The following is a 57,671-nucleotide window of genomic DNA, read 5'->3' as shown; positions in this document are numbered from 1 at the left end:
GTGTAAAGGATGGTTTGGCATTGATAAATTCAATGCCAAACTTTGAGGCGTTGATTATTGATAAAGACCGCAAGCTGCACTTTTCAAATGGTTTGTTAGCACATTAAAGAGGCGTCGCCGAGTGCATTTGTGATTACGCAATCGGCTCAAACGCAATTAAGCTGTCCATTAACCGGGCGTTACCTAAGCCATGCATCGGGAATAAATTAGCAAAATTGCCTTGCTCACCATGTAGTGCCATGTAATTGAGAATAACGGTTTCAACCAGTAAGTTAACATTGTTGGCTGCAGGTCCCGATGCCGTTTCTACTGACGCATCGCGACGCATATAGCCAATTTGCTGACGCTTAGCTTGTTGCTCGGGTGTTGCACCTAACAACTGTGGCGTGCCTTGCGGGTTATAGACCAAGAAGAACGACGCTGAGGTTGATGAGTTGTCGCCTGTCCAAACACCTTTACCGCGGCCAAATTCCGAATCATCTATCATACCGTTACTGGCAACAGAGCCATCACTGTATACATACATCATTAGTGGCACGCCAAGTCTTGCGGCATATTCTAAACATGCGCCCATACAACGCCCTGCACGTAAATCGCGAATTTCACCGGTGGCTCTATCGCCAGTGTGGTAATCAAAACCACCCATAGTGATAGTACCTGCGCCGGCATAACCGTTAAGCACTAACTTCATAATCGAAGCTGTTTTTCTAAACTCGCCATCTTGGTTAAGTTCTTCGGCAGTAAAAATAGCATTGTCACCGGTGATCAATGGATCTGTCATCGGATTCAAGTTGTCAGGGTTACCAAAACGGTCGGTAATATCTGCAGTTTTAACGTAACCGCAGCGTACCAAGTCTTTCAGTACATCATCGCGGCTTATTTGAGTGCTTACGCTGTTTAGCTTCATATCACTAATGCGTTGAATGGACTCCATCACCGCAACGGCATCACTTTGGTCAAGTAAACCAACCAAATCACCGGTATCGACAAGGCCTGTAACATCACTGGGCCTGTCTATTTTGGTAGGACGTTTGGCCGCATCAAACAAACTATCGGGCGACATAGAGTTCGCTCCGGAATCGGAGTTACGAGAACCGACTAAACTCAGCAGTGAGCCATCGGCGCCAACACGGTTTATGCCAAACATTGGGTTATGCGGGTTAGTGCCGGTATCATTTTCAGAGCGTGCTGGGATCACCGCACCATTAATATTGGCGCGATTAGTCACGGATACTTTTTCAAGTATGCCTTGTAAAAATTGACTGTCTGAATGAAATGCCAATCCCAGTTCACTATTAACAAAATCGCTTAACCCAGTTTGCGCATTGGCGATTGGTGGGATCATATCGCCTGGTAAACCGAGTTTGCTGTAGCCTTCGGTCGATAAAAAATCCATTTGCCCGTTGGGTCCACCAACCAGTACATTTGAGCCAGCGATGTTTGCGCCTCCGGCCAAATCAAAGCAAATAAAGGGAATTTTTCCAGCGCCAGAGGTGGCAATGCCACAACTTTGCTTTAGCGCTTCTAAATCACTGGAAAGTGTACTTTGTGCTTGTAGTGGGCTTGAGAATAAACTAAACAATGAACCACTAAAAAACGTGCCTAATCCTGCGGCAAACCCCTGCGCGATAAAATCGCGACGGCTGATTGGTTTACTGTGATCTTGGTGCAGTAATGGTGTATCTGGGTTGAGAATATGATTTTGTTTTTTCATAACATTTCCATTACTTAATTGTTGTTGCTGCGCTGCCAACGATTGCTGAGCAGCTGGCTTTAGCGATAATTAAAGTACGCGCAGCATCACAGTCTTGAGGGCAGCGATTTAAGCGCTGAATAAGTGCGTTTAATTCTTGTTGCATGCTGTCGTATTGCGGTGCTGATGCGAGTTCTTGGCCAAGCAAATAATGCGATAATCCAGAGCTAAATTGCAAAGTGCGCTCAGGCGTAAATGCCACATCGGGTGTTGTATTAAAGTCGAAATCTGCAAATGCGTTTGAACGAAGAGCAGGATCGTCGATAAACGCGCTACAGTACTTAATTGCTAATTGTGAAATCGCCATTTGGTTAGCTGCAACAAAACCATCAAGGGTATTTACGGTAGGTAACTGTTGTTTTAACTGTTCATAGGTTTGCGCTATTTCAGCAAGTTTTGTACTTACCCCCGTCATTTGGGCCATTGAAAAGTTAATTTCAGAAAATGCTTTTATGCCGATATCGCTGCTGAGCTCAGCTGGAAATTCAATGGGGAAAGGCGGTAATTCACCTGGCACTCTGACAAATTGGTGCTCACCCAGTACATCAAACGATAAAAAGAACTCATCGTTATTGGGGCCTTGTTCTAAGGGAATTAAACTACCCAAGCGTGAAAGCGGCTGCCCAATTTGGCTTGAATAATTACTGCCTAGGGTTGTTTTAAGGTTTGCAAAGCTTTGTCCTAATGGGCTTTCTTTGCCATTAATACCAATGCGTATGCCTTCAAGTGCAATGGCTTGCGGTGATACATTGCTATCAAGTGACAAGAAAAAAGGTTCTTTAAACAAGTAGCTATAACTATCGAATTGACTCACTTCTGCAATAATGTAACTGCGCGGTAAGTCTATGAGCTCGCTTACAGAGAATAATAAAAAGAACTTTTCACCGACACCTACATTGTAGTTTTGAGCAATTTGTTCAGGTGTAATCGCGCGATTGTGAAGGGCCATCATACGCACTTGACCACGCCATTTAAAATTACTGCTGGTCTCACTGCCAACGACAAGGGCAAAGCTTGCATCCCAATTAGACAGTACGCCTTGATTATCTTCTTGTTGCGATATCAAGTTGCCATTAACGTAAATGCGTTTGCCATTGACCGGATCAAAAGTCAGTACCACATGCTGTAAGGTAGCTTGCAGTACTTCATCATTGTTTGGCGTTGATAACATTGGCTCGCCATTACTGCTGGTGGTGTTATCACGTAATAAAAAGTCGTAGTTATAAAGTGTTTGGCCGAGCGTAAAGTTACGACGATCGTCCCCCCCTGAATAACTAATAATCCGTGCAGGGCCTTCTTGTGTCACGTTGTCAGGCACAAGCCATGCTTCAAGGCTAAATTCACCTGTGGCTGTAAGCATTTTGTGTAGTTTCGCGCTCGCGCTAGTTGATGCTTGCGCGCGGCCTCCATTGAGCTTAATGCCCCAACCACCAACCCAAGAGACATCGCCATTAAAGGTTAAGTTAGCAGCTGGCTCAACACCACTGGTGTCGTAGGCAGTAAACCCTTGGCCTGATTTAAATTCCCACTTTGCAATAATGTGTTGCTCAAAACGGTTACCATTGTTAGCAACAATGCCTTCGGTGAGTTTTAATGCTTTGCTGAGCACTAATGCATCATCAACTTGGTTCGTTGGAATTGCATCGGCCATTTGCGTAATGGCTTCTTGCATAAGGGCTGCATCGCTTTCGCAATCGGACCAGCAGTTATGAAATTCGCTGCCTAAACGCAGTACAAAACGTGATAATTCAGGTTGGTTTAAATCTATTTTTGCTTGTGCAACTTGATAAGCCGCGTCTGCATTGGGTTCAGCAAAGTAGGGCGCTACAGGAAATGCTGCACTGCTACTATGACAGTTTGCACAGTTTTGCTGCAAAATCGGGTGAACATACGTGGTAAATAATGCACTTGATGCAGGAAAACTTTTACTGCTACCAGGGACTTTAAGAATTGGGTCGTCAAAGTCGATGGTGGTCGCAGTGTTATCTGTTTGCGCCCATTCGCTTATCCAAGTCGTAAGGATATCGGCGCACACGCTATCGCTTTGTTGCCAACAGTTATGACCGCCCGCCACTTTTGTTACTAACAATGAGTCTTTTGGTGAGGTTAAATTGATGAACCCATTAATTGCACCATAGGCAAGGTTTATATCGTCGCGTCTTGCAAATTGCGGGGATTGACCTTGTTCATTATGGCACGCACCACATTTATCATTACCAACAAGGTTATCCCAAACAGCTATTTTAAATTTTTGTATGTCTGCGGTTTCTGCGGCAGGGCCTGAGTAAACAAACTCTCCCGAATCATCAATAGGAGGTTTTGGTTGTTCTTTTACTTCAGAATCTGAGCCACAGCCACTCAGTAATGCCATTAGCAAAAGCGATAAAAAAATGCGCATGTTAATCTCCTTTGCAATAGTTGGCAGTTGCAGCAAACACGGTTTTTAGTTTGTAGCCTGAGTTTTTAAACGTATCGGTAATTGTTGCGAGTGTGGTTGCATCTTGTTGATTTTGTACTTTGCGTAAACACACTTTTTCAAACACTTTACTTACTTGGCAACTGGCAAATTGTTCACTGTAGGCGATTTCTTTACCTAAGCTTTTTGCGCCATTACCGGTACCTGAAAGTTGTTCATCCCAACCCAAACGGCGGTTTAACCCTTGTCGCCAATAGTTGTCCCATTTATCGGATTCAGTAATAAAGCCAAACTTAAATGTTTCGCTATTGATATGGTATTTACCTTGCACGGTATTGGCTTGGTAACTCAATTGACCATTCTCGCCAGTAAGATCGTTATCGCGATCGTACTCGAAATTATAATAAGCATAGGCTTGCGCCATTGGGTCCATACCTGAATGGCAACCGCTGCAAGAGTTCATAAAAATGCGGCTATCGCCACCAGGACTGCGGCTGACATCTTGCCGAATACGGTTAGTTGCAATGCTGGTATCTTTAAGTGCATCTAGGTCGGTACACATATGATTGATAAAGGTATAGCGAAACATTGCTCGGTTTGTGCCAGCAATAAAAAATGCTTTACTGGCAGCACGCGAAGTAATTACTCCGCTCGTCGCTTCAATGGGTAAATTAGCCACGCTTGATTGTGTTTGCCGCGTCAGCGTGTCTTTTAAATTAAGTGCGCTTTGCTCAAGTGCAGCGTAATGATCATTATTACTGATTGAATAATTCGGCACATTAGCACTTGCGGCGGCCGTATAAATAATGTCGTCAAATAAGATAGTGCGAAAGTCTAAGTCATCCCTTACCACGCCCATAATGGTGGCGGTGTAGTCGTTGAGTGGCTGGTGTACATCAAAGTCGCGATTGGTCCACGGTGTCACCCAATCTTTTAAAGTCACGCGGTAAAAAGCGTCATTCTCCATAGCGAGCTTAGCGGCGTCATCGCCTTTACCGGCTTCAAGTAAACTGACCATATTTTCAAGCACCGTAGCGCTCGGTGATACGCCTGTTAACCGGGTATGTATACGATTGGCTTGCTCTTCAACACCAGCAAATGCCGAACTTGCGCTCATCGCTAAGATCAGTACTAGCGTTTTACTAAATAAATGGGGAGATGTTGTATTGTGTGGTAGTTGCATATCCATTTTGCTAGTTGACCTTGATAGAGGTACGCATGTTAACATTGTTAATGCATAAACGGTAAAGAAAAGTTATTGTAAAAATATCTTTGCGTGCAATAATATTATATTGCTAAATTTTCATTCTAAAATAATACTAAATAATGGTTTGTTTAGTGGCGCTTTAGGGTTTTGTTTTTATAGGGATAGGGAAGTGAGTAAGCTGCTAAAATTATTTGTACTGTTATTGCTAACAGGATGCGGCAGTGACGTTGTTGAGCAGCAACCACAAGTACAAGATCCAATCGCCGAAGAAATTCCCCTCGCATTTGTTATTCGTGATAGCAATGAAGCTGTTAGTTTTTCGTTAGCTGATCCAACACTTTTTAACCCCGGAGCTGCGCTTTATTTAAAAAAACTTGCGGGTGTTGATGCGCCGTTAGTAAATATTTCTAGCACATTGTTCGAACAGCCCATTGATATTAAACACGTGTCGGCATCAGCCGATGGCAATAAATTAGTGTTTAGTTTACGTGCGCCAGAGCTTGAAGATGCCTCTGATGATATGCAGCCGAAGTGGAATATTTGGCTTTATGACGTAGTAAGCGACAAGGCGACGAAACTAATTAGCGATGAATTGATTGCAGAAGAAGGCGATGACTTATTCCCCGTTTTCCTGCCAGATGGTCGTATTTTATTTAGCTCTAACCGACAGCAAGGCAACAAAGCCCGCCTGCTTGATGAAGGCAAGCCTCAATATCAGGCACTAAGCGACAACTTTCGTGAAAAAGCACTCACACTGCATGTTATGGAACAAGATGGTAGTGATATTAAGCAAATATCGTATAGCCAAGGTCACGACCTTTATCCACACGTATTACAAAGTGGTAAAATTGCGTTTGTAAGGTATGAACATCGGGGCCGCAATCGTGGCTTACATATTTATCAAATAGATTCAGATGGTAAGCAGTTAGAGCTGGTATTTGGCGCCCACTCTGATTATCCAAATGAATTGGCAATAGCAAATTTACAGCAAGCACCTAATGGGCAACTAGTGATTGGTTTGCGAGCTGGTGACAGTGAATTACCAAGCACAGATTTCTACTATCTCGATAGCGAACAATATATGGATAGTGGACGTTTTCATGATGGTAGTGAAACTCAGCAGTCCGCGTTTAACTCGTCATTATTCGCAGTAAGTCCGCCCGAGGGTGAACTGGCACTTACCGGTAAGTACCACTGGTTTACCCCTATTTTTGATGAATCCCAACGCAGTCTTGTGGTGTGGAGTCAGTGTCAGGTTATCGACCCAAATAATAGTGATAATGTAATTCCCTGCACTGAGGCCCTGTTAAACGATGAAAACACGCAAGCCGCTCCTGATTTATTTGGCTTGTGGATTTACGATGAAACCACTAAAACACAAAAACCTGTAGTGTTAGCTGAACAAAATAAATTAATCGAAGAGGTAGTGGTACTTGAATCGAAAAACGCCCCACTTGAGACTGAATACCCTTCGGATTTAAGTTTGCAAAACGAACAAATGGGTAGCATTCATATTCGCAGTGTCTACGATTTTTCCGGCGAAGATACTGCAAACCCAAATATTACAGCCATTTCAGTTCCGAGCGTTAATGCTGAGCGCGTTTATGCGATACGTGTAATAAAGCCAGTGTCTATTCCAAATAGAAATGAATATAACTTTTCTACCGCGTTGTTTGGTCGAAGTAGTGGTCAATCAATGCGTGATATTTTGGGTTACGCGCCAGTTGCCCCAGATGGTTCTGTCTATGTCAAAGTGCCAGCCGATGTGCCGTTTTCCCTTGAATTATTAAATCGTGATGGTCAGCGTATTAGTGGTCGTCACGAGAGTTGGCTGCAACTTAAAGCCGGCGAAACGCGCACGTGTAATGGGTGCCACCAAAGTACCAATGAATTGCCACATGGTAAGGTTGCACAGCAAAACAGTGTTAATTTAGGCGCAGCTTCTACCAGCTGGGTTGGGAGTTTTGGTGATATTAACGCACAAATTGGTGAAACTATGGCGCAAAGTTTTGCCCGTGTTGTTGGCTTACCTACGCTGAGCCCCGAGCCAATTTTCCCAGATGTTTGGCGTGAAGGTATTGCCGCAGAGGCTGATTTAACAGGTAGCTTGGTAAGCCTTGAAACGGCATCACCACTTACTGATGCGTGTGCACAAAATTGGACAAACCTATGCCGCTTATCGATTCATTTTCCCGAGCATATTGCGCCACTATTTGCATTATCACGACCTCAACTCGATGCAAATGGCGATGAAGTGGCAAATTTCCGCTGTCTAAATTGCCATATTACAAGCGATGAAAATGGCGATGCGCAAATACCTGCAGCACAGTTAGATTTAAGCTTGTCGCCTTCAAATGAGAATAACCAACACGCGATAGCCTACCGTGAACTGTTTTTTAACGACAACGAACAAGAATTGGTTGATGGTATTTTGATTGATAAATTAGTCGACAGGCTCGATGAAAATGGTAATCCGGTTTATTTAGTCGATGAAGACGGTAATTTAATTTTAGATGAAGACGGTAACCCGATTATTGAGCAGGTTACAGTAACTATTCGCCCTGCATTGAGTGTGGCTGGCGCCGCTGCAAATACGCGCTTTAATACGTTGTTCGCCACAGCAGGCAGTCATGCAAACTATTTATCAGAGGCGGAAAAGTCGCTGCTTTGGCAGTGGCTCGACATCGGTGCGCAATACGCCAACAGCCCATTTTACAGTGAGGAAGAGTAATGACGAAGTGGCTCTTACTATTGGCATTACTGTTTAGTTTTGAAACGGCTGCGCAATCACTAAAACTAGCAGTAAAAGAACCGTTTTTAAATATTCACAGCGGCGCAGGGCGCGGTTACCCGATTATTTATGTCGCAGAAAAAAACGAAACCATTACGGTTATTAAGCGCCATACATCTTGGTATTTAATTTCCCTAGAAAATGGGCAACAAGGCTGGGCAAAACAACAAGAATTGGTTGAAACCTTAACATTAGACGGTAAACCTTTTTTAGTGACAGACGCAACGCTTGATGCATTTGAAAACCAGACATTTAGCTTTGGTATTGGTCTTGGCCAGTTGGAAAGTGTAAACAGCCAGTCAGTTAATGCGAGTTGGCGTTTTACGCGTCATTTATCGAGTCAATTAGAGTACAGCTATGCACTTGGTTCAGTGGCAAAAAATCAACTAGTTGACTTATCGGTTTTCCATCACCCATTTCCCCATTGGCGCTTTTCACCTTATTTAGGTATTGGTGCAGGTCAGGTTTGGACAACGCCAAAAACACCGATTATTGGTGGTGGCGATGAAACGAGACAGTCAGACTTATTAAGCGCCACTGTGGGCTTAAACACATATATTACCAGTCGTTTTGTCTTTAAAGCAGAATACAAACGTTTTAGCGCACTTACCGAGCGTGATGTTACAGAGGATTTAGAGTTGTGGAAATTAGGTATCACGGTATTTTTCTAACTGCGTTAGCAACCTTAGCATTGACTTTTTCAGCGCCAAGTAACGCAAATAATGAGCAACAAGTAAGCCCAGTTGTTGACCCGCAAATAGCACGTACCGATATAGAAGAAGCGCAGATAGATAGCGATGATTTTGAATTTGGTGTTTATGGTGGCGTTATCTCAATTGCTGACTTTTCATCGACTTCGCTGGTGGGTGCAAAGTTGGCGTATCACATCAATGAAGACTTTTTTAGCTATTTTAAATACGGCGCAGCAACTGCCGGAGAAACAAGCTACGAAAAGCTTAGCGGTGGCGCAAAATTATTGACAGATGAAGAGCGCGATTATCAGTTACTAGATTTAGGTATCGGTTATAACCTTAAGGGCGAAACCTTTATATCACAGAATCTCACGCTTAATAGTGCTTACTATTTTACGTTAGGCGCAGGCATCACCGAATTTGGTGGTGACGACCGTTTCACGGTATCTATTGGTGCGGGTTACCGCGTGTTGCTGAACGATTTTGTCACGGTGCAAATCGATATGACCGACTACGTATTTGAAAGTGACATTTTAGGTGATCCTGAAACTGTTCATAACCTCGCATTTACGCTTGGCTTAAGCGTTTATTTTTAAGGTATTTGTTTAATGAAAAAAATAATAACTATCATCACATTATTTCTAACCAGCATGTTTTCGGGCAATGCAATATCGGCAGAGCTCAATAAAAGTGCGCCCGACTTTACATTAAAGGCGTTAAGCGGTGAAAACGTGCGCTTAAAAGAGCTAAGTGGTCAGGTTGTACTGATTAACTTTTGGGCGAGCTGGTGCGGGCCGTGCCGTAAAGAAATGCCATTACTTGACGAGTTACACGCTAAATACAGCGATTTAGGCTTTACCGTGCTTGGCGTTAATGTGGAACAGCAAAACCAAAAGGCAAAAGAGTTTATTAATGAGCTTAACGTCTCCTTTCCAATTTTGCTTGATGAGCAAAATACCGTTAGCAAGCTTTACGATGTAGAAGCCATGCCAACAACGGTTGTGATTGACCGCAATAGTAACTTACGCTACGTCCATTATGGCTATCAGGCTGGCGATGAAAAACTCTATAAGAAAATGGTTAAGGCATTGATCCGTGAATAAATTAATTGCGATTTGTTTTACTTTATTGCTAACCGGCTGTGCTGCAACAGATGGCCTTGAGCCGTGGGTAAAACCGTATGAGCGTGAAAACCTTGCACAACCTGTTATGCAGTGGCAGCTCGATGCAGTTGAATCGGGTTACATTCACCATGTTTATCAAGCACGGGAAGGCGCAAAGGGTGCAGAAGGCACATCAGGTGGTGGCTGTGGCTGTAACTAATCTATTTAAATACCTTGTTGCGAGCTTTATGTTCGTGAGTTTAAGTATTTGGGCGGCGGTATTACCGGAAGATCGTGTTGATGCGATGTACCACAGTTATGATGGTGGCGGCATGAGCATTGACGGTCCGTCGATTTTAATTCGTAAAAAAGTCTCCAAAGCGGTATCGGTTTCGGCTAATTATTATGTGGACTCGGTAAGTTCGGCATCGATTGATGTATTGGCAACGGCCAGCCCTTATAAAGAGGAACGTGACGAGCAATCTGTAGGCGTCGATTTTCTAAATGAAAAAACGTTGTTCTCACTTGGTTACAGCCAATCGCAAGAAAATGATTACGACGCAAAAAGCTACAAACTGGCTGTTAGTCAGAGCTTTTTTGGTGATTTATCGGTGCTTAGTTTGAGCTATGCCCAAGGCGACGATATTGTAATGCAAAACGGTAATGCGCTTTTTAGTGAAGAAGTGAAGCGCGCTAACTATGCATTGTCTTGGTCGCAAGTGGTGAGCAAAAACTGGACCTTTGATTTCAATATTGAGGCGATTACCGAACAGGGCTATTTAAATAACCCGTACCGCTCTTACCGCTATCGTGATGACACCGCCGCACTTGGCTACAGCTACGCTACCGAAATTTACCCTGAAACTCGCACCAGCAATGCTGCAGCGCTCAGAACCCGCTATTTTTTGCCAATCAACGCCGCACTATACGGTGAAGTTCGTTATTTTAGTGATACTTGGGGCATAGCTGCCAGTAACTATAAGCTCGGTTACAGTCAGGCGTTATATGATAATTGGTTAATTGATTTTCATGTGCGCCATTACACGCAAAGCAAAGCCGACTTTTATCGAGATATGTTTGATAGAAAAGATCAGTTTAATTTTATGGCACGTGATAAAGAAATGAGTTCTTTCAATGATTTAACCATTGGGCTCAAAGCACGTTATTTACATACTTTTGATCGTTCCAGCTTGATAAAAAGTGCCAGCGTAAACTTTGCTTGGGATCATATTCGTTTTGACTATGACGATTTTAGAAACGTGCTACAAACGGATAATCCGGGGCAAGAAGATTTTTATAGTTTCTCAGCAAATGTGCTAAGAGCTTATGTGTCGCTTTGGTACTAGGGAAAAGTAACAATGAAAACCATGCTAAAAAACACCTTAATTATGTTGTGCACTGTGCTTAGCCTTAATGTGTACAGCGTTGATAATAAGCCACTTAGCGAGCAAATTGAAAACTTAAAACAGCAAGCAATTGCGCTCAATCGAGACCTATTTATTTTAGAAGAAGATTTACTTTATCCACCGGCGACGCAAATTGCATTCTATGTCGCGATGGATGCCAGTGAATTGTTCACCATTGACTCAATTAAACTCATGGTTGATGACGAGTTAGCGACTCATTATCTATATACCGAAAAGCAAGTTAATGCGCTTGCTAAAGGTGGGGTACATCGTTTGTACCAAGGTAATGTGAAACAAGGTGAGCACCAACTTACTGCTTATGTTATTGGTAAAGGGCCGCAAGGTCGCGATATTAAACGTGCAGCTACGTTAACCTTTAATAAAGATGATGAGGCAAAAGCAATTGAGCTGGTGATCAGTGCAAATAGCGCGAAAGAGCAAGCAGATTTCACTATTCGAGAAATTGAGTAAGTCATGAGAACCTTGGTTGTTACCACATTGCTCGCGCTAGCCGTCAATGCGAATGCTGAACCCAATTCCACGCAACAAGCAGCTGTAAGTGACGAGAATTATGGTGTTGCTTTGTATCAGCTTTACCAGCAAAACTACCAGCAAGCACTCACCGAATTTGCGATTGCAGATGCGAAAGGAGGCATTGACCATCAAGGTGTTGATGCTCGAGTTGTAAAAGCCGGCGCTGCATTTTCATATGGTTTGCATATGACGGCAGCACGTGACTTTAATGCATTACTGAGTGAGCAAGATCAAGACTTATTGAATTACGCTAAATTGCAGTTAGCGCGGGTTTATTTTGCAAATAACGACGCGAAGCTTGCACAGCAAACGCTATCAGAAATTACGCCCCCATCAAAAGACATAGCGTGGCATAACACCTTTTACTATTTACAAGGGCGACTTGGCTTAGCACTTAGTAACCCTACACAGGCAAATACTGCGTTATCGCAACTGCCAGTTGAAAGCCAATTACATCAATACCTTGCCCATAACATACTGGTTGGTTCACCAAGCAATCAAGATGCGGCGCTGGCTTTATTAACATTGCCAGAATTAGACCAAGAACAGCATGCATTACTTGATAGAAGCTTTCTCGCTTTAGGTTATGCCGCTTTAGAAAATGACCAAGCAACGCATGCCGAACAGGCATTTTCGCAAGTATCACAGCAGTCGCTTTGGTTTAACGAAGCTTTATACGGATTAGCTGCGAGCCTATTAATGCAGCAGCAATACGCCAAAGCCTTGGCGGCACTGAATGTTATTATTGAATCAACAAGCGGAGATGTGTTTGCGAAACACCAGGCATTAACCGCTAAAGCACATGTGTTTGTTAGTACTGAACGTTTTGCACTCGCTGTTGATGTAATAGATGCCGCAGAGCAGCAATTTGTCGCCTTTAATACGCGCATAGATACGGTGAATAAACAGGTCAATAATACGGCATGGCTGCGCGATACATTACAAAATGACACTGCGCTTAAAGGTTACATGGATATACTCCATGTTGGATTATTAAGTGATGATTTTGATGCAAAACGCCATGCGCTTTTTGAGTTAACAGAATTAGCTTCGCAATTTAATGTGCAACAGCGTCAGCTCACTAATTATGCTGCGCTATTGCAAGAAAAGGCAGCCCGTCAAAATCGCATTATCCAAGCTACTAATTTACCAAACTACTTATCTGATTTGCGCCAGCAACAGCAGCAGTTGCATGTGTTACAAGCATCATTAAATAAGGCTAAAAATACTCGCAGTGGCTTATTAAATAAAACAGAACAACAAGCGCAAAAGCGTATTTTATCAGCCCAACATAAAATTGACTCACTAAAATCGTCTCGCAATACTGCATCGCAACAAGCGCGCTTAGAACGCTTAAAAGGTATTTTAGTATGGCAGCAAGATTATCAATTTGACGAGCGCTACCAAGCGCATAAGCAGCAACTTGCACAAGCGCAATTTATGCTAGATAAAGCACAGTCGCAATATAATAACAGCCAAGCGTTAATTGAATCGCAACGGGATTTTAATGCCCTTAATGAACGGTTGGCAAAAACGCAGCAACAATTGGCATTAAACCAACAAAGTGTAAATACCCTGATTAATAAGCAAGTCGCTGAAATTCAACAGCTACTGTTGGACGACTTAAAGGCATCATCACAGTTTTTAGCAGATGACCAATTTAAGTTAAAAGTGATGCGTAGTATCGCGCTTGAAGCACTGGCAATGCAGGCAGATAGTAGCAAAGGTGACGCATTATGAAGCGCTTAACTGTGAGTGTATTGTCATTGAGTTTGACTGCGTGCTTTTTAACGCAGCCAGAACCGGCTAAACGTAACACTTTGGGAGAACTCGACTTAGCGACAGAGTTACCACAAACCACGGTTATAGAAGCTGCACCTACACCTGAGCAACTTGCTGCTGCATATCAAGAAATTGTCGCGCTTGCACCTAAAGCAAGTGCACGACAACAAGCGAATAGCCGCTTAGCCCAGTTAAGCTTAGAACAACAGCAACTCGCGCAAGAACAAGGTGTAACGCAAGATTCTGGTTACTTTGATAATACGGTTAATCAGTATTTGGCGTTGTTGGCAAACTCTGAAGCACTAGAGGGGCGAGATGAGGTACTTTATCAATTAGCCAAAGCGTATTTCTTAAAAGGGGATCAGCAAGCGGCATTTGATGTGACGAGCGAACTGATCCGCGACTATCCTGACTTTGCCCATAATGAAGAGCTGATTTTCCGCCAAGGCGAATACATGTTTAACCAAAAGCAGTATGAGCAAGCGAAAAACCGTTATCTAACGCTGGTTGAACGTTATCCCGACTCGCCACTTGTCAGTACATCGCGCTATATGCTGGCGTGGTCAGATTTTAAATTGTTTAACTATCAAGCATCGCTTAATAGCTTTACGCAAGTACTTAGTCTTGCCCTTGAGCAAGATGGTAAGACGGTAATAAATATCGAACAGCTTAATAATAGCGACCGTTATTTAGTAGCGGATACATTGCGTATTATGAGTGTGATTTTCTCATATAGTGATTTTGAACAAGATCCGGTTTCTCATTATCAGCAGTATGGTTGGCAAGCATTTAGCTTTATGAATTTTGACTCGCTGGCAAATTACTATATCGAGCAAAAACGCTACCTTGATGCGGCCAAAACCTATCAGAGCTTTATTACCACATCGCCAGAGCCAAACCACAAAGTAGATTTTGCCTTGGCGCAAATGTCGGTGTTTAAAAAAGCGAACTTTAAATCATTACTAACGGATTATGAGCAGCAATTTATTCGCGAATTTGGTGTTGGCAGCACCTATTTAGCTACTGAGCCAACAGATGCTCATTATCTTGCGTTAAAGACTCTTGAAAAGAAATACGCAGATCGCAGTTATTATCAAGGGCAACAACTTGCTCAGAAAAATGAAAACGCGATTACGGCGTTTAGCGCAGCCGCTATAGGTTATCAGCGTTATCTCGACACCTTACAACTAAAGCAACAAGGCGATATCGACAGCCATTACTTGTTAGCTGAGAGTTTGTATCAAAGTCAGCAATGGCAAAAAGCGTTATCTGAGTACCAAACAATTGCCTATTCAACCGAGCCGAACAAATACCAAAGTGATGCAGGATTTGCCGTTGTATCAATTTACAAAACACAGCTTGCTAATAAACAAAGATCACAACGCGGTGACGAAACGCAACATGAATTTGTAGTTGAAGTCGTTGATAACTGGCTTAAGTTTGCAACCACGTTTAGCACGCACAAATCGGCAAGTACTGTTGTATTACAAGCGTTTAATTTATTGTTTGAACGTCAAATGTATGATGTTTTGCTAACAAAGTTTGCGCACGTTGAACAGTTTAGTTTATCTGAATCTGAAATGTATCAAGCGCAGCTGCTTGCGGCACACAGCCATTACAATTTACAAGATTATGCTAGTGCCGAGAGTGCTTACAAGCAGTTGTTAGCAAAGTCATCAGAGCAAGCATCTTTAGTGCGCGAAAATCTTGCGCAAAGTATGATTAAGCAGGCTGAAGCTGTGGCAGCAACCAATCCGCAGCTCGCAGCAGATAAATACATTGCGCTGTTAACCTTGTTGCCATCCACATTGTATCGTGAGCAAGTACAATATAATTTAACGCAATACCTCATATCGTTGCAGTTATTTAGTCAAGCGAGCAAGTGGGTCGACGATTTTATTACGCGTTATCCAACGTCAAAAAATATTGAGTCGTTGCAAACGCAAAAAATAGCGATTTATAAAAATACACAGCAAGGCGATAAGCTTGCTGCGCAGTATGCTTATCTTGCGACGAGCCACAGTGATGAAAATACGCGTCGTATTTCGCTCTATCAAAGCGCTGAGCATTATCGCAATATGGGCGATATTGAAAATGCGCGTCTGCAGTTTCGTACATACGCTCACAGTTACCCAACACCATTTGCACAAAACCTGCAGGCAAAAGTGGAACTGGCAAATATTTATCAAAAACAAAATAAAGCCAGTGAACGTCGCTTCTGGTTAAACAAAATTATCGCCGCTTATAAAGTTGCCCCTGAGAGTGAGCTCACTTGGGCTAAAACCGAGGCTGCTAAAGCAACTGAGGTCTTTGCCAACGATGCGTTTTATGTTTACCAAAAAAGTAAATTAACCGTACCGCTAAAAACAAGTTTAGCGCGCAAGCGTAAACATATGGCTGTGGTGCTTGAGCGTTATCAACAGTTGGCAGATTACGCACTTAGCCAGTACTCCACGCAGGCGAATTTTAAGATTGCACAAATCTACCACCTGATGGCGCAAGATATTATGTCGTCAGAAAGGCCAAAGCAGCTTAAAGATCTTGCGTTAGAACAGTACGAGTTGTTACTTGAAGAGCAGGCGATACCCTTTGAAGACCAAGCAATAGAGCTGTACGCACGCAATAATCAATTACTGCATTCAGGTCTTTATGACGAATGGATCAAAAAAACGCTCACTGCGTTAGCAAAGCTAATGCCCGCGCGCTTTGCGAAAAAGGAAGTTGAGCCCGGAGAAAATCATGCAATTTATTAAGCTTTGTTCTACTAAGCGTTGTGGCTTGTTGGTCTTGCTGTTTTCGTTAGCTGCGTGTCAAACAGCCCCTGGAACTATTAAACAAGCAGAACAAACTGCCGAAACAAACGAAGTGCAGGTACCCTTAAGCGAGAAAGAAAAGTTACTGCAAGCGCCTAACTATTACCTGCAAACAAGCGCATCGGATGATGCAAAAGCCGCGTTCGAAAAAGCGCTTACCTACAAAAAAGAGGGTAAATTAGCGCTAGCGAAGCAGCATTTCACGAACCTTACGTTGCAATATCCAAATCTGTCTGGCGCGTATTTGCAATTAGCGTACTTGGCAAAACAAGCAGAGCAAAGCACCCTGTATTTAGACTATTTAGAAGCAGCGGTAAACGCTAATAAATATAACTACTACGCGGCAAATGAACTGGCGTTACTGAAACGCGAACAGGGCGAATTCAGTGAGGCGCTTGCGCTTTATGATTCGGCAATCGCAAGTTGGCCGGGATTTGCAGCAAGTTATATCAATAAAGGCATTTTGCTAGACCTTTACTTAGATCAAAAGGAACAAGCGGTAGCGGTATATAACACATACTTAATGCTTGTTCCTGAAGAGTCTCAAAGCTACCGTCAAGTTGCGACATGGCTTGTGGATTTAGAGCACCAACTTAAACAACGCGGAGTAAACGAAAATGGCTAGATACTTAAGTGTTTTATTGCTCTTTTTTGCTGTGCATTCGGTGGCAAAAGAAACACCAAAAGAGCAATCCACTCAAAGTAAAAAAATTGAATTACAAACAACCATCTCGGGCTCACAAGAAGAGCCGAAGTTTATGTCAATTTTACCGTGGCAAGACTTGTCACGAGTGACACTACCCAAGCCAAAATTAACGATTAGGCCGCGTCATAAAATTACCGCAATCGACCCAGCAAAGTTACAGCGTCAGATTGCGTTTCATACATCACAAAATAAAAACAATAACCAATAATTAACGGTTACATTTGGAGTTTAAAATGGAAAGTTTCGATACTGTTGTCAGATTTTTTCAAGATGGTGGTAGCTTTATGTTGCCGATTGCAATCGTGTTAGCGATTGGACTGGCGATTGCCCTAGAGCGCTTTTTTGTGCTGACGGGTGCTAAATTAGCTAATCAAAAAGCCTTTAAGCAGCTCATGCCTCAGTTAGCAAAAGGCGATTATAAGCAAGTGCTTAATCAAAAGAGTAATGCAGGCGTGGCAAAAATTATTAGTTCAGGCCTTGAGCGTATTGAACATACACAGCGCCGTGAAGAAATTGAATATGCGATGGAAGAGCAAGTACTTGAATTAATGCCGCGCCTTGAAAAGCGCACGGCTTATTTAGCTACGCTTGCCAATATTGCCACCTTGCTAGGTTTATTAGGCACGATTATCGGCTTGATTGCGGCCTTTTCGGCGGTTGCTGATGCTGACCCTGCAGAGAAAGCGTCATTGCTTTCGGCAAGTATCTCAGTTGCAATGAACACCACAGCGTTTGGTCTAATTGCTGCAATTCCACTGCTACTTTGTCACTCAGTATTACAAACAAAAACAACCGAAATTATTGATGGCTTGGAAATGGCAGGCGTAAAGTGTCTTAATTTATTAACCAAGCAAAATCTCGTTTCGCAAAAAACACGTCAAACAGATTAAGGGGACGACTATGTTTCGCCGCAAGTTGCCAAATAGGCAAGATGCTGAGCTGGATATTACGTCATTTATGAGTTTGATGATTTGCTTGTGCCTGTGTTGCTGATGATGATGGTGTTTTCGCACATCACCGTGATGCAGTTAAAATTGCCACCATTATTAGCAAATCAAAGTGCTGAGCAGCTCAAAGAAAAAGAACTGCAACTTGAAGTAACTAATGATGCAATCACAATTTACTACCCAGCTGGTGCACCGCTTAAACAGTTTGCCAAGCAAGATGAAACGTATCCATTTGATCAAGTTCAGCTCGCGCTTAAAGACGTAAAAAATCTATTGCTTGATAAAGGGGTAGATAAAAAAGACATCACTTTGTTAATTGCCGAAGACGTTGATTACCAAACCTTGATTACAACGATGGAAACGGTTCGTAGTTATCAAGCCGTTGTTGTTGCGTCGGTGGTTGATGCTGAGTTGTTTCCAGATATCGCCTTAGGTGATGCGTTGGTGGAGGCGTTATGAAAAAATCAGTAAGAGCACTTCGTATGGAGCGCCATCATCGCAGAGCAAATCAGCAAGCTAAGTTGAGCTTAGTCTCTTTGATGGATATTTTTACGATTTTAGTATTTTTCTTAATCGTTAATTCATCAACGGTGCAAGTGCTTGATGCAAATAAAAATATTGATTTACCTAAAGCATCAAAACAAGCGCTCGCAGAAGAAACCTTGGTATTGATGGTGAGTAACAAAGCGCTTATCTTGCAAGGACAATTGATTGCTGACTTAAATGATTTAGATAACGCCAGCGAAGAGGTATTTTCGCCACTTGAAAATGCGCTTAAAGTGCATGCTGAATCAATCGAAGCGGTTGATAATATGCGCCCGCTAACCATTATGGCTGACGGCAAAATTGCCTATCACCGTTTAAAGAAAATTATGCACACCTGCCAGCAAGCAGGGTTTGGTGATTTATCTTTGGCAGTAGAGCAAGTTGCAGAAAAAAGCGGTGGTGAACAATTATGACAAGCGCCACAGTGAATACCCATTTTGAGCTTTATAACAACTCAGACAATCGCTTATTTACCCGCTTAACGTACGGCTTTTTGGTTTGCACATTAGTGTTTGCGGTGATTGTTAAAATTACCGAACTACCTGAGTTAACTAAAGCACAAAAAGCCAAAATACCGCCTAGTTTAACCCGGGTGATTGAGCGCGTTAAAGTTGAGCCTAAGCCTGAAAAACCAAAGCCTGAAATTAAGCCCATCGAGCAACAGCCTGAGCCGGTGAAAGAGGTAAAGCCAGAAGTAAAAGCTGAAGTTAAGCCTAAAACGCCGACCAAACGGGCGCTTGAAAAAGCAAAGGAAGAAGCCAGCCGTGCAGGGCTTGTTGCATTAGCAGATGATTTAGCCGCGCTGCGTGATGATTTTAAATTGACGCCATCAACGCAACCGGTAACGAACGCTCAAGCAAAGCGCAAAACGGTTAAAAGTGAAGACGTAAGCGTAAAAGCGAATGCCACACAACCACTTAATATTGCCGATGAACAGCAAGCAAAAGCGAATGTGCAAGCGCTCGCCGATAAATCGCTGGTGGCGTTAGGAGATGAAGTCGTGGCTGAAACAGGGGGTTATCAAAGTGATGTAACCGCCAGTGAAAGCATTAGTGAAGAAGCGTTAGAGCAGCGTAAAGTCGAAGCCATTCGTGCAGTACTTGATAAAAACCAAGGGGCCTTTTACACCCTTTATCGCCGTGCTTTACGTAAAAACCCAAGTTTACAGGGTAAGGTAACGGTTGAGATTGTGGTTGCTGGAAATGGCCAAGTTAAGGATTGCCAAATCTTATCTAGTGACTTGAACGATGCGGAACTAGAGCGAAAACTGGTAAATCGTATTCGTATGATCAATTTTGGCTCTGAGTTGGTGTCTGAAACTAAACTCAATTATTCGTTTAATTTCTTACCATTCTAACGCATTAAGTTTCAAACTTAAGTCTTTGTAAAATCTAGCGTGTTGCTCTTTAAAAATAGTGTAAAGAGCAATGCGTTTTATGTTATCTGCCTACCTATTTATATTTTTCTTACAATAAAGTGAACCAACTGACGGTCTATTACTTATATTAGGGGCTGTTTCGGTCTTTGCTAAAATAAGTAAAGGCCTTTTTGTGTTTGAAATTCCACAGTTGAAAATGTGAAAAATGCACAAATATAAACGTACACGCTAGTGCGGCTAAATGCCTAGTGTTACAATATTACAAACTATTCGTTGGAAATGTCGTGGCTGAAGTAAGAGCAAGAGTCCAGCTCAAAGTTGGCAAAGAAAGTAACATCCCTGCAGAAATCGTCTCATTTCATGGTTTGCTAGATGGTGAAGAGCATGTTGCTTTAATTTTTAACAATGCGGATAAAGAACAAAACCCGTTAGTGCGTATGCACTCAGAATGTTTAACCGGTGATGTGTTTCATTCATCACGTTGTGATTGTGGCGAACAACTTGAAGAGTGCATTCATACTATGCACCAACAAGGCGGAATTATTTTATACCTTCGCCAAGAAGGTCGTGGTATTGGTTTATACAATAAAATTGATGCATACGTACTGCAATCGCAAGGTATGAATACTTATGAAGCGAATAATCATTTAGGGTTTGCCGACGATTTACGTGAATTTAGAGATGCGGCCTTAATGCTCACCGCGTTGGGTGTAGATAAAGTAAAATTGATGACGAACAATCCACGCAAGATCAAAGAATTGACAGAAGCGGGTATTGAAGTTGCAGAGCAAGTAGGCACTTCTGCACACGTAAAAGATGGAAACGAAGCCTATTTGGCAGCAAAAGTTTCACGTGGTTCACATATGCTGGATTTAACGCAAGTAAAAAAGTAGCATAGGCATATCGTGTTGATTTATTAACGCTCCATTTTATGGAGCGTTTTCATTTATAAGAAAATAAAATGGCAGTAGAAATACGTATTTTTAAGGCGAAAGCAGGACTAAATTGGTTTAAAGCAGGGTGGGAGTTATTCAAAGCTCAGCCGGGTACCTTTATTTTAATGCACTTGTTTATTGGTGTGTTGTCGTTAATTGCTTTGGTGGCGCCTATTTTTCAATTACCAGCCGCGCTTGCAATGCCATTTTTTACTGCAGGCTTTTATCGTGCCATGCTCAATCGTCAGCAAGGTAAGCAAATTGCGTTTACCGACCTGTTTGATGTATTTAGCGAAGCAGGGCGCCGTTTAATGCTGTTTCGCTTAGGTTTGTATCACCTGTTTGGTGGTTTTATATTAGCCCTTTTAACGACTACCCTGTTCCAAGGCCTGAGCGAACCAATTAATGCTTATTTACAGGCAGTAGAGTCACAGAATGTTGATTTAGTGCAACTGCACGCACAGCAGGTGATTGATAGCATTCAAATATCTAATATTATTGTTTTGGTTGCGGCTTATTCGCTCTATACCATGTGTTTTGCTTTCACCATTCCATTGGTTTACTTTTCTAAAAACAACAGCATTTTAGAGTGTATTAAAGCAAGTCTATTAGTGTTTTGGCACAATATGGCAGCACTGGGTGTATTTGGTGCAATTTCAACAGGGCTTATCTTATTTGCAGCGTTTTTGTCGTTTATTCCACTGTTATTCATTTTACCTATTCTTTACGCTGGATTTTTTGTGTCTTTTCAAGCGATGTTTATGTCAGCCATGGTCGAGCAAACAACACCGCAAAACAGTGACGACACCCCGAGTGATAATCACGATAGATTTGATGCTTAATGACCGAAAAAGAACAAGCAAAATTAAAAAATTATGTGCTTTGGTTATTGTCTCGACAAGAGTATTCCAAAGCACAAATCGCCAAAAAATTAACTAGCCGTTGTGAAGATACAGGGTTTATTGAAGAGCTAATTGCATGGTGCGAAGAGTATGGCTTTATTGATGACGTACGTTACGCTGAAAGCTTTGTACGACGTCAGATAAATAAAGGTTTAGGATTGATACGTATTAAAAATGAAGCGTATCAAAAAGGGGTTAATGCAGACCTAGTACAAACTATTGTCGAAGAATTAGAAATAGACTGGTATCTGCAGGCCCAATCCGCATATAATAAGAAATTCGCTTATACAAGTAGTTCCCTCGATTTTAAAGAAAAAGCGAAGCGCATTCGCTATATGAGTTATCGAGGTTTTAATCATGAACAAATTGAATTTGCAATGCAAACAAGTCCGTCAAACGAATGAGAGGTAGCATGCAGCATATGACGACCGCGGAAATCCGCAACGCGTTTCTAAATTATTTCGCATCAGAACAACACCAAGTGGTGCCATCAAGTTCATTGGTACCAGGTAACGATCCTACTTTACTATTTACCAATGCCGGTATGGTGCAGTTTAAAGATGTATTTCTAGGTGCCGAGCGCCGTCCATACAACCGTGCAACGAGTTCACAGCGCTGTGTACGTGCCGGTGGTAAGCACAATGATTTAGAAAATGTAGGTTATACTGCACGTCACCACACCTTCTTTGAAATGCTGGGTAACTTCAGCTTTGGTAACTACTTTAAGCAAGATGCAATTAAGTTTGCATGGCAGTTCTTAACGGATGTAATCAAGTTACCAAAAGACAAGCTGTTAGTAACGGTTTATCACACCGATGATGAAGCGTTTGATATCTGGCATAAAGAGATGGGACTTGCTGAAGACAAGATTATTCGCATCGATACGGCTGATAACTTCTGGTCGATGGGTGATACAGGCCCGTGTGGTCCATGTTCTGAAATTTTCTACGATCACGGTGAAGAAATTTGGGGTGGTCCTCCGGGCAGTCCAGAAGAAGACGGTGACCGTTTTATCGAAATCTGGAACCTAGTATTTATGCAATACAACCGTCACGCTGACGGTACAATGGAACCTTTACCGAGCCAATCTGTTGATACAGGTATGGGCCTTGAGCGTATCTCTGCGATTATGCAGGGCGTTCACTCAAACTACGAAATCGATATTTTCCAAAATTTAATTAAAGCTGCGGCTGCGGTTACTAATGCGCAAGATTTAGAAGATAAATCATTACGCGTTATTGCAGACCATATTCGTTCGTGTGCGTTTTTAATTGCCGATGGTGTGATGCCGTCAAACGAAGGTCGTGGTTATGTATTACGTCGTATTATTCGTCGTGCAGTGCGTCACGGTAATAAATTAGGTGCAACTGAAACCTTCTTCCATAAGTTAGTTGCGGCACTTGCAACTGAAATGGGTGAAGCGTACCCAGAGCTAATCAAGCAACAAGCGATTATCGAAAAAGTACTGCGTATTGAAGAAGAGCAATTCGGTAAAACCCTTGATCGTGGTCTAGCAATTCTAGAAGAAAGCTTAAAAGATCTTAAAGGCGACGTGATCCCAGGTGACCTTGTATTTAAGCTTTACGATACTTATGGTTTCCCAGCTGATTTAACCGCTGACGTTGCGCGTGAACGCTTTATGACAATTGATGAGCGTGGCTTCCAAGAAGCAATGGAAGTGCAACGTAAACAAGCGCAACAAGCGGGTAAATTTGGCGCTGATTACAACGACCAATTAAAGTCAGAGAAAACCACTGAATTTAAAGGCTACGATAGCGAACAGTATACAGGTACTGTGGTTGAGCTATTTAGCGGTGCGGATGCCGTATCTGTATTAGAAGATGGTCAACAAGGTATTGTTGTACTTGACCGCACACCTTTCTATGCTGAAAGTGGTGGTCAAGTTGGCGACACAGGTGTTTTAAAAGTTGCTAATGGCGAATTTCTTGTTGAAGACACGACTAAGCTTGGTAATGCATTTGCGCACAAAGGTAAAGTAGTTGGCCGCATTGGTATCAACGATCGCGTTGATGCGCAAGTTGATGCATCGCGTCGTGATAACACCAAGAAAAACCACACAGCAACGCACTTATTACACGAAGCGCTTCGTGTTGTGCTTGGCGATCATGTAACACAAAAAGGTTCATTAAATGACCCTGAGCGTTTACGTTTTGACTTTTCACACTTTGAAGCAGTAACAAAAGAAGAGTTACAACGCATTGAAGATATGGTGAACCTAGAGATCCGTAAAAACATTGATCTAAACACTGAATTAATGGCAATTGACGCTGCGAAAGAAAAAGGCGCAATGGCATTATTCGGTGAAAAATACGACGATGAAGTACGCGTAGTGAGCATTGGTGATTTCTCAATTGAGCTATGTGGTGGTACGCACGTTAAGCGCACCGGCGACATCGGTCTATTCAAGATTGTGTCGGAAGGTGGTATTGCAGCAGGTGTACGTCGTATTGAAGCCGTTACAGGTGAAGGTGCCGTTGCATATATTAACAAACAAGCTGAAACCCTGTCTGCAATCGCTGCGTTAGTGAAAGGCGATAGCAACAATGTGTTAGATAAAGTGTCTGCGCTAGTTGAGCGTGCGAAAGGCCTTGAAAAAGAAATTGCGCAACTTAACGATAAACTTGCAAGTGCTGCGGGTGCGTCATTACTTGATGCGGTTGTAGACGTTAATGGTGTTAAGTTACTTGTTGCTAACGTTGAAGGCACTGAGTCTAAAGCGTTACGTGGCATGGTTGATGATCTTAAGAACAAACTCGGCTCTGGCATTATCGCGTTAGGTGTTGCAAATGGCGACAAAGTAAGCCTAATTGCGGGTGTAACAAAAGACTTAACGGGCCAGTTCAAAGCGGGTGAGCTTGTAAACCACATGGCATCGCAAGTTGGCGGTAAAGGTGGCGGTCGTCCAGATATGGCACAAGCAGGCGGTTCACAACCTGAAAACTTAAGCTCGGCACTTGAAAGTGTAAACGCTTGGGTGAGTGAGCGCGCTTAAACTTGGCGTTATTAGTTAAAAAATTTGGCGGCACTTCAGTTGGTTCTATAGAGCGTATTGAAGCTGTCGCTGACCTTGTTGTACGTTCTAAACAGCAAGGGCATCAAATTGTCGTAGTGGTGTCGGCAATGTCCGGCGAAACCAACCGTTTAATTAACCTCGCAAATCAAATTGACTCCAGTCCAAGTTCTCGCGAACTCGATGTACTGTTAACTACCGGTGAACAAGTTTCAGTGGCGCTTCTTGCGATGGCGATTATCAAACGCGGCCACTCTGCAATTAGCTTACTCGCTGATCAAGCTGGTATTATGACGGATAATCTATTTGGTAAAGCCCGTATTCAGATGATCCCGCCAAAGCGTTTGAATCAAGAACTTGAGCAAGGTCGCATAGTGATCCTTGCGGGATTTCAAGGGCGTGATATTGAAGGAAATATCACCACGCTTGGCCGCGGAGGCACGGATACAACAGCGGTAGAAGTGGCAGCAGCAATTAACGCGGATGAATGCCAAATTTATACTGATGTAAATGGTGTTTATACAACCGACCCACGAGTTGAGCCAAAAGCAAAACGAATGGACTACGTTACCTTTGAAGAAATGCTGGAGCTTGCGAGCTTAGGTGCAAAAGTACTGCAAATTCGCTCAGTGGAAGCTGCTGGTAGGCATAACCTACCTTTACGTGTGCTTTCAACATTTGAGCCGGATCACGGAACACTGATTAGTTATGAGGAAAACCCTATGAATTCTAAAGTAGTTTCAGGCATCGCGTTTAGTAAAGATGAAGTACTAATTAAAGTGCATAATTTGGATAATACGCCTGAACAACTCGCTGAATTATTAGAAGTATTCTCTGATAATAATATAGAAATTGACATGATCAGTAATTTTTCCTGCAAAGGCGATAAAGTCGGCTATGCTTTAACTGTACATGCAGTCGATTCGCAGTTGGCAGAAAAGTTAATTAAACAAAATCTTACAACTCTTAATGCGGATTCAGTTACAGTTAATGAAACTGTTGCTAAGATTTCTATAGTTGGCATAGGAATGAAATCTAATGCTGGGGTAGCAGGAAGGCTATTTCGCGCATTAGCGAATGAAAATATTAACGTTCAACTTATTTCAACGTCAGAGATAAAAGTCTCAGTTTTAGTAGATGAGAAGTACCTAGAATTGGGAGTTAGAGCTTTACATAGTGCTTTTTCTTTAGACCAGTAAAAGTTTCTAACTTTTTGAATAATATTCATGTAAAATGGAATTGATACGGAATCTTTAAACTTTGGATATTTAGGAGCAAAGAATGCTAATTTTGACTCGTCGCGTAGGTGAAACCCTAATGATTGGGGATGAAGTTACAGTTACTGTACTTGGCGTAAAAGGAAATCAAGTACGTATCGGTGTTAATGCACCAAAAGATGTTTCAGTACATCGTGAAGAAATTTATATGCGTATTCAAGCTGAGAAAGCAGGTGCTGAACCAGGCAACGAATAGTTTAAAGCAGAATTTTAAGAGCCAGCATTTTATGCTGGCTTTTTTTGTTTTTATTGTATTGTCAGAGCCTTGTGGACTGATATGATGTATACAATTTTAACAATCAGACAGAACGCTATGATCAAACAAACTTCTCTCGCGTTTGCTGTAGGCCTTGCACTAACAGGCTGTATGGATACGCAAACAACTACACAAAAAACATCAGTCGAACAACCGGCAGCAGAGCAATCAGCTCAAATGTCAGAAAATCAAAAACTAAATCAACTGGTAGAAACTTACTTTGATGAAGCGTTAGCATTCTCACCTGTGTCAGGTACTTATGTCGGTGAGTCTCAGTACAATAATCAGTGGAGCCCGGCGATTAATGCAGAGAATAGAGCAAAAGCCACTGCATTTACTAAAAAGTATCAGGCTAAACTTGCTGACATTGACGCGTCAAAACTAACAGGACAAGACCTACTAAGTTATCAAATTTTCAAGCGTGATTTAGCACTATCACTTGAAGCGGAGCAATTTTCAAGTTACTTAATTCCCATTGATCAAATGGCGGGTCAGCATAATACCTTTGCAAGCCTTGGCTCTGGCAAAAGTGCGCAACCGTTTTCTACTAAAGCCCAGTTTGACGATTTTATTGGCCGTGCAAATGGTTTTGTAACTTGGCTTGAAAGTGTTGAAGCAAATATGCGCGAAGGTATGAAGCAAAATGTGACTTTGCCGCAAGTACTAGCCAAAAAACTACTGCCACAATTCCAAGCGCACGTTGTAACGGATCATACGCAAAGTGTTTTTTGGATGCCTGTGGCTGAAATGCCAGACAGTATTTCTGCAAAAGATAAAGCGCAAATCGAAGAAGACTATCAAGCGCTTATTCTGAACACGCTGGTACCAGCATACGCAAAAATGGCTAAATTCTTAGAGCAAGAATACATTCCAGCTGCAAACGAGAAAGTAGGCTATGCAAATTTACCAAATGGTAAAGCTTGGTACGAGTTCTTAATTAAGCAACACACCACGCTTGATTTAAATGCCGACGAAATTCACGAAATAGGTTTGAGTGAAGTAGAGCGCATTTTAAATGAAATGAAAGGCGTAAAAGAAGCCGTTGGCTTTGAAGGTGATTTAGCCGCATTTTTTGTTCATTTACGTGATAGCGATGAATTCTACTATGATAAGCCTGAAGACCTTGTAAAAGCGTATGAAGATGTAAAAGTTAAGATTGATGCTAAGTTGCCAAAACTCTTCGATATCGCGCCTAAGGCAGATTACGTAGTTAAACCAGTAGAAGCATTTAGAGCGGCATCTGCTGCGGGCGCTTCTTACCAAGCCCCAGCACCAGATGGTTCAAGACCGGGTGTGTTTTACATCAATACACATAACCTAAAAGCGCAGCCTAAGTTTTTACTTGAAACGCTCTCTATTCACGAGGCAGCGCCTGGTCACCACTTCCAAATTGCACTACAACAAGAAGTGGAAGGTTTACCACGCTTTAGAAAGTTTGGTGGCTACACCGTGTTTGCTGAAGGCTGGGCACTGTATGCTGAAAGCTTAGGTAAAGAGCTAGGCTTATTTACTGACCCTTACATGTGGTACGGACGTTTAGTCGATGAGCAATTACGTGCGATGCGCTTGGTGTTAGATACCGGTTTCCATGCCAAAGGTTGGACACGTGAGCAGGGTATTGAATACATGAAAGCAAATTCATCTATGGCTGAAAGTGACATTATTTCAGAAGTTGAGCGTTATATCGGTTGGCCTGGTCAAGCATTATCATATAAGTTGGGTGAATTTAAAATCCGCGAGCTTCGTGAAAAAGCAAAAGCAGCGCTTGGTGACAAATTTGATATTAAAGCGTTCCATACGCAAATTTTGATTGATGGTGCACTGCCAATGCCGATTCTAGAAGCTAAACTAGATAGCTGGATCGAAAGTGTAAAATAGGCAAATTTAAGTAGCAGTTTCGGCTGCTACTTAATACAAAAACTTGTATATTATAGCCGCCTTAGCTACAAAAATAAGCAAACTGCATATTCTGTGAACGAACAGAAAAAATATGACTAAAATTGTTTGACTTATTTTCAATAGGCTTTAATATACGCACCCACAAGACGGAGAGGTGGCCGAGTGGCCGAAGGCGCTCCCCTGCTAAGGGAGTATAGGGTTTGTAGCCCTATCGAGGGTTCGAATCCCTCCTTCTCCGCCATGTCTTGTACGGACGCGTAGCTCAGCTGGATAGAGTACCTGGCTACGAACCAGGCGGTCGGAGGTTCGAATCCTCCCGCGTCCGCCACTTTACTAAAGTGGTTAATTAAATAGTCATCGGCTAAGATGTAAAATTAGAAATATCGCGGACGCGTAGCTCAGCTGGATAGAGTACCTGGCTACGAACCAGGCGGTCGGAGGTTCGAATCCTCCCGCGTCCGCCACTTCTTTTGAAGTGACATCAACCGACAAAAGTCGGTTTTTTTGTCTCTATTATTTAATAGAAACAAACATCAGTGTTAGATGTAAAAACTAAGCATATTACGAACTCGATGCACAACTGGATAGGTTATTTAGGTTGGCTACGAACAAGGTTCGTAAACATCAGTGTTAGATGTAAAAACTAAAGTATACTGCGGACGCGTAGCTCAGCTGGATAGAGTACCTGGCTACGAACCAGGCGGTCGGAGGTTCGAATCCTCCCGCGTCCGCCACTTCTTCTGAAGTGACATCAACCGACGAGAGTCGGTTTTTTTATGTCTGAAATTCAATGAAACGAAACTGTAAACGCGTAGCCCTGCTGGATAGAGTACCTGGCTACGAACCGGGCGGTCGGAGGTTCACTTTTTTAGGTAAACAAGTCCCGCGTCCGCCACTTCTTCTGAAGTGACATCAACCGACGAGAGTCGGTTTTTTTGTGCCTAAATTTCATTACTTATTTATACCTAGATCGAGTTGGCTACGAACACGGTTTGTAAATATCAGTGTTAGATGTAAAAACTAAAGCATACTGTGTACGCGTAGCTCAGCTGGATAGAGTACCTGGCTACGAACCAGGCGGTCGGAGGTTCATTCTTTTAGGTAAATAAGTCCCGCGTCGACCATCTCTTTTGAAGTAACATCAACCATTGAGAGTCGGTTTTTTTTGTGCCTAAATTTCATTACTTATTTATACCTAGATCGAGTACCTGGCTACGAACCAGGTGGTCGGAGGTTCACTCTTTTAGGTAAATAAGTCCCGCTTCGACCATTTACTTTAGGAGACACTTACCAACTTGGCGCGGTTGCCGATATGTGAAATTCGGTTATTCTCTTTCTCTTTCTCTTTCTCTCTCAAATCTCAAATCTCAAATCTCAAATCTCAAATCTCAAATCTCAAATCTCAAATCCTAGTCCAGCCACAAACGTATCTGGCTAAATTGCCTATTTTCAAACGCTTTTCATTGTTACTTTACGTTAACGTAAAGTGTACTTTGAATTTGAATAACCATTCTTATCGAACAGTATAAGTTAGAACATAAAAATTGGTCTTACCAATTTCATGTTTTATTTCTAGAATAACTCTTTCCGAATAGATTGATTTGATTATAACGCTAGGTGTTTAATTTCTATTGCCTAGCTAGTCAAACATGACTAATCATGGGGCAAAATAAGTCATGAAATAAGCTCATGTTTGTCATCTTTTTAGCCTATTGTTAATGGAGTGTTTAATAATGTATAGTGTTGTGAATTGGTTTTACCAATTGACAACTAAGTTTAAGTGATCAATATTGATTACCAATTTTGAATAGTTATTAAAAATATTTAACTAAAAATTCTTGATTGAGGTGGGGAATGGACGTATCAGGATTGCTGTTAGAGGCGGCTGTTTTAATGTTAACAGGTATGGTGGTGGTATTTGTCTTTTTAACGATACTAATTTTTACCATCAAAGCAATGTCTAAAGTACTTGCGAATTTTCAAACGCCTGAGGTAACGCCAAATCCAGTTAAATTATCTGGGAATCAAGTACCAACAAGCCACGTAGCTGCGATTGCCGCGGCAGTTAAGCAATACCGCGAAAAGCAATAATAAGAAGGGGCCAAATCATGTCACAACTAAAATTAACAGAATTAGTACTGCGCGATGCACACCAGTCATTACTCGCGACCCGTTTACGCTTAGAAGATATGTTACCAATTGCTGAAAAGCTAGATAAAGTAGGTTATTGGTCAATGGAATCGTGGGGCGGGGCGACGTTTGACGCATGTATTCGTTATTTAGGTGAAGATCCTTGGCACCGCATTCGTGCGTTAAAAGCGGCAATGCCGAATACCAAACAGCAAATGTTGCTTCGTGGTCAAAACTTATTAGGTTACCGTCATTATGCTGATGACGTGGTAGAACGTTTTGTTGAACGAGCACATAAAAACGGTGTCGACGTTTTTCGTATTTTTGATGCAATGAATGATGTGCGTAATTTAGAAACTGCTATTAAGTCGGCGGTAAAAGTAGGGGCACACGCACAAGGTACAATCTCATACACAGTTAGCCCTGTGCACAATCTGCAAATGTGGCTTGATCAAGCAAAACAATTGGAAGATTTAGGCGTTCACTCTATTTGTATTAAAGATATGGCGGGTTTGCTTAATCCATACGATGCAGAAAAACTAATTACCGGCTTAAAAGAGACAGTTGCTGTACCAATCGCAATGCAATGCCACGCAACAACCGGACTAAGCACCGCAACGTATCAAAAAGCAATTGATGCTGGTATAGATATGCTTGATACAGCAATCTCAAGCATGAGTATGACCTATGGCCACAGCGCTACTGAAACGATTGTATCAATCGTAGAGAATACTGACCGTGCAACCGGCCTTGATATGAACTTACTGGAAGAAATTGCTGCGTATTTTAGAGACGTACGTAAGAAATACGCTAAGTTTGAAGGCAGTCTAAAAGGCGTTGATGGCCGTATTTTGTTAGCGCAAGTGCCAGGTGGCATGTTAACAAATATGGAAAATCAGCTTAAAGAACAAGGCGCTGACGATAAGTTAGACGATGTATTGTTGGAAATTCCTAAAGTGCGTGAAGATCTTGGCTTTTTACCGCTTGTTACACCGACATCGCAAATTGTTGGTACCCAAGCAGTGTTAAATGTTTTAACCGGTGAACGTTACAAGTCGATCACCAAAGAGACCGCTGGTGTGCTTAAAGGCGAATACGGTTCTACCCCTGCGCCCGTAAATAAAGAATTGCAAGAGCGTGTACTTGATGGCGCAGAGCCAATCACGTGTCGCCCTGCAGATCAAATTGAACCAGAACTCAGTAAATTAGAGCAAGAGCTTGATGAAATTGCACAAAAAGATAAATTAGATTTAGCCGATGATGTGATAGATGATGTATTAACGTATGCATTATTCCCGCAAATAGGTTTGAAATATCTTAAAAACAGAAATAATCCTGAGGCGTTTGAGCCAGCACCAAGTAATGAGCCACTGCCTACTGAGCAGGTACCTGCGCCAAAACCAAGTGGCAAAACAGAGCATTACAGCATCAGTGTTGATGGCAAAGTGTATGCAGTAAGTGTTGCCCCAAGCGGTGAACTTACCAATATTCAGCCAGCACCAAGTGCATCGAGTCAACACACTGATGTGTTACCGCAATCAACCTCTGTTGATGCTGCCGAAACGCTAAATTCTCCGCTGTCTGGCAATATTTTTAAAGTGAATGCCAAGCCTGGTCAACAAGTAGTGAAAGGCGACGTTGTGATCATTATGGAAGCTATGAAAATGGAAACTGAAGTTCGCGCAGCTAAAGATGGCACTATCGCAGAAATATTTGTATCTGAAGGGGATTCAGTTGCAACTGGCGAACCTTTATTGTCGTTAGCGTAAAGGTTGGAGAGTTGTAATGGAAAGCTTAATAACCTTATGGCAAGCCACGGGTATTGCCAACTTAGAACTTCCTCAGCTGATTATGATGCTGGTTGGCGCACTGTTGCTGTATCTCGCAATTGTGCGCAACTTTGAGCCATTGTTACTGGTACCAATTGGCTTTGGGGCAATCTTAACCAACATTCCACTAGCAGGTTTATCAGAAGCCGGTGGATTGCTGTACTACGTGTATAAAATTGGTATTGATTCAGGGGTGTTCCCGCTGCTTATTTTTATGGGAGTAGGCGCGCTTACTGACTTTAGTGCATTGATTGCTAACCCTAAAATGTTGCTGTTAGGTGCAGCGGCACAATTTGGAATTTTTGCCACATTATTTGGCGCGATTTTCTTAAACTACATTCCAGGTTTTGAATTTACGCTACAAGATGCATCGGCAATTGCCATTATTGGTGGTGCAGATGGTCCAACGGCTATTTTCTTAGCGTCTAAACTTGCCCCTGATCTATTGGGTGCAATTGCTGTTGCTGCGTATTCTTATATGGCGTTAGTGCCGATTATTCAGCCGCCAATTATGAAGTTGTTTACCACAGAAGAAGAACGCAATATTGAAATGCCACAGTTACGCCACGTTAGCAAAGCGGAAAAAGTGATATTTCCATTATTAGTGCTAGTGCTTATTGCCATGTTCTTGCCAGCAGCTGCACCACTTGTGGGTATGTTCTGCTTAGGTAATTTAATGCGTGAGTCAGGTGTGGTGGATCGTTTGAGCAAAACCGCGCAAAATGAGCTGATTAATATTACAACCATATTCCTTGGCTTGGCTGTTGGTTCAAAGCTTGCGGCTGATCAGTTTTTAACGGTTGAAACCTTAGGTATCTTAGCACTTGGCGCGGTGGCGTTTGGTATTGGTACAGGTTCAGGCGTCCTGATGGCAAAGGCAATGAATAAATTCAGTAAAACACCTATCAACCCATTAGTTGGCGCGGCGGGCGTATCTGCAGTACCAATGGCTGCACGTGTCGTGAATAAAGTTGGTTTAGAAGCAAACCCACATAACTTTTTACTAATGCATGCAATGGGTCCAAATGTGGCAGGCGTATTAGGCAGTGCAGTTGCCGCCGGTATATTACTTGCCATGGTGGGATAAGTTTCATCGTAGAGCTCAACCAGCTCATTTTGCGGCCGTTAATCCGGCCGCTTTTTTATCTTCGCTTTTCTCGGTACAATCACTCATAAAGCTTATACATTGGATTGTTTTAATGAATGTTTTTATTTTGTTGATTGCGCTTTTCGTGGCGTTAATCGTGATTATTCCACTGATTGAGAAATCAGGTGTACGCTTTTCAGATCAACAAACGGCTAAGATCGCCCGCTGGATTTGGCCACTTGTGATGATTTCAATGGTGGTAAGTCTGATTTATCATTTAGTACGTTAAACGGATTACCTAAATCAGGTTTATCGTAATCACACACACCATCGGGAAAAGTGCGCTTTAGTTCAGCAAGGTAGGGCGTCATATCGATGGGCGCATACACTCCGTTTGCTACCGCTTTTTCTACAGCAATACGCTGACACTTAAAAATACTGCCAGAAAATGGCCCGCCGGCTTGAATTCGTGAATTAGTATAAATGGGGAAATGTTTTGTACATGCACCTGCTGGCTGATTATTCCAATTTCCGTGCCAGACATTTTCACCTTGCGCGATTATCTCACCCGATTTATTAAAACAGCGATCGCTTGCATCATCAGGTGCTTGCTGAGTACTTAACCATTTATCAATAACAGAAAAAGCTTCATTGAGCGGTGTGTAGTGCTTATCAGCAATCCAAATACGGTGGTTTTTGAGATGCCCTTGTTGTTTTAAGATTCTAAGTCGCGTGGCAAATGATGTAGAGATATGGTGCATATCAAGCTGATCTTCGAGGTAGTGATGAATATCGATTGTAGGTATGCTGTTAAATCCCAAATACACTTGACCATAGCGATAAGCTTGTCTTACGGCTGCTAGGTTCGCCACCGTACGCTTGGCTGGCTTTTTTCCTGCAACATAGATATTGTGCCGGCTCCACTGTGTAAGCCAAATAGGGGTTTTTACAAATGGAAAAAACAGTAGTTGTTCAGGGCGCTGCTCTGCTTGTGCTTTCCACCCACCAATATGATAGTTTAAATGCAAAAACTCAGTCGCTGATAAACTGCCTTGTTTAAGGCCATTTAAGCCATATTGAACCCCTTGGTTATCCCAAAGAGCGGGTGCACTTGTTGCAGCATTAGGTGTTTGTGTTATTAAGGCCAAATCTTGCCAATAACTCCAGTTAGTTTGGTGATTAACCGTTTGGCTAAATAAAGGCTTTAGAAAGCCTTGTGCGGGATTATTAACAAGGCTGCTTAGCCCAAAGTAGCCATGCACACACTCGCTATATATTTTTGGGCGATAAAACGCCTTACCTGTGAGAAATTGATTTATTGGCGTATAAAACCAAGATTTATGTTCAATCTCGGCATTGTTTAAACCTTCAATTGCACGTTTTTTGTCACTGTTATCCCAGTTAGCTAAATCACTTTTAAAGTGGTAATAGGTATTGAATAAGTCACAATCAAGGGCATAAATCGTTTGTGACACCATATCCGGGTAAGAATAGAGCGGTATGGCAGCATCAATTAAACCAGGGCTATTTTGTGCAATTAAATACTGTGCCAAACCGCCACCCGAGCCACCAATGCCAACGGTGTAAATGGGTTTGCCATAAAGTGCTTCAAATTGTTTTTTTACCCGCCATGCAGTGTCTTCGGCAAGCAGCATATTATAAGTGTAGCTGGTTTTGTTGGCGCTTGAGGTGATCACTGCATAGCCGTTATGTAGTTGGCTAAAGCGTCGCTGTAATAGTTTTTTGGGATTTACTTTGCCTTGGCGAAAGCCAATACCAACACCGCCAGCAAATTGATAAATAAGTTTTTTGTTCCAAAGCGAGCTTGTTCGCCAAGTGTTAAATTCCGTTTTTTTGATTGGCATTGCAATGGTGTAAATATGTCGATTTATCGTGCCTTGCTCTAACCTAACGAGTTGCTGATTGCTATCGAAATGATTTTTATCAAGGGATGAAGAATCGGTAATTTCTTCACTTTCGCCGTTTAAGTTCACTACAAAGTAGCGCAATGTTGAGGGCACTAAACAGTCTTTGCTGTAGCCAATAACGGTGTTGCTTAAGCTGCCGTCTGCATTTTCTCTGAAAACCGCAGTGCCGAGCGCTTGTTGATTATCGACTAAGGGCTGTCCAAGCCCTGAGCGAACAGTATCACATGAGAATGGATAACGATTGTTACCGGCGTAAAGAGGCTTTATTGGCCCAACATCACCGAGCGCAATGGGGTATTGAGTATTATCAGCTGGGCGTGGGGTGTTGCGAAGGTGGTTGGTGACATTTATGCGATTAGATTGCTGTTCGGGAGCGGTATTCAGTACGCGAAACTGTGAATGTGGCACAGGCGTACACGTTAACAATAAAGAGCAAAAGGTGATCAGCATTAAGCGTTTAACAAGCACAAGTAACAACATAACTACCTCCTGCATTAAGTATAGGCAGAAGATTTTTGCTCTGTTAGAACGAATAAGGCACCGTTAGGTGCCTTATTATTCTATTTTGCTAATGCGAGTTGTAACTCTCTGTTTTTCTGTAAACTTACAAGCATCTCTTGCGCGTATGGCCTGAAATTAGCAAGTTCAGATTTAGGCAGTGATTGTGCCTTTGGTAACTTAACTGTTCGTGGATTACGGTGTACACCGTTAACTAAAAACTCATAATGTAAGTGAGCGCCAGTAACGCGACCGGTTGCCCCAACAGTACCGATTAGTTCACCTTGTTTAACTTTTTCACCGCGTTTTACCTTGCGTTTATGCAGGTGTAAGTACTTAGTCACATATTGTTGACCATGACGAATAAATACATAGTTACCATTGTATTTATTGTAACCCGCTTTAATCACAGTACCGTTACCCGCTGCAACAACTGGTGTGCCAGTTTTCGCTGCGTAATCGATACCGCGGTGCGCTTTAACTCGGCCTGTAACAGGGTGCTTGCGACGTGGGTTAAAGTTCGAGCTTATATATCTAAAGTTAACAGGAGCGCGTAAAAATGCTTTACGTAAGCTACGGCCTTCAGGGGTATAGAAATTATCATCGGTATGACGCACCGCGGCATAGCTTTCGCCTTGGTTAACGAATTCAGCAGCAAGAATTTTACCGGTACCAATAAACTCACCATCAACGTAGTGGTTTTCATAGATCAGAGTGAACGCATCGCCTTTACGAAGATCGTTGGCAAAGTCGATATCCCAACCAAAAATATTGGCAAAGCTAATAATTTGTTTTTCATTTAGACCAGCGCTAAGACCTGCGTTCCAAAAACTTGAATCAATCGTGCCCGACGCGTAATCAGTGCGTTTTTCAATTGCTTTTTTGTCTAGGCTAGAACTAATAGTTTGATCGTCATTGAGTTTTACGACCAAAGTTTCTGTGCGGCTTATTTGATAGTTTAACTGAATTAATTCGTTGTTTTCGTTAGCTGCGAAAAATAATGAGTCACCAGGGTGAATTTTAGTTAACTGTTTATTGAGTTTGTTAGCATTAACTATTTTATGAAGTGTGGAAGCCGAAAAACCTGCGCGTTTAAATATTTTAGCTAGGTTATCGCCTTTTTTAACTTTGAACTCTTTAAAATTAAGTGTTACTTCTGGCAACACCTCTTCTGCTTTGGCGGTAACAGCTTCTTGTTCTAACTTTTCTACTTCAATTGCTAATTCATAACGCTTGCCAATTTCTAGCGCATCATGATTTGTATGCCTTGATGCGCTCGCCTTCTCAGAGGGTAGCAGCACCAATGCGGAAATAAATGTAACTACCCCAGCGAGCAACAATTTATGTTTTTTCGGTAGTTTTTGTACTTGCAAAACCATAATGTGCCTTTTGCTACATTAATTAAATAAAAGTGAATAAAATCAGAATAACCTTATATCACCTGTAGCGCCAGTGTTTTGTGCATTTAAAGTGACCAAAATATAGGGTAGAATCAAGAAATTGTTATCTTAAAAAATGAATTTTTTGCAAAAGTGCGACAACGTGCTTTTTCGAATGGAGAAATACATGGCTGATATCCAAGCAGCGTTAGCAGAAATAAAGCGTGGCGCTGAAGAGATCCTGATTGAAGATGAGTTAGTTGAAAAATTAAAGTCAGGTAAAAAATTAAAAATTAAAGCAGGCTTCGATCCAACGGCACCGGATCTTCACTTAGGCCATACTGTGTTAATCAATAAAATGAAAACTTTCCAAGACTTAGGTCACGAAGTTATCTTTTTGATTGGTGATTTCACAGGCATGATTGGTGACCCTACAGGCAAAAATGTAACGCGTAAGCCACTTACTCGTGACGATGTACTTGCTAATGCTGAAACATACAAAGAGCAAGTATTTAAAATTTTAGACCCTGCGAAAACTACGGTTGCATTCAACTCACAGTGGATGGAGAACCTAGGTGCAGCAGGTATGATCAAACTAGCTGCGCGTCAAACGGTTGCGCGTATGTTAGAGCGTGACGATTTCAAAAAGCGTTATGCAGGCGGTCAGTCAATTGCAATTCATGAATTCCTATACCCATTGGTACAAGGTTGGGATTCAGTTGCATTAGAAGCAGATGTTGAACTCGGTGGTACCGATCAGCGTTTTAACTTGCTAATGGGTCGTGAGCTGCAAAAAGACGAAGGTCAAAAACCACAAACTGTATTAATGATGCCTTTACTTGAAGGTACTGACGGCGTTCAAAAGATGTCTAAGTCATTAGGTAACTATATTGGTATTACTGATGAGCCAAATGATATGTTTGGTAAAGTAATGTCGATTTCAGATGATCTAATGTGGCGTTACTACGAGCTACTTAGCGCATTAAGTATTGAAGAAATTGATGCACTGAAAGAAAAGGTAGCAAATGGCACAAATCCACGTGATATCAAAATTGAATTCGCGAAAGAAATGATTGCACGCTTCCATTCAGAAGAAGCTGCTGAAGGCGCGCATCAAGATTTCATTAAGCGTTTCCAAAAGAATGCGCTGCCGGATGATATTCCAGAAGTAACGATCACTGCAGATGGCGAACTAACCATTGCAAGCTTACTAAAAGAAGTAGGCCTAGTGGCAAGCACATCAGAAGCAATTCGCATGATCAAGCAAGGTGCGGTAAAGATTAACGCGAAAGAAAAAGTTTCAGACAGCAAAATGTTGATTGAAGCTGGCACAACGGAAGTTTACCAAGTTGGTAAACGTAAGTTCGCTAAAGTAACTGTTAATTAATGAGAGCCCACGAAAGTGGGCTTTTTTATATGTCTAAAATACTAACGACCGAATATTTAAGCCCTGTAGGCAAATTACTAATAGGCTCGATTGATGAGCAATTATGTTTGTGTGACTGGCAAGAGCGAAAAGCCCGCAGTACTGTTGATAGTCGCTTAGCGAAAGGGTTAAGCGCAGAGTTTGCTTGCGCAAACAGTGATTTTAACCAGCAGGCTATAAATCAACTAGAAGCTTACTTTGCAGGTGATATAACTCAGTTTTCAATCCCTTTAAAGCTGGTAGGTACTCACTTTCAAAAGTTAGTTTGGCAAGGGCTACAAGCAATAGGCTATGGTCAAACGCAAAGCTACGGTGAATTGGCAACAAAGCTTAATATGCCAAGTGCCGTGCGCGCAGTTGCGAATGCCAATGGTGCTAACGCAATTTCGATAATTGTGCCATGCCACCGTATTATTGGCAGCAATGGCAAGCTAACCGGTTACGCCGGTGGTTTAGCCGCGAAAAAGCGATTACTCGAAATTGAGGGGGTTAGTTAGTTTTGAAAGGCGCTGACCTTTTCGCATAACTCATTTGCGGCAATAAGCACTCGATTGGTGTAGCGGTGTAAGTGATCTGGGTTGAGTTTTATTATTTGACCTTTTTTAACCGCTGGAATCGAATTTATATCACGCCAAATTTTTGCTTGTGTGTTGTCTTCATCCATTTCTGAAATCACAATAAATTCTGGCTGTTTTAACATAACCTGCTCTTTATTAACGGTTGGGTAATTAACCGAGCTGTCGGCAAATACATTGCTTAGGCCGCAGATGTCAAAAATTTGATTAACCAAAGTATGTTTATTGGCTGTCATAATCGGTGTATGCCAGAGTTGAAAAAATGCAGTGGCAGGCTTTTCTTTTTGATAGCGCGTTTTTAACTCGCTAATCTCACGTTTAAATTGTGATGTGTAGTCAATAGCTTTATTTTTGGCGTTTAATGTTTCGCCCAGCGCAAGTACTTCGTTTTCAATATCTTCTAAAGTATGTGGGTTGGAAATAAACACATTTAAACCCAGCTTTTTCATTTTCTCAATTTGGCCAAGTTTAGCGTTAGAGCGCCAAACCAGTACAAGGTCTGGGTTTAACTCAACTAACTTGGCTAAGTTAATACCATTAGCATCGGCAATTTCCGGGTGCTTTTTGGCGTCTTCAGGAAAATCACTGTAACTGCTTACGGCGACAATATTTTCACCTAATCCTAGCGAGTATGTCCACTCAGTTAAATGGGGGGCAAGTGATGCAATGCGTTTAGGCGTCGCTGAAAGCGGTAAGCTTAACAATAAAGTAAAAACAAGTATAAGCTTAGAGATGGTCAGTCGCGGCATAAATAATTTCCAAGAAAAGAATAAGGCAAAGCCAAAATGCACTGGCAAACATCAGTGCGTTTTTCGCTTGTTTAATTGCTTTTTGCTGTGGCAGTGTTTTAGGTCCGATGCGTGTTTTGCTGTAGCGCTTACCAGAGTAAAAAGCAGGGCCACCAAGTTGTACACCAAGATATCCACTAAGACAAGCAAGCAAAAAACACGAGTTTTTTTGATAACCATTATCTACAAATAGTGCTAAGTAACGAAAACCTTGGGTTTTAGGTTTAAGCAGTAAAGGCAAGCAAAAAAGCCTAATCGGTAAAAATTCTAAGTAATAAATAATGGCGTTGGTTGCGTTACTGAACTGGCTATCTGGTGGCGCAGTTTTAGAAAATACATTGGCACAATGTAAAAATAGGCAATAAATAAGTGCCGCGTTAAAACCCAAGCAGTAATAAAGAATAAGCGGCAAAAAAAAGTGGCGAAAATAGCTTAAACTTTGGTGTTCAATGATTGCCTTTATTAATCCAGACTCTGATAAGTTGTTACTATCACGACGTAAAAACTGGCTTAAAATATCACGTACCACGGGTTTTTGTTGTTGTGTTAATAGCCATGCTGCGCGTTTTAATTTAGCGTTAGCGTAAGGATTGTTGATCAGTAAAAATAAGATTAACAACTCAAACGCAACGGGGTATTGCGCAAAGCTTGTGATACCAATCGCCAAGATTGCGACGCAGCCCACAATTAAACAACTTAGTAATAAGGAAGAAAAGGACGCGTACACATTAGATGCGTTTGCATCATAAATACGCCCAGCCATTTTGCTTATCAGTAGGCGAAAAAGCGGAGTGGGGTGATATTGCGAGGGGATAACTAATAGTGAGCTAACCAGCGCAAGCAATATTGTTTGCCATGCGCCGGTTGAAAAAAATGGCAGCTCAAATGCCACTTACAGCGAGACCTGCTTTAGATTCTTTAACAGTGCAATCACCATCTCTGATGAGTTTTCTGATGCTTTCACTAAATAAGACTCGAATGATTCTGGTGATTCTTTACCAGCAATATCTGACAGCGAGCGAATCACTACAAATGGTGTATTTAGCTGATGACATACTTGTGCAATTGCTGCACCTTCCATTTCAACCGCTAACATATTTGGAAATTGTTCGCGTGTTTTTTCAATGCGCACAGGGTCACACATAAATGAATCACCGGTACAAATTTGGCCAACCATTGTTTTAATGCCTTTCGACATTTCAGCAATCGCTTTTTCAGCATTTTCTACAAGTGTTTTATGTGCAATAAACGCTGGTGGCATTTGTGGTACTTGACCCATTTCATAACCAAAAGCAGTAACATCAACATCGTGATGACGCACTTCACTTGAAATAACCACATCGCCAACGTTCAGGCTTTGCTCAAAACCACCTGCAGAACCAGTGTTGATAATGCAATCTGGTGCGAACAACTCAATCATTAGCGTAGTAGCGAGTGCCGAAGCCACTTTACCAATACCAGATTGAACTAAAATAACGTCTTGATCAGCAAGTTGACCTTGGTAAAACGTGAAGCTACCGCGCTCAGTAATTTTAGTGTTTTCAATCGCAGCTTTTAAAATAGCTACTTCTGGCTCCATTGCGCCAATAATACCGATTTTCATAATGGTTACGCCTATTTATAGGGAATAAATAAAATATGGCGGAATTATAGCTAGGTTACTAATAAATTCACAGACAAAATAAAACCCGCAATATGCGGGTTTTTAGCGCGTAAAGAACAACACGCTGTAAAAAATTAAACTTGTGCCAGAGCCGTTGACTGCGACTTTACCTGTGACGGAGACAACACTGCCGTAGGTTTACTGGTTGCTTTTCGAATAGGTGGTTTAGAATTGGTTACTTGTTTACCCAATTTAAATAAAATGGCCTGTCTTACTTCCTGTGGCTTGTAACCTGTTTTAACTTTTATACGAATAAGCGGTACACCGGCAGATTCTAACGCGCCATTTACAAACCAGTCTTTTTTCGCTTTGTGACCATTTTTACTAGCATTATTGACTAAGTCGATTGCTGCAACAATCTTCAAGCTTTCTTTATCCAATAATACGTAATCAAGCTGTTTATTTTGCGCTTTAGCAAGTGCACTGCGACGTGATTTGTCATCGGTGCCAGGTTGAAAATCTAAAATATCAACCAACCTAACGCGACTTACAATTTTGTAGTCAGAGCCAATCGCTTTTTCCAGCAAATTTAAAAACGCCGTTTCTACCTGAGTAAATAACGATTTTTTTTGTGTAAACGGGTAAGGATTTCCCGAATGGGTAAATTTTGACGCAACAAACGCCGCCATAACCACTAACACTAGAATTAATAACGAAACAAGTTCCATAGATACTCCAAATCAAAACTTTGACGCAAACTTTTTCAAAATGAATTAAGCAATAAAAGTGCCAAAACTTTATTACTACATCGATTGGGTTTTATGGGAATTTTGTTGGCTTAACAGCGCTACTACTTGTTACTCGCGCAGATACTGGGTAAAATTCAAGATTCCGTTGTGCTCATTCGAATTTGGGGTTTGCCGACTCGCTCTGTTCGGTATCTAGATTGACGCAATAAAATAACAATAAATGGTGTTACTTATGCGCTTCGCTCGACTTTGCTTGTTTAAAATGACAAATAAAAAAACGTTTAGTAAAAACGTACAAACTTTTGTTAGTTCAATAATCGCAACTTCTTTTGTTGCGTTTACACCCGTGGCGGCTGTTTCGGCTAACACATTGCTTATGCTCTCAGACGACCTTAAGGTTTGCTCCAGTGAAAATCAACGTTTCTGTACTAAAGAGGGTAAAGAATCGTTTTCCGATGATGTAAAACAAAAAGCCATTTTTGATATTACCGATGAAGCACTGTTAAGGGTTTCTGAGTATGCTTGGACCGAACAAGAAGAGTTAAAGAAACAAGTTGCTGATATTCTAAAAGCGGTAAAACCTAAGTTTGAGAACAAAACACTAACTGAGCGCCAGTTTGTACGAGCGCTGCGTGGTGTCTCAATTGAAGTTGGCACAGAAACGGTTTCAGGTCGTGATATTTGGCAGAGTTTGTACGAATTTGAAAAGCGTAACTTATTCGATTTGTTAGAGCAAAAGCAGGCTGAAAGTCGCTCAAAACGCAAAAAAACCGAAGTTAACTGGGCGCAAAGCACAAACTTAGAGGCAACACTTGCTTACCAAAAGTTATTTGATTTAAGTGTTGAAATTTCAGGTCCTAAGCGCAAACCGCGTATTGCTGTAGTAACAGGCACAGATCGCGACCCATATGCACGCGTTGACTATTACCTAGGATTGTTTGAGCAAATAGGTTTTGAAGCGACTTGGTTGCCAATTGATGCAGCAATGCAAACGGCTATCACGGCAAAAGAATATGAAAAGTCGTCTTGCGATAGTCTAGAAGAATTCCAAATAAAGCGTTTGGCGAGCTTTCGCCGTGAAGTACTTTACCCAGATTTATATCGTCAGCAAGTAAGCGAATGTAAAAAGTCGTCGCCATTAATTGACACAATCAAGCGAATGGATGCGATTTATATTGCTGATGGTAGCCCGCTATTAAGTTACCACGCGTTTTACACGCCAACCGGTGCACCTAGTGAATCGCTTACGAAAATCATTGATATGTTTAATAAAAATGAAGTGTTAGTTGCGGTTGAAGGCGGCAGTGTAAATGCGATCACCAATGCTAGAAAACCACTTAGCATTTTGGCGGGCGCTGTTAATGAAATTAATACGATTGTGCCTATGTCTTTCGCATCTGGCCATGACGCATGTAGCTTAGGTGCTGATTGTATTGCACTTGAAAGCGAACGTGACTTTACCGTTGTTGAATCACCAATTCTACCATTACTACCGTTTGGTATTGTTGACACTCAAGTATCGAAACGTGGTAAACAATTACGCGGTCTACATGCGGCGCTATTCAGTGATAATCAGCGTATATTTGGTTTAGATGATAAGACGGCTGTCGTTGTTACCAATCAAGACAATAACCTTGAGCTAGAAGTGATTGGCTCTGGCGGTATGTGGTTGTTTGAAGTAAACAGAGAAAATAATGAAGGTGGTGTACGCGAGTTTACAAGTCACTACTTCACACATGGTGATCATATTGCAATACGCAGCGGTGGCGTTTCGGTGGAGTTCCCAAGTTGGAAGTATGCAACTCAGTTAAATGGGTCTCAGCCACAAGTAACTTCAGCACAGGCGCTATCACGTAACAACTTCTTTAAGTTGAACGAAATGATGTGTCAAACAGGTGCTAAGCAAGCACTTGGTAACGACCGAATTAATGAGCAAGACGTTAGTTTATCAATTGCACAAAGCAGTTCAGCATTGGCACGCTTAGGCGTAGCTAAAGTACGTGGCGGCGAGTTTAGAGTATGTTCGCTTTCGCAAGTTGCAAATAAGCTGACGGTTTCACCAAACCTATAACTTTGCGTGGTGAGCTATAACTTGAACTATAGTTACATATTATGAATAGCTCACTTTCAAGCTTCTGGGTAATCGCCCTTAACCGATTAATTGACCGCCTTGGCACAGGTAAAGCTGGGGCGGTCATTTTTGTTTTAATTCAACTAATTGCGTTAGCGGTAGCCTGCACTTATTACTATATCTCGTTAGGCGAAGTGCCTTGGTTAGAAGTTGTGGGCATGTTGGTATTTGCGGCAATTCTAGCGCCATTATTTATCATTTCTATTTTCGATATTAACCATCAATTGAGCGCCTCCAATCACTATATTGAAAGTGCTACAAAACAAGAAAAATTACTTAACCAAAGCCTAAAAGAAAACATTCGTCGTTTAAATAATGAAATTGACGACAGAAAATTGGCATTCCAAGCAAAGCGCCGAGCGATTGAAGAGTTGCGCCGGGAAATTGCTGAACGTAAACGTACACAACAAGAGCTTGATGAGCAAGAAGTGCTGTTACGCTCAATTGTGGATTCATCTCCCGACTTATTTTATTACCGCGATAACTCAGGCCGCTTTGCTGGTTGCAACAGAATGTTTGAAGAGGTGATGGGGTTGTCGTCAGAACAACTTATTGGACGTCGTGCGGATGATATTTTTGGCAAAGGGTTAACACCATCGGTACTTAATACCGATAACGAAGTTCAGCAAAACCACGTTTCTGTCACGCTAGATGTAAGTTGCCAAGTTAATAAAGAATTACGCTGGTTTGAAATGCGTAAGGTACCGTTCTTTAATCCAAATAACGAATACATAGGCCTGCTGGGTTTTGGTCGAGATATCACATCGCGTAAGCGCGCAGAGCAAGATTTAGAAACAGCATATAAAGACAAGGGTAAATTTATTGCAACCCTGAGCCATGAGTTACGTACACCGCTTAATGGTATTGTTGGTTTAACTCGCATGCTACTTGATACTGAGTTAAACGATGATCAGCGTAGCTGGTGTAATACAGTATTTTCGAGTGCAGAAACCCTTGGCAATATATTCAACGATATAATCGACCTCGATAAGGTGGACCGAGAGCAATTAGACATAGCATGTGAGAGCGTCAATCTTGCTGATTTTCTCAATGACATCTTTAATTTTGGTGGCTTAATCGCGCAACAGAAAGATCTTGAATTTAAAGTACACCAAGACGGCGTGTTTGATGTACATGTGGAAATCGACCCGACCCGTTTACGCCAGGTATTGTGGAATCTTATTAATAATGCGGTGAAGTTTACGCAGCACGGCACCGTCACTCTCGATTGTAAACGCGTTTATCGCGGTCATACGTCTTATCTCGAAATTAGTGTGAGCGACACAGGTATTGGTATCGCCAAGGACGAGTTAAGCCGAATCTTCGATTTATACTATAAGGTGCCTGATTTATCAGGAGGCAACGCACTTGGCTCTGGAATTGGCTTAGCGGTGTCACGTGCACTTATTTTGGCTATGGAAGGCGATATCCACGTTGATAGTAATGAGGGAGAGGGCAGTACCTTTAGTATTGAAATTCCATTGTTATTAACCGAGCAGCCAGTGCAACAAGTTTATGATGGGCGCCCACTAAATATATTATTAGTAGAAGATGTGCCGCTTAACGCAGATATCGCAATTAACTTGCTAGAGCAGCGTGGTCACGATGTGATTTGGGCGGAAACAGGTGAAGATGCACTTTCGTTTATTGAAACCGAAGATGATTTAGATTTAGTGCTGCTCGATATGCAGTTGCCCGACATTAATGGCGACCAAGTGGCGCGAATTGTACGTTCACGTGAAGAGTTTGACCATTTACCATTAGTTGCCTTGACTGCAAACGTGCGCCGCGCTGAGGAGGATTTAGCAGGCGTTACTATGCAAGGATCATTGGCTAAGCCAATTAATACGCGAAAGCTTGATGGAGTACTTGCAGAATTATTCCCGCATTCAACCAAAGAGGTTGAAGTAGAAGACAAGAGTTTCGATAAAAAGTCTACGCTGATTACAACACAGGATAGTGAGTTACTGGATGTTGAAACATTAGAAGATTTTGTTGAGTCTATGGGCGCTCAGTCTTTTTTACGTGGTGTGCAGTTGTTTGAAAAGCTATGGCCAAATTACTTAAAAGAGCTGGAACAAGCCCTTGAGCATAAGCAGTACAGTGAATACAAGTCAGTTGCCCATAAACTAAAAGGTGCGGCAGGCTCAGTGGCTTTAAAAGTAGTGCAACAGCTCGCGAAGCGAATGGAAGATAATGCTGAAACTGCTGAAGATAGCCAATTAGCACAGTGGTTGATTGAGTTAGTTTCAGATATAGAAAAAGGGCTTAAAGCCCTTCATCAAGTATTGGATTTAGCTGATTAACTAATTAATCAATCTTACCAATAAAGCGGTAGCCTTCACCGTGAATTGTGCTGATAAGCTCTGGTGTGTTTGCTTCGCTTTCGAAATGCTTACGAATACGACGAATCGTTACATCTACTGTTCTGTCATTAGCGCGTAATTCACGGCCTGTCATGTGCTTGATTAGCTGCTCGCGGCTAAAGATACGACCCGGAGCGTCAAGCATTAAACGTAATGCGCGATACTCACCTTTAGGTAAACGCTTAACATCACCTGTTGGCGAAGTTAAACAACGGCTATTTTCATCAAGTTCCCAGCCATTAAAGGTAAGAAGACCAGAACTATTGCTTTCGATTTCGTCGCCATTTGAGTTAGTGCGCGTTAAAAGGTTACGTGCACGAATTGTCAACTCGCGTGGGTTGAATGGTTTAGTAATGTAATCGTCTGCACCAATTTCTAGACCAAGAATACGATCTACGTCGTTGTCACGACCAGTTAAAAAGATAAGACCAATATTACGTTGCTGACGAATTTCGCGTGCTAAGATTAAGCCGTTTTTCCCTGGCAGATTGATGTCCATGATCACCAAGTTAATATCATCATTTTGTGAAATACGCTCGTGCATTTCTTCACCGTCAATGGCTTCTAGCACTTTGTAGCCTTCAGCTTCAAATAAGCTGACAAGATTTAACCTAGTTACGTCTTCATCTTCGACGATTAAAATCACAGGCGTTTGCATTCTTATTTAACCCTTATAGGTAAATTAAAATTATTTTCAGTAACTACTTACATTTTAGGATTATAGGGGCTAACACATTAGTAAACAAGTTTTCACGACTAGTGAAAGGGTACATTTGTGACCTTAGGGGGGATTTTGCAATAATTTGTCGAAGTTAAGGTTTATGATGCGGATTTTTAGCTTATTGCTTGATAAATTATGCGCACTATTTGGCATGTCATAACCAAGCATTGCATCGTACTTAAACATAGACATTAGTATAGTGTTTTCTTAAATAAGCGCGTTGAACAGAATCCAAATGCTACGTTTTTGTGTTGATTTATCGCTTACTGTTTGACGTTAACTCGTGCTTGACGAGCTTAATGCACTGTTGAAAGCGCCAATAAGTCTAAGTGACCGCTACAACATGCCTTGTTCTCACAGACTCAGGTTATTTAGTATGGTGCTACTTTTGCTAATGCCAATAAACGTGCATTAAAACTAATGATGTTTTCGTCCAACTTGGTTTGGTTTATGTGCATACGTATTTTCTTTTGTTCTTGCACTAATGCCATCAGGGCGCCCGCGCTTAACGTTGATTCTTGTTCGCCAACGGTAATTGTGTGATTCGTTATTTTCTCTAAATAGCGGTCGGTATTTTTAATGTCTTTTGATAAGTATAAATACGAGCACTGTTTTAGTTTATCTGAATCTAAGGTATCAATAACCTGCAGGGAAAAGTTAAGCCTTTGACGTAGCACCTGCTGTTGCGCATTGATCAATTCACCAACAGGGCCTAATTGTTCGGCAAAACAAAAAGTTATTTCGTAAGGTTTATGATTTGGATCTGTATAGCGTACGAAAGAAGGGATTTGCATTAAGTAGGCCGCCCGCAATTGCTCCGCGGTTTTGGCTGATACAAATGAGCTGAATAATCCAATAATAACAAGCAGTAGTAAACGCATTACTGAGCTCCTTGTTTGATTGGTAATTCAATTACGAAATGCGCACCTGTTTGTGCTTCGGTATCGAGTTTAATGCTGCCATCAAGGGCTTGGGTTACCAAGTTATACACTAAATGCAAACCAAGGCCACTGCCACCTTCGCCACGGCGTGTTGTAACAAACGGGTCGAAAATACGGTTGCGAATACTAATTGGAACGCCGTTGCCATCGTCTTGGTAGTCAATTGTCGTAGTATGTTCGTTTGCCGATACAGTTATGACAATATTGCCTTGCTGCTCGGGGCCAAATGCATGGATTAAACTATTGCTAATAAGGTTTTCAATAATTTGCTGAATAATTGGCGGTTTTGTCCAAATTTCAAGGTGTGTATCACCTTCAATACTCACCTGGTGTGGGAATTTGGTTAATTCACCGCTCAGTGTAGTAATGACCTGATTAATAAAATCGTGAAGGTGGATTAATTTATCTTCTTGCGTTTCGTGGGTAACAGCAAGTTGCTTAAAGCTTGAAACCAGTTCAGCAGCGCGATTTAAATTACGATAAATCAAATCTAAGTTTTCAACACCATCTTCAATAAAGCGACTCATATGAGATGAGGTAAGGGTTTTATTTTCGAAATTAACTCTAAGCTCTTCAAGCTTGTCTTTTAGCAAAGTAGAGCCAGTAATACCCAATCCAAGCGGGGTATTTACTTCGTGTGCAACGCCCGCAACCATTTGCCCAAGCGATGCCATCTTTTCGTTTTCGACAATTTTTGTTTGGTACTGGTGCATTCGCTCAAGCGTGCTGAGCAGTTCTTGATTAGCCTCTTTTAAGGCTTCTGTACGCTGGTTAACTTTCTGTTCAAGGTTTTGGTTTAACTGTCTTATTTCTTGCTCATCTTTTTTCTGACGTTCTAACTGCGCTAACGTTCTGGCAAATAAGGTATTGATACTCTTAGCCAGCATATCAAGCTCAGTAATTTTAGCTGTAGGTACAATGACATCGTAATTTTTGTTTTTTGAGACATCTTTAACCACTGTACTGAGTGCTTCAATCGGACGTGAAAAACGGCGCTGAAAGGTGAGCGTTATCAGCAATACAGAAAGTAAAATAACAACGCCGACAACTACATCAACTGAAATTCTATTTTTTAGTGCTTCTTGAATCGGCGCATCGGTTCCCAGTATATATACATAACCGTCAATTTTAGGGTTAGCACTAATTACGTTATCGTTGTCATCGGTTCTAATTGGATAAATTACTTCAATATTATCGCCATCGATATTTGAGCTTACTCGGTTAGTGAGCTTTTTGACTTTCGAGGCTATAGGAGGATTTTCACCAGTGTTGTAGGTTGCAAAAAGTGAGATTGCACCACTAAACTCATCCACTTGATAAATGTGAATGTTTTTAATGTAATCAATCTTTTCATAGGCTTTTAACTGCTTTTGCATTTCGTCTTGATCGAGAAATACTACGGGCACATAAGCATTAAAAGAGATAATGCCGGCAATCGTATTTAGCTCTTCAATCAGATTCTTTTTCTGATTAGAGACGTCTAATACTGTACTTACGATAACCGAAAGCAATATGCTTAAAGAGGTGATGACAATCACCGCACGGCTTAACGCCTTTCTAATTGTTATTGTTTTATGATTATTTTGCATATGGCATTAAGTTTTCAGGGTTAATTTCATATTACTGAGCGCCATCACGTTAAGCAAATTTATTAAATATATAAGAATATAAATTAGCGCTATTGCAAGTTTAGACGTTAATTTGGTGGATAATCAATAAGGTTATGGAAAATAACAGTTTGGCATTGTGGCAAATATATCAAACAGCAAGATTTAGTCAGTTTTCGCACGACTCGCGGACTAACCGTGTTTTAGTCGTTTTGAGTGTTTGGAATGCGCACGGAAAAACCTGCTCTGCCATGCAAAATCGCAAACTGGCGGCCTTTGTTGCTGCGCTACTTAGAAAGCGAGGAATTCAGTTTCAAACTCTTTGGGGCGGCTCAGAGAATATGTGCTATCGCGAATTAACTTTTGCTTTTTATGTAAGTAATACAAACGATGCGTATGCCTTTGCAAGACTCGCTAAGCAAAAGGCGTTTTATATTGTGAAAAATCGCAAACTTACTTTATGTGCGACAAATAAACGCTATTTGCCAAAAACGCTTGGCAACGTAAAAGAGTATTTGGTTGCTGTGGCGAAAAGGCAATTAATCTATGCTAATAATCAGGCAATTGCTGAATAAATCGTGAATTTTTTGTTGTCTTTTAGTTTGCTGAAGTCACCAAATTCATCACGCAATGCATCGGCATAGGGTAAAAAGCTGTTAGCAACAATAAGCAATTCACCGCGTTTATGTAAGCGCTTTTTTGCATCTGCGATAAACAGTTGGGTGATGTCGTAGTTAGTTGAAAGGCCAGTATGAAATGGCGGATTAGAGACAATATAGTCAAATTTTGCATCAATTGATGAATACCATCAGCCAGTTTTAATTCGGCACTTACCCCATTTTTGGCAAAGGTCAGCTCTGCAGCTGCCAATGCAAGCGCACTTACGTCTGATGCAACAATCTTACACTCAGCATAGTGCTTGGCTAAAAATGTAGAGATAACACCACAGCCGGTTGCAAAGTCCAAAAGCGTTTTAGGATTGTTTAGCTTAATTGTTTCAAGTAGCAACTCAGTCCCTTTATCAAGTTCGCCGTGGCTAAATACGCCTGGTAAAGTTACTAAGCTGAGCGGTGTTCCCGCAACATTGATTTCGAACTGTTTTGCGTAGCTGGCTAGTTGGAAATCAGGATTAACGGTTAAACCTGTGAACTGAAACAAACTGCAATGACGAGCCGAGTCGACTTTACGGGAAAATTGCGCATCTGCTTTAAGTTGTTTTACAACAGACTTAACGCCACCTTTGTTTTCACCAACGACCAATAAGCGTGTTGACTCTGTACTGATAGCACGAATGTTATCAAGCAACATTTGCGCTTCAGCTTTTGCTTTCGGATAGTAAAAAACTACCAAGTCGAATTGCTTATTAGGCAAGCTAGCTGCTATGACTTGTTCAAAATTATCGTTTTGAAAATGAGTTCTGTTGGTTAATATGCTGGTAAACCCGGTGACAGATGCGTTCGGGTATAGGTCGCACAGCTGCTCAGCAAAGCCATCGTTTACATGGTTTACTAATAAAACAGATTCGGCTTCTAAGTATTCTTGATTGCGAATTAATACTTGGCTGGCAGCTGATAGCATAGTGTTATACCTTTCTTTCGAACATTAAGTCCCAAACACCATGACCTAAACGGTGGCCGCGCTGTTCGAATTTAGTCAATGGACGATCGTCCGGACGCGGTACGTAATCGTTAGTTTCTGATTGGTTTTGGAACTTTTCAGCCGCAGTCATCACTTCTAACATATGCTCAGCGTAGTTTTCCCAGTCAGTTGCCATGTGGAAAACACCACCGATTTTAAGTTTGCTGCGCAGGTTTTCAACGAATTCAGGTTGCACAATACGACGCTTGTGGTGGCGCTTTTTATGCCATGGATCAGGGAAAAACAGCTGTAACTTAGCGAGTGAACCATCGGCAATGCAGTCGGCAAGTACTTCAACAGCATCGTGCTCATAAACACGTAGATTTGTTACGCCGGCTTCGCTTGCATCCATTAAACATGCACCTACACCTGGGCGGTGAACTTCAATACCGATAAAGTTTGTATCTGGTGCATTCTTTGCCATTTCAACTAATGACTTACCCATACCAAAGCCAATCTCAAGTACAACTGGGTTGTCGTTGCCAAACACTTTGGTGAAATCAAGCAGGCCGTCTTGGTGGTTTAATCCCATAGTCGCCCAGTTATCCTCAAGTGCTTTTGCTTGCCCTTTGGTTAAACGACCTTCGCGTTTTACAAAGCTGCGAACTTTACGAATGTATTTACCTTCTTGTTCTGCTTGCTCTAAAGCAGTTTTAGATGTATCGCTCATATCTCACCGACGTTGAAAATTTGGTGGCGTATTATCCCCGCAACTTGCTTTTAGCTCAAGTAACCGAACGGCTTTTTTATAAGAAATAGCAACAATTCCTTGAATTTTCAGTTTGCCTTTATAGACTGGCGACGATTTTGATGAAATCTATTTAGGGTCGTGCGTGAAAATAGAAAAGAAAGAAAGAGAGTGGTTTTCTAACCAAGTGGTTGAATGGTATCACTTATATGGTCGAAAGACGCTGCCATGGCAACTCGGCAAAACGCCATATAAAGTATGGGTGTCGGAAATTATGTTGCAACAAACCCAAGTGATAACGGTTATTCCATATTTCGAACGCTTTATGGCAAGTTTTCCTACAGTGCAAGATTTAGCGCAAGCAGACGAAGATCAAGTGCTACATCATTGGACTGGTTTAGGGTATTACGCACGTGCTCGTAACTTGCATAAAGCTGCAAAGATTATTGTTGAGAAATACAACGGGCACTTTCCAGAAGACATTGATGAAGTTATTGCATTGCCAGGCATTGGTCGTTCTACCGCGGGCGCTATTTTGTCTCTATCTCTTGGCCAACATCATCCGATTTTAGATGGTAATGTTAAGCGTGTATTGGCGCGCTTTTTTATGGTGTCAGGTTGGTATGGTGAAAAGAAAGTAGAAACCTTATTGTGGCAGCTTTCAGATCAAGTGACGCCAAAAGGAAATGTGGTAGAGTTTAATCAAGCCATGATGGACTTAGGAGCAAGCCTTTGCTCTCGTACCAAGTTTGATTGCGATCCTTGTCCATTAGTTGATAAATGTGGCGCACATAATGCCAAACGTGTAAAAGAGTTCCCAAATCCTAAACCGAAAAAAACCAATCCAACAAAGTCATGCTTGATGGCTATTGTTAAAGTAAATAATCAAGTGCTAATGGAAAAGCGTCCATCATCGGGTATTTGGGGTGGGCTATTTGGCTTTTTTGAATTTGCTAACGAAAATGAATTAGAAAATTGGCTGTTAAGCAATGGGTTGGCAGGTGAAAAAACATATCTAGATGAGTTTAAACATGTGTTTAGTCATTTTAATTTAATGATTACACCTGTTGTGATTGACGTTACTAAGCTGCCATTGAATGTCGCTGAAAAAGAGGTTTTGGCTTATAACTTAACGCAGCCACAAGAAGTGGGGCTTGCTACGCCTACAAAGAAAATAATTAAAACTTTAACCAGAAAAGGGTAAACTGAAAACAAAGTTTACAGTGAGATTGATTATGGCACGTACCGTTTTTTGTCAAAAGCTACAAAAAGAAGCAGATGGTTTAGATTTTCAACTTTACCCAGGTGATGTGGGTGAACGCATCTTTAATAACATTAGCAAAGAAGCATGGGCTCAGTGGCAACACAAGCAAACTATGCTAATTAATGAAAAACATCTAAATATGATGGACCCAGAACATCGCGGGTTTTTAGAGGAGCAAATGGTTGGCTTCTTGTTTGAAAATAAAGATGTTGAAATTGAAGGTTACAAACCGGTAGAAAAATAAAAAGGCGCCAATTGGCGCCTTTTTTGATTTTTGTTCGCTGCTATTAGGGTCTGTTGACCTTTCAAGTTCGTTTTTGCAGCAGTTTGATTGGGTTTTATACAAGGCAGAGGCTGCGTGGCATAGTTATTCTATGTGAGCCAGCCGATAACACAGTAGAAAAGCCAATCAAGCGCTGCCGAACGGTTCTTTTGAGCGCACTTTTCTCATTGTTGCTCGATATTCGCTTAGATTATAGGCCACACATCGAGCGCCGCGATAAAAGCACGCTCAAACAGAACAAAAATAGAACAGCAAAGATCAACAGACCCTAGTTATTCAGGCTATTTTTCAAATAGTCATGTATAAACTCATTGGCTTCAAAGAAGCTTCGCTCAAGCTCATCAGCGTAATGCGTTAAGGTTACGCTAGCAATGTCTCTTTCTTGATTAACAAGTGTTTCAATCGCTTGAGCTGCATTGGCAACGCTCACTGCGCCAATGGTTTGTGCTGTTGATTTTAATTGATGTGCGAGCTTACCTGCTTGCTCTACATCTTCTTGTTTTAACGCACGTGAAATATCAAACGCGAGATCTTGCCCGTGTTTAGCGAACATATCTAAATAATGTTGATGCTGCTGAACATCATTTCCAACATAACTGATTAACTTTTCAATTAAAATAGGTGTAGCGGTGGTTTGTGCTTGTCCCTGAGGAAGCCATTTATCCATTAGCTCTTCAAGTACATTTAGCTCAACTGGTTTAGTAATGTAGTCGTTCATGCCGCCTTCAATACACTTTTCTCGCTCACCTTTTAGGGCATTAGCAGTAACTGCAACTATGGTAGTCGCAGTTTTTAGGTCTTTACGATACGGAGACTCTTGTCTAATCTTACGCGCTAAATCATAACCAGACATTTTAGGCATATGTAAATCGGTTAATACAAACTCGTACTGGCCGTTTTTCCACATGTCGAAACCTTCTTCACCATTCGAAGCAATATCTACACTGTAACCAAGTAAGTTAAGCTGGTCGCAAATCACTTGTTGGTTCATTAAATTATCTTCAACTAATAATACTTGGCAATGCCCTTTGTTTTGGTGATTCGTTAACGGGCTAATTTGTTTCTTAGTATTAATAACTTTAGGAGATTGAAGCCCAGCAGCAATTAATAATGAGTTAAAAAAGGCTGTTTTACACAGTGGCATTGCCGAAAGGTAAAATAGGTTGTTTAAATTTAGCTTGGCTTCGGTTAAGCGGCCTAAAACAATTGCTTGCTGTTTATGCTCTTCTAAGTTGTAGGCAATTTTACGTAGCAGCTTATTTGCTTCATCCATGTCATGTGTGCCATCAAGCACCCAGATCAGACCCTGCTTAGTTTGCCATTCGGCAAGCTCATCAGATATTTGATTAAACGGTGTTACCTGTGCCCCTAAATAGCTTAGGTAAGATTGTAAGCGCTGTTTATTAATGTCTGTTGGGCTAAAGAGTGCAATTTGACGCTTTTGTAAACGTCCGCGGTTACCTTTTTTCGCTTCTGAATCTTTGGTGAAAGGAATGCTCACAATAAATTCACTGCCAAGACCAAGCTCAGAACTAACCCGAATGGTGCCGTACATCAATTCTGTTAAGCTTTTACAAATTGAAAGGCCTAAGCCAGTACCGCCATATTCACGAGTAATGCTCTCTTCAGCTTGGCTAAAGGGTTGGAAAATACGCGCAAGTTGCGTTTTATCCATGCCTTTACCGTTATCGCTAATAATAAAATCGATAGTATCGAAATCATGGCTATTTGAGGCAAGTTTGGCTTCAATAGACACTTGCCCTTGCATATCACTATTGGTTTGGGTGAATTTAATTGCGTTTGAACACAGGTTATATATTACTTGGCGCACGCGTACGGCATCACCAAGCACAGATTCTGGAATTTCAGGGTCGATAAATAACGAAAGTTCTAAATCACTCTTGTGTGCGATAGAGCTCATTACTTTTGCAACTTCTTCAACAACATTAACAACGCTAAATGGTTTGTTTTCAACCGTTAGTTTGCCAGCTTCAATTTTAGAAAAGTCTAAAATGTCGTCCAAAATCCCTAACAGCGAAAAAGCAGATTCACGAATAATGCTACTAAGCCTATGCTGAGAGCCCGTTAAGGTGGTATTGCGTAATAAATCAATGGTGCCAATGACACCATTCATTGGTGTACGTATTTCGTGGCTCATGGTTGCGAGGAACGTTGTTTTAGCTTCGCTAGCACGTTCAGCAACTTTTATTGCTTTTTCTAGTTCTTGGGTGCGCGCAACCACCTGATGTTCAAGGCTAGATTGTAAGTCTTGTAAATCGTTTTCAGCCTTTATATGTAATTGCTCGCTCTTGTTTACCGCATCAAGTAGCAAATTAACGCGCTCAGCAGTGGGGGCAAGACCTAACCCGATATTTGTATCGACGCGAAGTTGATAATCACCTTTTTCCGTAATGACGCTAATTTCTTTATCTAGCTTTTCTGTATTCGAAATGATTTTTCGCGAAAGTGCGGTTGGTAAAAAGGTAAAACAAAAAATGCCGCTTAAAATAGCTATTGCTGTCCAAAGGTATGCCGCGGTTGGCGAAGTAACGGTATTTATGATTCGTGATGGTTTTTTGTACTCGATAACAAGTAAGCCATGGTTCTTTCCTGCAAGGGTTAATTGTTGGCTTACGGTAATGGCGCTATCTGTTTCGATTGCGGCGGTTTTGTTTTCAGGGTTTGAAAAGTTACCACCAGTTTTACTGATTAGCTGTAACTCGTCGCGTTTTAAGTTGTAAAGGTAGTAATCAATTCCTTTATCGACGGATTTTAAAGAATGAAGAATTTGAATCGCATTATTAAAACCAAATCGGGTGATGGCATCAACCAATGGTCTATCAACTTTATCTGCAATGGTTTGAATATCGAGTTTGGTGTAGCTGGGGAGTTGTGGTTCGTTAGTTTGTATTTTGGAAAAGCTGTTTATTGCCATATATAACGATGCGGCGAAAATTATAAAAACAATGGCATTAATTGTATGAATAGCTTTTAGCGATAAAAACTTGTTAGTAAGCATTTTAAAACCTTACTCCAGTTATAGGGGCTTCTTTGGATATTATTGTTGCTTTATTTGTACAAGGCCAAAAAATTATGTTTTTGACCCAATTACTAGTACAAAATACCGATAAATCTTACTATTACATACGAATTTAGCAAAGTGAAATCATTTGTAGTGCTTTGTTTGTGTTCAATTTGGCGGATAAGTGTGCAAACGAAAATGAATGTTGAAAAAAGTGTTGACTTGAAGCGGCAAAACCCGTTTAATACGCCGCACGCCCAGACAGGCAGAACGCAAAAGCAAGATGCGAGTAGCGCTCAAATGTTTAGTAAAATTAGTTTTATGTAATGCCCAAGTAGCTCAGTCGGTAGAGCAATTTGGAATAGCATTGAGAATCTTTTTTAGGTTTTCTCGTTTACCGAATTAAAACGCCCAGATAGCTCAGTCGGTAGAGCAGAGGATTGAAAATCCTCGTGTCGGTGGTTCGATTCCGCCTCTGGGCACCATCTTTTAAAGATGACCAGTTTTAGTGTGCCTGCTTAGCTCAGTTGGTAGAGCAACTGACTTGTAATCAGTAGGTCGCCAGTTCGACTCCGGCAGCAGGCACCATTTATTTACTCGCAAGAGTGTACTTTAGCAGTACTAAAATAGCTAACGCATTAAAG

The 57,671-nt window shown here is 41.6% G+C and carries 47 protein-coding genes, 6 tRNA genes and 1 pseudogene (1 of these 54 running past the window's edge); 39 read left to right on the top strand and 15 right to left on the bottom strand.

The genetic code is table 11. The features are described 5' to 3' along the window. On the top strand, positions 1 to 107 hold the end of the coding sequence (locus C2M30_RS12180; RefSeq protein ID WP_105171794.1) for an FAD:protein FMN transferase. It extends 853 nt beyond the left edge of the window; only the last 107 of its 960 coding nucleotides appear in the window; its start codon lies off the left edge, out of view; its stop codon occupies positions 105 to 107. Positions 108 to 133: 26 nt separating this feature from the next. Here C2M30_RS12180 and C2M30_RS12175 read toward each other — a convergent pair whose 3' ends face one another. From C2M30_RS12175 to C2M30_RS12165, 3 genes are read right to left on the bottom strand one after another with little or no spacing between them, the layout of a single operon-like run. Next, on the bottom strand, positions 134 to 1,714 hold the full coding sequence (locus C2M30_RS12175; protein WP_100913830.1) for a general secretion pathway protein GspF: 1,581 nt from the start codon (positions 1,712 to 1,714) through the stop codon (positions 134 to 136). A 10-nt stretch (positions 1,715 to 1,724) separates the two neighbouring features. Then, the gene (locus C2M30_RS12170) at positions 1,725 to 4,151 is read right to left on the bottom strand and encodes a LamG domain-containing protein (RefSeq protein WP_105171793.1); all 2,427 of its coding nucleotides are present in this window, start codon (positions 4,149 to 4,151) and stop codon (positions 1,725 to 1,727) included. Position 4,152: 1 nt separating this feature from the next. Further along, on the bottom strand, positions 4,153 to 5,352 hold the full coding sequence (locus tag C2M30_RS12165; protein ID WP_234004721.1) for a hypothetical protein: 1,200 nt from the start codon (positions 5,350 to 5,352) through the stop codon (positions 4,153 to 4,155). 193 nt (positions 5,353 to 5,545) lie between these two features. Here C2M30_RS12165 and C2M30_RS12160 point away from each other — a divergent pair, with 193 nt between their 5' ends. The 29 genes from C2M30_RS12160 (at position 5,546) to C2M30_RS12020 (ending at position 33,420) form a co-directional block, all read left to right on the top strand. After that, positions 5,546 to 8,107, top strand: coding sequence for a PD40 domain-containing protein (locus C2M30_RS12160; RefSeq protein WP_105171791.1), 2,562 nt, complete (start codon positions 5,546 to 5,548; stop codon positions 8,105 to 8,107). Next, positions 8,107 to 8,838, top strand: coding sequence for an SH3 domain-containing protein (locus C2M30_RS12155; RefSeq protein ID WP_105171790.1), 732 nt, complete (start codon positions 8,107 to 8,109; stop codon positions 8,836 to 8,838). Before C2M30_RS12160 ends, C2M30_RS12155 begins: the two co-directional genes overlap by 1 nt. Then, positions 8,808 to 9,455, top strand: coding sequence for an outer membrane beta-barrel domain-containing protein (locus C2M30_RS12150; RefSeq protein WP_105171789.1), 648 nt, complete (start codon positions 8,808 to 8,810; stop codon positions 9,453 to 9,455). Before C2M30_RS12155 ends, C2M30_RS12150 begins: the two co-directional genes overlap by 31 nt. A 12-nt stretch (positions 9,456 to 9,467) precedes the next feature. Next, a complete protein-coding gene (locus tag C2M30_RS12145) occupies positions 9,468 to 9,962 on the top strand; it encodes a TlpA disulfide reductase family protein (RefSeq protein WP_105171788.1) in 495 nt (164 codons plus the stop codon). Further along, on the top strand, positions 9,955 to 10,182 hold the full coding sequence (locus C2M30_RS12140; protein ID WP_105171787.1) for a DUF4266 domain-containing protein: 228 nt from the start codon (positions 9,955 to 9,957) through the stop codon (positions 10,180 to 10,182). The genes C2M30_RS12145 and C2M30_RS12140 overlap by 8 nt, the downstream gene beginning before the upstream one ends. Next, positions 10,169 to 11,308, top strand: a complete 1,140-nt coding sequence (locus C2M30_RS12135; RefSeq protein ID WP_199775884.1) for a DUF3570 domain-containing protein — start codon at positions 10,169 to 10,171, stop codon at positions 11,306 to 11,308. The genes C2M30_RS12140 and C2M30_RS12135 overlap by 14 nt, the downstream gene beginning before the upstream one ends. A 12-nt stretch (positions 11,309 to 11,320) precedes the next feature. After that, on the top strand, positions 11,321 to 11,839 hold the full coding sequence (locus tag C2M30_RS12130; RefSeq protein ID WP_010559586.1) for a hypothetical protein: 519 nt from the start codon (positions 11,321 to 11,323) through the stop codon (positions 11,837 to 11,839). A 3-nt stretch (positions 11,840 to 11,842) separates the two neighbouring features. Continuing rightward, positions 11,843 to 13,642, top strand: a complete 1,800-nt coding sequence (locus C2M30_RS12125; RefSeq protein WP_105171786.1) for a hypothetical protein — start codon at positions 11,843 to 11,845, stop codon at positions 13,640 to 13,642. Beyond that, positions 13,639 to 16,437: a tetratricopeptide repeat protein gene (locus C2M30_RS12120; protein ID WP_105171785.1), complete on the top strand. Its 2,799-nt coding sequence runs from the start codon at positions 13,639 to 13,641 to the stop codon at positions 16,435 to 16,437. Before C2M30_RS12125 ends, C2M30_RS12120 begins: the two co-directional genes overlap by 4 nt. Continuing rightward, positions 16,424 to 17,122, top strand: a complete 699-nt coding sequence (locus tag C2M30_RS12115; protein ID WP_105171784.1) for a hypothetical protein — start codon at positions 16,424 to 16,426, stop codon at positions 17,120 to 17,122. The genes C2M30_RS12120 and C2M30_RS12115 overlap by 14 nt, the downstream gene beginning before the upstream one ends. Next, positions 17,115 to 17,411: a hypothetical protein gene (locus C2M30_RS12110; protein WP_105171783.1), complete on the top strand. Its 297-nt coding sequence runs from the start codon at positions 17,115 to 17,117 to the stop codon at positions 17,409 to 17,411. Before C2M30_RS12115 ends, C2M30_RS12110 begins: the two co-directional genes overlap by 8 nt. A 25-nt stretch (positions 17,412 to 17,436) precedes the next feature. Continuing rightward, positions 17,437 to 18,093 carry a MotA/TolQ/ExbB proton channel family protein gene (locus C2M30_RS12105; RefSeq protein WP_100913818.1) on the top strand — a complete coding sequence of 219 codons (657 nt, stop codon included), beginning with the start codon at positions 17,437 to 17,439 and terminating at the stop codon, positions 18,091 to 18,093. Between the two features lie 87 nt (positions 18,094 to 18,180). Then, complete coding sequence (locus tag C2M30_RS12100; protein WP_234004720.1) at positions 18,181 to 18,609, top strand: biopolymer transporter ExbD; 429 nt, start codon at positions 18,181 to 18,183, stop codon at positions 18,607 to 18,609. After that, positions 18,606 to 19,109, top strand: a complete 504-nt coding sequence (locus C2M30_RS12095) for an ExbD/TolR family protein (RefSeq protein WP_105171782.1) — start codon at positions 18,606 to 18,608, stop codon at positions 19,107 to 19,109. Before C2M30_RS12100 ends, C2M30_RS12095 begins: the two co-directional genes overlap by 4 nt. After that, positions 19,106 to 20,053 (top strand): AgmX/PglI C-terminal domain-containing protein, encoded by a 948-nt coding sequence (locus tag C2M30_RS12090; RefSeq protein WP_105171781.1) that lies wholly within the window; start codon positions 19,106 to 19,108, stop codon positions 20,051 to 20,053. The genes C2M30_RS12095 and C2M30_RS12090 overlap by 4 nt, the downstream gene beginning before the upstream one ends. Before the next feature lie 305 nt (positions 20,054 to 20,358). After that, on the top strand, positions 20,359 to 20,967 hold the full coding sequence (locus tag C2M30_RS12085; protein ID WP_054981027.1) for a GTP cyclohydrolase II: 609 nt from the start codon (positions 20,359 to 20,361) through the stop codon (positions 20,965 to 20,967). 68 nt (positions 20,968 to 21,035) lie between these two features. Further along, the gene (locus C2M30_RS12080; protein WP_010559596.1) at positions 21,036 to 21,851 is read left to right on the top strand and encodes a BPSS1780 family membrane protein; all 816 of its coding nucleotides are present in this window, start codon (positions 21,036 to 21,038) and stop codon (positions 21,849 to 21,851) included. Further along, complete coding sequence (locus C2M30_RS12075; protein WP_105171780.1) at positions 21,851 to 22,315, top strand: regulatory protein RecX; 465 nt, start codon at positions 21,851 to 21,853, stop codon at positions 22,313 to 22,315. The genes C2M30_RS12080 and C2M30_RS12075 overlap by 1 nt, the downstream gene beginning before the upstream one ends. A gap of 8 nt (positions 22,316 to 22,323) precedes the next feature. Then, entirely contained in the window at positions 22,324 to 24,924 is a 2,601-nt protein-coding gene (gene alaS, locus C2M30_RS12070; protein WP_105171807.1) for an alanine--tRNA ligase, read from the top strand. Between the two features lie 2 nt (positions 24,925 to 24,926). Continuing rightward, on the top strand, positions 24,927 to 26,141 hold the full coding sequence (locus C2M30_RS12065; protein WP_105171779.1) for an aspartate kinase: 1,215 nt from the start codon (positions 24,927 to 24,929) through the stop codon (positions 26,139 to 26,141). An 82-nt stretch (positions 26,142 to 26,223) separates the two neighbouring features. Next, entirely contained in the window at positions 26,224 to 26,415 is a 192-nt protein-coding gene (gene csrA / locus C2M30_RS12060) for a carbon storage regulator CsrA (protein ID WP_010559600.1), read from the top strand. 117 nt (positions 26,416 to 26,532) lie between these two features. Beyond that, positions 26,533 to 28,353, top strand: coding sequence for a DUF885 domain-containing protein (locus C2M30_RS12055; protein ID WP_105171806.1), 1,821 nt, complete (start codon positions 26,533 to 26,535; stop codon positions 28,351 to 28,353). Positions 28,354 to 28,522: 169 nt separating this feature from the next. Next, a tRNA-Ser gene (locus C2M30_RS12050) sits at positions 28,523 to 28,615 on the top strand. Positions 28,616 to 28,625: 10 nt separating this feature from the next. After that, positions 28,626 to 28,702, top strand: a tRNA-Arg gene (locus C2M30_RS12045). Between the two features lie 59 nt (positions 28,703 to 28,761). Beyond that, positions 28,762 to 28,838: transfer RNA gene (locus C2M30_RS12040), tRNA-Arg, on the top strand. A 193-nt stretch (positions 28,839 to 29,031) separates the two neighbouring features. Continuing rightward, a tRNA-Arg gene (locus C2M30_RS12035) sits at positions 29,032 to 29,108 on the top strand. 1,120 nt (positions 29,109 to 30,228) lie between these two features. Next, a complete protein-coding gene (locus tag C2M30_RS12030; protein ID WP_105171778.1) occupies positions 30,229 to 30,465 on the top strand; it encodes an OadG family protein in 237 nt (78 codons plus the stop codon). Positions 30,466 to 30,482: 17 nt separating this feature from the next. Next, positions 30,483 to 32,273 (top strand): sodium-extruding oxaloacetate decarboxylase subunit alpha, encoded by a 1,791-nt coding sequence (gene oadA, locus C2M30_RS12025; protein ID WP_105171777.1) that lies wholly within the window; start codon positions 30,483 to 30,485, stop codon positions 32,271 to 32,273. A 16-nt stretch (positions 32,274 to 32,289) separates the two neighbouring features. Then, entirely contained in the window at positions 32,290 to 33,420 is a 1,131-nt protein-coding gene (locus tag C2M30_RS12020) for a sodium ion-translocating decarboxylase subunit beta (protein WP_100913811.1), read from the top strand. 212 nt (positions 33,421 to 33,632) lie between these two features. On the opposite strand, the gene C2M30_RS12015 is transcribed toward C2M30_RS12020, so the two are convergent. Then, positions 33,633 to 35,828, bottom strand: a complete 2,196-nt coding sequence (locus C2M30_RS12015; protein ID WP_105171776.1) for a DUF6351 family protein — start codon at positions 35,826 to 35,828, stop codon at positions 33,633 to 33,635. An 80-nt stretch (positions 35,829 to 35,908) separates the two neighbouring features. Next, positions 35,909 to 37,225 carry a peptidoglycan DD-metalloendopeptidase family protein gene (locus C2M30_RS12010; protein ID WP_105171775.1) on the bottom strand — a complete coding sequence of 439 codons (1,317 nt, stop codon included), beginning with the start codon at positions 37,223 to 37,225 and terminating at the stop codon, positions 35,909 to 35,911. A 187-nt stretch (positions 37,226 to 37,412) separates the two neighbouring features. Here C2M30_RS12010 and tyrS point away from each other — a divergent pair, with 187 nt between their 5' ends. Both tyrS and C2M30_RS12000 read left to right on the top strand, forming a co-directional pair. Then, entirely contained in the window at positions 37,413 to 38,612 is a 1,200-nt protein-coding gene (tyrS, locus tag C2M30_RS12005) for a tyrosine--tRNA ligase (protein WP_010559608.1), read from the top strand. 29 nt (positions 38,613 to 38,641) lie between these two features. Then, positions 38,642 to 39,148, top strand: coding sequence for a methylated-DNA--[protein]-cysteine S-methyltransferase (locus C2M30_RS12000; RefSeq protein ID WP_234004719.1), 507 nt, complete (start codon positions 38,642 to 38,644; stop codon positions 39,146 to 39,148). Here the strand turns inward: C2M30_RS12000 and C2M30_RS11995 are convergent. The 4 genes from C2M30_RS11995 to C2M30_RS11980 form a co-directional block, all read right to left on the bottom strand. Then, positions 39,145 to 39,975 (bottom strand): cobalamin-binding protein, encoded by an 831-nt coding sequence (locus tag C2M30_RS11995; RefSeq protein WP_105171773.1) that lies wholly within the window; start codon positions 39,973 to 39,975, stop codon positions 39,145 to 39,147. The two genes, C2M30_RS12000 and C2M30_RS11995, sit on opposite strands and share 4 nt — an antisense overlap. Further along, entirely contained in the window at positions 39,953 to 40,906 is a 954-nt protein-coding gene (locus C2M30_RS11990) for a cobalamin biosynthesis protein (RefSeq protein WP_105171772.1), read from the bottom strand. Before C2M30_RS11990 ends, C2M30_RS11995 begins: the two co-directional genes overlap by 23 nt. Then, the gene (gene mtnN / locus C2M30_RS11985) at positions 40,907 to 41,617 is read right to left on the bottom strand and encodes a 5'-methylthioadenosine/S-adenosylhomocysteine nucleosidase (RefSeq protein ID WP_105171771.1); all 711 of its coding nucleotides are present in this window, start codon (positions 41,615 to 41,617) and stop codon (positions 40,907 to 40,909) included. Between the two features lie 134 nt (positions 41,618 to 41,751). After that, positions 41,752 to 42,345 carry a DUF2726 domain-containing protein gene (locus C2M30_RS11980; protein ID WP_010559613.1) on the bottom strand — a complete coding sequence of 198 codons (594 nt, stop codon included), beginning with the start codon at positions 42,343 to 42,345 and terminating at the stop codon, positions 41,752 to 41,754. A gap of 283 nt (positions 42,346 to 42,628) precedes the next feature. Here C2M30_RS11980 and C2M30_RS11975 point away from each other — a divergent pair, with 283 nt between their 5' ends. Next, complete coding sequence (locus C2M30_RS11975; protein WP_158683394.1) at positions 42,629 to 44,437, top strand: hypothetical protein; 1,809 nt, start codon at positions 42,629 to 42,631, stop codon at positions 44,435 to 44,437. A gap of 41 nt (positions 44,438 to 44,478) precedes the next feature. Further along, a complete protein-coding gene (locus C2M30_RS11970) occupies positions 44,479 to 46,803 on the top strand; it encodes an ATP-binding protein (RefSeq protein ID WP_105171769.1) in 2,325 nt (774 codons plus the stop codon). A 4-nt stretch (positions 46,804 to 46,807) separates the two neighbouring features. Here the strand turns inward: C2M30_RS11970 and arcA are convergent, their stop codons facing one another. The 3 genes from arcA to C2M30_RS11955 all read right to left on the bottom strand — a co-directional run bounded on the left by arcA (position 46,808) and on the right by C2M30_RS11955 (position 50,114). Continuing rightward, on the bottom strand, positions 46,808 to 47,521 hold the full coding sequence (gene arcA / locus C2M30_RS11965) for a two-component system response regulator ArcA (RefSeq protein ID WP_010559616.1): 714 nt from the start codon (positions 47,519 to 47,521) through the stop codon (positions 46,808 to 46,810). Between the two features lie 434 nt (positions 47,522 to 47,955). Next, entirely contained in the window at positions 47,956 to 48,465 is a 510-nt protein-coding gene (locus tag C2M30_RS11960) for a YfiR family protein (protein ID WP_105171768.1), read from the bottom strand. Beyond that, positions 48,465 to 50,114: an ATP-binding protein gene (locus C2M30_RS11955; RefSeq protein ID WP_100913801.1), complete on the bottom strand. Its 1,650-nt coding sequence runs from the start codon at positions 50,112 to 50,114 to the stop codon at positions 48,465 to 48,467. The genes C2M30_RS11960 and C2M30_RS11955 overlap by 1 nt, the downstream gene beginning before the upstream one ends. Positions 50,115 to 50,248: 134 nt before the next feature. Here C2M30_RS11955 and C2M30_RS11950 point away from each other — a divergent pair, with 134 nt between their 5' ends. Then, positions 50,249 to 50,707, top strand: a complete 459-nt coding sequence (locus tag C2M30_RS11950) for a hypothetical protein (RefSeq protein WP_158683392.1) — start codon at positions 50,249 to 50,251, stop codon at positions 50,705 to 50,707. On the opposite strand, the pseudogene C2M30_RS11945 reads toward C2M30_RS11950, so the two are convergent. Together C2M30_RS11945 and trmB are read right to left on the bottom strand one after the other, a co-directional pair. Further along, a pseudogene (locus C2M30_RS11945) lies at positions 50,689 to 51,710 on the bottom strand (methyltransferase). The gene C2M30_RS11950 and the pseudogene C2M30_RS11945 overlap by 19 nt on opposite strands. A gap of 4 nt (positions 51,711 to 51,714) precedes the next feature. Next, a complete protein-coding gene (gene trmB, locus C2M30_RS11940; protein WP_054981349.1) occupies positions 51,715 to 52,440 on the bottom strand; it encodes a tRNA (guanosine(46)-N7)-methyltransferase TrmB in 726 nt (241 codons plus the stop codon). Between the two features lie 163 nt (positions 52,441 to 52,603). On the opposite strand from trmB, the gene mutY reads away from it, so the two are divergent. Then, positions 52,604 to 53,662, top strand: a complete 1,059-nt coding sequence (gene mutY, locus C2M30_RS11935; protein ID WP_105171765.1) for an A/G-specific adenine glycosylase — start codon at positions 52,604 to 52,606, stop codon at positions 53,660 to 53,662. Between the two features lie 31 nt (positions 53,663 to 53,693). Further along, positions 53,694 to 53,966, top strand: a complete 273-nt coding sequence (locus C2M30_RS11930; protein WP_054981351.1) for an oxidative damage protection protein — start codon at positions 53,694 to 53,696, stop codon at positions 53,964 to 53,966. 307 nt (positions 53,967 to 54,273) lie between these two features. Here the strand turns inward: C2M30_RS11930 and C2M30_RS11925 are convergent, their stop codons facing one another. Further along, positions 54,274 to 57,024, bottom strand: coding sequence for a hybrid sensor histidine kinase/response regulator (locus tag C2M30_RS11925; protein ID WP_105171764.1), 2,751 nt, complete (start codon positions 57,022 to 57,024; stop codon positions 54,274 to 54,276). 412 nt (positions 57,025 to 57,436) lie between these two features. Here C2M30_RS11925 and C2M30_RS11920 point away from each other — a divergent pair. Continuing rightward, positions 57,437 to 57,512: transfer RNA gene (locus C2M30_RS11920), tRNA-Phe, on the top strand. A 27-nt stretch (positions 57,513 to 57,539) separates the two neighbouring features. Further along, a tRNA-Thr gene (locus C2M30_RS11915) sits at positions 57,540 to 57,615 on the top strand. Positions 57,616 to 57,671: the final 56 nt, after the last annotated feature.

Source organism: Pseudoalteromonas sp. T1lg24 (assembly GCF_002964745.1).
In the GTDB taxonomy this organism is placed as follows: domain Bacteria; phylum Pseudomonadota; class Gammaproteobacteria; order Enterobacterales; family Alteromonadaceae; genus Pseudoalteromonas; species Pseudoalteromonas spongiae.
The sequence above is the reverse complement of the archived record's forward strand: the minus strand, read 5'-3'. Positions and strand labels throughout refer to the sequence as shown.

Excerpts from the sequence above, each read along its gene's own strand:
- C2M30_RS12175 (WP_100913830.1), bottom strand. The coding sequence starts at position 1,714 with ATGAAAAAACAAAATCATATTCTCAACCCAGATACACCATTACTGCAC.
- C2M30_RS12170 (WP_105171793.1), bottom strand. The coding sequence starts at position 4,151 with ATGCGCATTTTTTTATCGCTTTTGCTAATGGCATTACTGAGTGGCTGT.
- C2M30_RS12165 (WP_234004721.1), bottom strand. The coding sequence starts at position 5,352 with ATGCAACTACCACACAATACAACATCTCCCCATTTATTTAGTAAAACG.
- C2M30_RS12155 (WP_105171790.1), top strand. The coding sequence starts at position 8,107 with ATGACGAAGTGGCTCTTACTATTGGCATTACTGTTTAGTTTTGAAACG.
- C2M30_RS12145 (WP_105171788.1), top strand. The coding sequence starts at position 9,468 with ATGAAAAAAATAATAACTATCATCACATTATTTCTAACCAGCATGTTT.
- C2M30_RS12130 (WP_010559586.1), top strand. The coding sequence starts at position 11,321 with ATGAAAACCATGCTAAAAAACACCTTAATTATGTTGTGCACTGTGCTT.
- C2M30_RS12125 (WP_105171786.1), top strand. The coding sequence starts at position 11,843 with ATGAGAACCTTGGTTGTTACCACATTGCTCGCGCTAGCCGTCAATGCG.
- C2M30_RS12120 (WP_105171785.1), top strand. The coding sequence starts at position 13,639 with ATGAAGCGCTTAACTGTGAGTGTATTGTCATTGAGTTTGACTGCGTGC.
- C2M30_RS12115 (WP_105171784.1), top strand. The coding sequence starts at position 16,424 with ATGCAATTTATTAAGCTTTGTTCTACTAAGCGTTGTGGCTTGTTGGTC.
- C2M30_RS12110 (WP_105171783.1), top strand. The coding sequence starts at position 17,115 with ATGGCTAGATACTTAAGTGTTTTATTGCTCTTTTTTGCTGTGCATTCG.
- C2M30_RS12105 (WP_100913818.1), top strand. The coding sequence starts at position 17,437 with ATGGAAAGTTTCGATACTGTTGTCAGATTTTTTCAAGATGGTGGTAGC.
- C2M30_RS12095 (WP_105171782.1), top strand. The coding sequence starts at position 18,606 with ATGAAAAAATCAGTAAGAGCACTTCGTATGGAGCGCCATCATCGCAGA.
- C2M30_RS12090 (WP_105171781.1), top strand. The coding sequence starts at position 19,106 with ATGACAAGCGCCACAGTGAATACCCATTTTGAGCTTTATAACAACTCA.
- C2M30_RS12080 (WP_010559596.1), top strand. The coding sequence starts at position 21,036 with ATGGCAGTAGAAATACGTATTTTTAAGGCGAAAGCAGGACTAAATTGG.
- C2M30_RS12075 (WP_105171780.1), top strand. The coding sequence starts at position 21,851 with ATGACCGAAAAAGAACAAGCAAAATTAAAAAATTATGTGCTTTGGTTA.
- alaS (WP_105171807.1), top strand. The coding sequence starts at position 22,324 with ATGCAGCATATGACGACCGCGGAAATCCGCAACGCGTTTCTAAATTAT.
- csrA (WP_010559600.1), top strand. The coding sequence starts at position 26,224 with ATGCTAATTTTGACTCGTCGCGTAGGTGAAACCCTAATGATTGGGGAT.
- C2M30_RS12055 (WP_105171806.1), top strand. The coding sequence starts at position 26,533 with ATGATCAAACAAACTTCTCTCGCGTTTGCTGTAGGCCTTGCACTAACA.
- C2M30_RS12030 (WP_105171778.1), top strand. The coding sequence starts at position 30,229 with ATGGACGTATCAGGATTGCTGTTAGAGGCGGCTGTTTTAATGTTAACA.
- oadA (WP_105171777.1), top strand. The coding sequence starts at position 30,483 with ATGTCACAACTAAAATTAACAGAATTAGTACTGCGCGATGCACACCAG.
- C2M30_RS12020 (WP_100913811.1), top strand. The coding sequence starts at position 32,290 with ATGGAAAGCTTAATAACCTTATGGCAAGCCACGGGTATTGCCAACTTA.
- C2M30_RS12015 (WP_105171776.1), bottom strand. The coding sequence starts at position 35,828 with ATGTTGTTACTTGTGCTTGTTAAACGCTTAATGCTGATCACCTTTTGC.
- C2M30_RS12010 (WP_105171775.1), bottom strand. The coding sequence starts at position 37,225 with ATGGTTTTGCAAGTACAAAAACTACCGAAAAAACATAAATTGTTGCTC.
- tyrS (WP_010559608.1), top strand. The coding sequence starts at position 37,413 with ATGGCTGATATCCAAGCAGCGTTAGCAGAAATAAAGCGTGGCGCTGAA.
- C2M30_RS12000 (WP_234004719.1), top strand. The coding sequence starts at position 38,642 with ATGTCTAAAATACTAACGACCGAATATTTAAGCCCTGTAGGCAAATTA.
- C2M30_RS11995 (WP_105171773.1), bottom strand. The coding sequence starts at position 39,975 with ATGCCGCGACTGACCATCTCTAAGCTTATACTTGTTTTTACTTTATTG.
- mtnN (WP_105171771.1), bottom strand. The coding sequence starts at position 41,617 with ATGAAAATCGGTATTATTGGCGCAATGGAGCCAGAAGTAGCTATTTTA.
- C2M30_RS11980 (WP_010559613.1), bottom strand. The coding sequence starts at position 42,345 with ATGGAACTTGTTTCGTTATTAATTCTAGTGTTAGTGGTTATGGCGGCG.
- C2M30_RS11975 (WP_158683394.1), top strand. The coding sequence starts at position 42,629 with ATGACAAATAAAAAAACGTTTAGTAAAAACGTACAAACTTTTGTTAGT.
- C2M30_RS11970 (WP_105171769.1), top strand. The coding sequence starts at position 44,479 with ATGAATAGCTCACTTTCAAGCTTCTGGGTAATCGCCCTTAACCGATTA.
- arcA (WP_010559616.1), bottom strand. The coding sequence starts at position 47,521 with ATGCAAACGCCTGTGATTTTAATCGTCGAAGATGAAGACGTAACTAGG.
- C2M30_RS11960 (WP_105171768.1), bottom strand. The coding sequence starts at position 48,465 with ATGCGTTTACTACTGCTTGTTATTATTGGATTATTCAGCTCATTTGTA.
- C2M30_RS11955 (WP_100913801.1), bottom strand. The coding sequence starts at position 50,114 with ATGCAAAATAATCATAAAACAATAACAATTAGAAAGGCGTTAAGCCGT.
- C2M30_RS11950 (WP_158683392.1), top strand. The coding sequence starts at position 50,249 with ATGGAAAATAACAGTTTGGCATTGTGGCAAATATATCAAACAGCAAGA.
- trmB (WP_054981349.1), bottom strand. The coding sequence starts at position 52,440 with ATGAGCGATACATCTAAAACTGCTTTAGAGCAAGCAGAACAAGAAGGT.
- C2M30_RS11930 (WP_054981351.1), top strand. The coding sequence starts at position 53,694 with ATGGCACGTACCGTTTTTTGTCAAAAGCTACAAAAAGAAGCAGATGGT.
- C2M30_RS11925 (WP_105171764.1), bottom strand. The coding sequence starts at position 57,024 with ATGCTTACTAACAAGTTTTTATCGCTAAAAGCTATTCATACAATTAAT.